Below are 40710 nucleotides of genomic sequence, written 5' to 3'. Positions count from 1 at the left end.
CGCACCGCTCGGCGCCTCCCTCCCGCCGGCGGGCGCCGGGGCGCCGACGCCGGCGGCGGTCGCCGCCGGGTCCGTCGTCGCCTCGCCGGCCACCACGGGGACGGGGGACTCGGCCGGCTGGCAGTAGGCGGACGGCTCAGCCGGCGGCGCCGTCCAGCCCCGGCAGCGGGTCCTGCGCCACCTCGTGGCGGCGGGTCCGGATGTCGGGCGCCGGCGGATGGAGCTTGGCGTCGCAGGTGGGCCCCAGGCCGGTGCGGCGGGAGCCCGCGCCGGTGAGGGGGCGGCCGCAGAGACGGCAGCGGACGAGGCGCCCGGCCCCGCCGGGGGCGGCGTCGACCGCGATTGCCAGCGGTTCGTCACTCATGCTGTCATCACACCCTAGTCTCGACGAGGAGCTCCCCCATGAGTCTGTACGACATTCCGCTGAAGACCCTCACCGGTGAGCCGGTCTCCCTGGCCGACTACCGGGACCGGGCCGTGCTGGTGGTGAACGTGGCCTCGAAGTGCGGCCTCACCCCGCAGTACGAGGGCCTGGAGCGGCTGCAGAAGACGTACGGCGAGCGCGGCCTGACCGTCGTCGGCGTGCCCTGCAACCAGTTCCTCGGGCAGGAGCCGGGCTCGGCCGAGGAGATCCGGTCCTTCTGCTCGACGACGTACGGCGTCACCTTCCCGCTCCTGGAGAAGACCGACGTCAACGGCGACGGCCGGCACCCGCTGTACGCGGAGCTGACCCGGGTCGCGGACGCCGACGGCGAGGCCGGCGACGTGCAGTGGAACTTCGAGAAGTTCCTGATCTCCGCCGACGGGACCGTGACCCGCTTCCGTCCGCGCACCGAGCCGGAGGCCCCCGAGGTCGTCGCGGCGATCGAGGCGCTCCTCGGCTGAGCGGGGCCGCTCCCGCGCACCGGCCCCGGGGGACCGTCCCGGGGCCGGCCTGGGGTACGATCATCGACCTCGGTACGCGACGGTCGGAGGAGGTGGGACCCATCAGCACGACGCAGGCGGGATGCTCCCCTTCGGCGGCCGTTCCGGCGGCCCGGTCGTAGCGACCGCGGGAGCCTCCTCGACGGCTTCCCGAAAGGTCTTCCATGTCGCTCGACCCCTCTGACTCCCTCCGCTCCACCACCGTCTCCCGACTCCGCGCCGCCGGCTGCGTGTTCGCCGAGGACGAGGCGGAGCTCCTCTTCGCCGCGGCCCGTGACGCCGCCGGACTCGACGTCCTCGTCGAGCGGCGCGCCTCCGGGCTCCCGCTGGAACACGTCGTCGGCTGGGCGGACTTCGCCGGGCTGCGGATCGCCGTGGACCCGGGGGTCTTCGTCCCCCGGCGGCGCACCGAGTTCCTCGTCGAGCGGGCCGTCGCGCTGGCCGCGCCCGGCGCCCTCTGCGTCGACCTGTGCTGCGGCTCCGGCGCGGCGGGCGCGGTCCTGCTGTCGGCCGTGCCGGGCGCCCGGGTGCACGCCGCGGACATCGAGCCCGCCGCGGTGGCCTGCGCGCGCCGGAACGTCGAACCGCGCGGCGGCAGCGTCCACGAGGGCGACCTCTTCGCGCCGCTGCCGGACGCGCTGCGCGGGCGGGTCGAGGTGCTGGTCGCCAACGTGCCGTACGTACCGACCGGGGAGGTCGGCCTGCTGCCGCCCGAGGCCCGCGAGCACGAGCCGCTGGTCGCGCTGGACGGCGGCCCGGACGGCCTCGACGTGCTGCGCCGGGTGGCCGCCGGGGCGCCCGGGTGGCTGGCGCCGGGCGGGCACCTGCTCGTCGAGACGAGCGAGCGGCAGACCGCGGCGGCGGCCGGCGCCGTCGCCGCCCACGGCCTCTCGCCGCGGTTCGTCACCTGCGAGGAGCGGTACGCGACCGTGCTGATCGCCACCCGCGAGGGCTGAGGCTCAGCGGCCGAAGGTGTCGATGCCCTCGACGAGCCAGTTCCCGTCGCGGTGGACGACGTCCACCGCGAACATGGCGCCCGCGTAGACGCCCTGGTCCTGGGCCTCCGGCCGCTTCCCGCCCGCCTTCGGCTTCGCGGTCCCGGCCGTGCTCACGCTGCTCTGGTCGGCGTAGACCAGGACCCGGGCGCGGTCGCCGTCGATCCGCTCGACCGCGCTGTCGGTGACCGTCGTGGTGATCACCGTCTTCCGCGCGGCCGCCTGGGCGAGCACCCCCGCGAACAGCGTCCGGTGCTGCTCGGTGGCCTTCCCGGTGAGGAAGGTCCGGCCGGCCCGCTCGAAGGCGCCCGGGTCGGTGTGGTCGTACGAGAAGAGCGCGGCGACGGCCTCGGCCGTCCGGCCCTTGATCTCGCTGGTGCGGGCGGGGTCGGTGAGGGCGGTGTTCGCGCGGGCGGGTTCGTCGCGGAGCTCCCCGGCCCTGCTGTGCGCCCACCCCGCGAAGCCGCCGAGCAGGAGCGTCAGGACGCACAGGACCAGGAGCGGGACGAGGGGCCGGCGCCGCCCCGCCGGTCCGGCCGCTCCGTCGGCGGTGTCCGGCTCCGGCGCCCCGGCCTCCTCCCGTACGGGCTCCGCCGCCGGCCGCCGCCGGGCGGCCCGGGGCTCCGGTCCGGCCAGGACGCCCACGGGGGCGCGGGAACCCGGCTCCCCGGACGCGGCGGAGGACGTGGCGGCGGTGGTGACGGCGGCGTGGGCCGGCTGGTCGGCGCGGGCCCGGCGGCGGCGCTGGCGGTTGAGGTGGTGGCGGGGCGTCGGCATCGTGCGGTGTCCTTTCGGGTGCGGGCGGCTCTCGCGGTGCGGCCGGTCGACCGGTCGGGCCGGGTCAGCCGGTCGCCGTGCCGCCCACGGGGGCCTGTCCCAGGCCGCTGAGCTTCCACCGGCCGTCGGTGCGGGTGAGTTCGGCCAGCATGCGGCTGTCCTTCTCGGTGCTCTTGGCGTCGGGCGTGGTGACGGTGACCCGCAGGGCGACGAGCAGCCGGGCCCGCCCCGCGCGGTCGTCGAGCTCCGTGACGGCGCCGGAGAGCACCCGGGCCTTCGTCACCGTCTTCGCCGCCTCCACCTGGCCGGCGAACTCCTCGCGTCCGTCGACGAGTTGCCGGTGGAGGTCGCCGGTGGTGGAGGACTCCCAGAGGTCGAGCCCCTGGTCCACCCGGCGGTGGTCGAGCGTGTTGAGGTTCTGCACGGCCTGCTCCCCCGCCGCGAGCGCCCGGTCGCGTTCCGCGGCGTACGCGGCGGAGTCGTCGTGGGCGGCGGCGTACCAGTCCCGGCCCGCCCAGGCCGCGAAGCCGCCCGCGACGAGGGTGAGCACGAGGGCCACGGCCAGGACCGGCCGGAACCCGGCCGGGGTGCGGACCGCGCGTGTCATGGAGTGCTCCCGTCTCCCGCTCATCCTCAGCGGGCCTTGATGTCGACGATCCGCCACCGGTCGTCCTGGAACCGCGCGGTGACGGTGAGCTGGGCGGCGGCGGAGGTGGCCGGGCCCCTGTCGCGCCGCGAGACCTGGTCGAGGAAGACGAGGAGCCGCGCGCGGTCCCCGTCGAGCTCGATCACGCCGGTGCGGACGGCCTGGGTGGAGAGGGAGAGCCGCTGCTCGGCCAGGCCCGCGCGGACCTGGGCGAACAGGTCGGCGTACTGCCGGGCCGCGCGCCCGGCCAGGACGGTCCCGGCGGAGCGCTCGGTGGCGTCGGAACTGGTGGGCGTGTACGAGAAGATCCGGGCGAGGCCCTCGCTGACGTCCCCGCCGACGCGGTGGGTGGCCGCGGTGTCGGTGAGCGCGTGGTTGCGCGCCGAGGGGACGGACCGGAGCTGGTGGGCCCCGTGGAAGAACCCGCCCCCGCCGAGCAGGAGGAGGGTGACGGCCGCGGGCAGGACGGCCTTCCGCCACCCGGCCGCGGCCCGGCGACGGCCCCCGGTCCCGTCCCCCTCTCCGTCCCCTTCCCCGTCGTCTCCGGGAGCCTCGGTCTCCCCGGCGGTCTCGGGGGCCCCGGGGGTTCCGTCCTCCTCGGCCTCCCCGGTGGCCCGGGCCCCGCCGGGCCGTTCGCCGTCCTCGGCCGAGGCGTCGGCCGGGGTGTCGGCCGGGGTGTCGGTCAGGTCGTCGGCCGGGGCGTCGGCCCGGTCGGGGGTGTCGTCCCTGCGCAGCAGTCGCGTCACTCGTCCTCGCTCTCCTCGGCTCCGGCGACGGGGACCGCGCTGAGCGCCGACACCCGCCAGGTGTTCTCGCCGGTACGGGTCAGGACCGCCTCCAGGCGCTTGCGGTCGGAGGTCGTCGCGCCGGCCCCCCGCGGGGTGACGTCGACGCGTACGGTCGCGATGAGCTTCGCCGTGCCGGCCCTCGGGTCGAGCGCGGTGAGCGCCGCCTCGGTGACCGTGGCGCGGGCCGAGGCCCCCGTCTTCGGTTCGGTGCGCGCCAGTTCGGTGCGGAGCGGGCCGGTGGACGCGTCGCGCCAGGCCCGGATGCCGGCCTCGGCGCGCTCGCGGCTGGAGGCGTCGAGCGTGTTCAGGACGGTGAGGTGCCGGCGGCCCTCGGCGAGGGCGGTGTCCCGTTCGCGGCCGAAGGCGAGCTCCTGGTCGGTGCGGGCCTGCGCGTAGCTCCAGGCACCGGTGCCGCAGAAGCCGAGGGCGACGGCGAGGGCGGCGGCGGGGAGGAGCCGGGGCCGCCTCATCGCCCGCTCCGGGTGTCCAGGCCGAGGAGGCCGGCCATGTCCGCCGGGCCGTCGGAGCGGCCCGGCAGCGAGAGCGCGCCGGGCAGCGGCGGCTCCGCGCCGGTGGCGCGGTTCCCGTCGCCCGGGAGCAGGGAGGCGGACCGGGGCGGCGGCGGCGCGTCGCCCTTCGGGGCGTGGGCGGAGCCCCGCACGTTGGTGCCCGACCGGGCGGGGGCGGTGCAGGCGGCGCCGGTGTTGAGGGGCGGCGCGGTGCCGAGGTCGAGGCCGTTGCGGTAGCGCGTGCCGCCGTAACCGGTGGTGCAGGGCAGCGGCTTGAAGAAGGTGACGGCCATGCTGAGGTTCATGCGGCCGCCGTCGACCGTGGTCGCGCCGGCCGAGACGGCCGCCGGGTACGTCACGAGCAGTTCCTCGATGCCGCGCTGCCGGGTGAGGGCGAGCTCCGAGGTGGTGAGGAGGTTGGCGAGGACGACGCTCAGGCTGGGGTCGAGGTCGGTCAGGAGGCCGCTGACCTGGCCGGCCGCGTCGGGCGTGACGGTCAGGAGCCGGCGCAGGTCGGCGTCGGAGGACTTGAGGGTGGCGGCGAGTTCGCGCGCGCCGGTGGCGAAGTCCCGGATGGCGCGGCTCTCGTCGGCCTGGGTGCGCAGGACGACCTCCCCGTCGTGGATGAGCCGGGTGGTGGACGGCAGGGCCTCGTCGGCGGCCCGGACGAACGCGCTGCCGTTGTCCAGGAGGACCTGGAGGTCGTCGCCGTGGCCCTCGAAGGCCTTGCCGAGTTCGTCGACGACCGTGCGCAGGGACTCCAGGGGCACGGAGCGGGTCAGGTCGTCCATGCTGCTGAGGACGTCGGTGACCGGGGCCGGCACCTGGGTGTCGGACTGCTCGACGCGGGAGCCGTCGGCGAGGTAGGGGCCGCCGTCGCTCTCGGGGCGCAGGTCGATGTACTGCTCGCCGACGGCGGAGAGTCCGGCGACGACGGCCCGCGCGTCGGCGGGGATCGACGGCGCCGACTTCTTGATGCGCAGCTCGGCGACGACCCCCTCGGCGGTGAGGTCGATGGCGCCGACGCGGCCCACGGAGACGCCCCGGTAGGTGACGTCGGAGTGGGGGAACAGGCCGCCGGTGCGGGCGAGGTGGACCCGGACGGTGTAGTGGTCGGCGATGCCGGCGTAGCGGCCGAGGTCGGCGTAGCGGACGCCGACGAAGCCGAGGACGAGGACGGCGATGACGAGGAACGCGATGTTCTTCAGCCAGACGGCGCGGGTGATCACCGGTGCTCGCCTCCGTCCTTCGGCGGGGTGGCCGGCCCGGTGGTGGTGCCGGGGCCGAGGGGGGTGCCCGGTCCGGACGGGGGGGCCGTCCGGACCGGGGGCAGGGGAAGGGGCGACGCCGTGCCCCCGGCGGTGCCGTCCGCGCCCCGGTGCCGGGCGGCGGGCGCGTTCGGGTCCGTCGGGGCGGGCGTGGGCGTCGGGGCGGGGTCGGCCTGGGGGACGATCGGCGGGGTCACCACGGTGCCGGGCGCCGCCGCGAGGTGCAGGTAGGTGTTGAGGTAGTCGCCCTTGATGCCCTTCATCACCTCGTCGGTGAAGGGGTACGTGAGCAGGACCTGGAGCGATTCGGGCAGGTCGGCGCCGGCGTCGGCGAGGGCCGTCAGGGTCGGCGCGAGGGCCTTGAGGTCGGCGATCATGTCCTTCTTGCTCGCTTCGACGGTGGAGACGGCGACGCCGGACAGGGTGTCCAGGGCCCGCAGCATGGTCAGCAGGGAACCCCGCTGGTTCTCCAGCGTCTTCAGGCCGGGCGAGAGGTCGGTGAGGATCGTGCCCACGTCCTTCTTGCGGCCGGCGAGGGTGCTGGAGAGCCGGTTGAGGCCGTCGAGGGCGCGGGTGATGTCGCCGCGGTGCGCGTCCAGGTTCGTCACCAGGGTGTTCACCCGGCGGAGCACGGAGCGGACCTCGGGCTCGCGTCCGTCGAGGGCCGCGTTCAGTTCGCGGGTGATGGTCTTGAGCTGGTTGACGCCGCCGCCGTTGAGGAGCAGGGAGAGGGCGCCGAACACCTCCTCGACCTCCGTGTTGCGGCTGGTGCGCGCCAGCGGGATGACGCTGCCGTCGGTGAGCCGGGCGCCGGTGTCCTGGCGGGCGGCGGCCTGCCGGACGCCGCCCCGGGGAGCGTCCGGCGGCGGGGCGACGAGCTGGACGTACTTCTCGCCGAGGAGGCTGGACTGTTCGACCCGGGCGCCGGTGCCGGCGGGGAGCCGGACGTCGCCGTTGATCCTCAGGGTGACGCGGGCGGTCCAGGTGCCGGGTTCCAGGTCGATGGCGGTGACGCGGCCGACGGCGACGTCGTTGACCTTGACGGCCGACTGGGGGACGAGGCTGAGGACGTCGGCGATCTCGGCGGTGACCGTGTAGGGGTGGGAGCCGAGGTCGGCGCCGCCGGGGAGCGGCAGGTCCTCGATGCCGTCGAAGCGGACCGGCGGGACCGCGCCGAGGACGACGGCCAGGCCGAGGCCGAGGGCGACCGCGCCGGCGGCGCCGGCGCCGGCGGCCCGCGCCGAGGGCAGACGGGGACGTCTCATCGCTCCCCCTCTCCGGTGGCCGCGGAGGGAGTGGCGCTCGCGGAGGGCCCGGTGCTCGCGGAGGGTCCGGTGACGGGCAGCGGGAGCAGCGGTCCGCCCATGCTGATCTCGTTGAGGTTGGCGCGGCCGTGGAAGGTGCGGGTGTCCTCGTCGTAGGCGTTGACGAGGTTGCCCGCGGCGAGCGGGGCGACGTCGAGGGCCTCGGCGAGGGAGGCCCGCTGGTCGACGAGGGTCTGGGTGAGGGGCACGAGCCGGTCCACGTTCTTCTTCAGCTCGCCGCGGTGGTCCTTGATGAAGGTCTTGACCTGGGCGAGGGCCGTGCCGAGTTCCTTGAGGGCGCCGGCGAGGTCGTCCTTGTTCTCGGCGAAGAAGCCGACGACCTCGCCGAGGCGTTCCTGCGCGGTGCGGACGTCGGCGTCCTTGTCCTTGAGCATGGTGGTGAAGGTCTGGAGCTGTCCGAGGGTGGTGAACAGCTCCTCGCTGCTGCCGTCGAGGGTCTTGGCGGCCTTGCCGAAGCGGTCGATGGAGGTGCCGATGGCCGCGCCGTTGCCCTTGAGGTTGCGGGCGCCGGTGTCGAGGAGTTCGGAGAGGGCGCCGTCGGCGTTGGCGCCGTCCGGGCCGAGCGCCTCGCTCAGGTCGGTGATCGAGGCGTAGAGCTGGTCGATCTCGACGGGGGTGCGGTTGCGGGCGGCGGGCAGTTCGGCGCCGTCGTCGAGGGCGGGGCCGGTGTCGTAGGCGGGGGTGAGCTGGACGTACCGGTCGGCGACGACGCTCGGGGCGACGATGACGGCCCGCGCGTCGGCGGGGACGCGGACGCCCTCGTCGAGGCGGAGTCCGACGCGGACCCGGGTGCCCCGGGGTTCCACGGACTCGACCTCGCCGACCCGGACGCCGAGGACGCGCAGGTCGGATCCGGCGTAGACGCCGACCGCACGGTCGAACCAGGCGGTGACGCGGATGCCGTCGGAGTCGAGGAAGCGGGTGGCGACGAGGCCGCCGGAGGCGAGCACCGCGAGGGCGAGGCCGGCGACGAGGGGTCTTCTGGTCCTGGTCATCACGCACCGCTCCCCTGGGCCGTGGCCGCCGGTTTCGGCGGCTGTTTCGGCGGCTGGCATCCGGTCTTGGGCTGCGAGGACTCGGGCAGGTAGGCGCGCGGCACCACGCCGCAGAGGTAGCTGTCGAACCAGCGGCCGCTGCCGAGGGTGTTGCCGAGGAGCCGGTAGTACGGGCCGACGAGCGCGAGGGTCTTCTCCAGCTGGCCGCTGTTCTTCTCCAGGACGCCGGTGACCCGGCCGAGGGCCTTCAGGGTGGGCCCGAGCTGCCGCGCGTTGTCGCCGACGAGGCCGCTGAGTTCGGTGCTCAGCGCCCGGCTGCCCTTGAGCAGGGCGCGGATGGCGTCGCGGCGCTTGCGCAGCTCGCCGAGGAGGGAGCCGCCGTCCTCCAGGAGGAGTTCGAAGCTGGACTTCTTGTCCTTCAGGGTCTTGGTGAACCGCTCGCCGTTCTTGAGGAGGCGGGCGAGTTCGGTGTCGCGTTTGGCGACGGACTCCGACAGGGCGGAGAGGCCGTCGGCGGCGTTGCGGACGTGCGGCGGCGAGTTCTTGAAGGTGTCGGAGATCGTCCGGAAGCTCTCCGCGAGCGCCGTGGTGTCGATGTCGTCGATGGTGCCGCTGAGGTCCTGGAAGGCCTGTGTCACGTCGTACGGGGAGGTGGTCCGGGACAGCGGGATGCGGGTGCCGGGGTCCTGGCGGGCGGAGCCCAGCGGGTCGAGGGCGAGGTACTTCTCGCCGAGGAGGGTCTTGATGGCGATGGCGGCGGTCGACCGGTCGCCGACCCAGGCGTCGCCGACCTCGAAGGTCACCTTGACCTTGGGGCCGTCGAGGGAGACGCCGGTGACCTCGCCGACCTTGACGCCGGCGATGCGGACCTCGTCGCCGGTGTCGAGTCCGGCGGCCTCGGAGAAGTCGGCGCTGTAGGAGGCGCCGCCGCCGGCGAACGGGAGCCGTTCGGCGTGGTAGGCGCCGGCGGCCAGCAGCGCGAGGAGGACCAGTCCGACGACGGCGACGGCGATCGGGTTGCGTTCCTTGACCGGCTTGATCCGGCTGAGGGGGCTCATCCGCGGCACCTCGGTTCGGTGACGGCGATGCCGGTGGGCGGCTTGGAGCCGTCGGACGTCTTCACGCCGCTCACCCGGGCCTCGCAGAGGTAGAGGTTGAACCACGATCCGTACGAGGAGAGGCGGGCCAGGGCCGTCAGCTTGCCGGGGGTGTTGGCGAGGAACCGCTCCAGGGCGGGGGTGTGGTCGCCCAGGGTGCCCGAGAGCCGGCCGAGTTCGCGGATGTCCTTCTTGAGGGGGGCGCGGCCGTCCTGGAGGAGTCCGGCGGTCGTGGTGGTGAGGTCGCCCATGGCCCGGACCGCCTCGCCGAGGGGTTTGCGGTCGTTGTCGAAGCCGGTGACGAGTTTCTGGAGGGTGACGACCAGGTCCTCGAAGCCGGCCTCGCGGTCGTTGAGGGTGGTCAGGACGGTGTTGAGGTGGGTGACGACCTCCCCGACGACCTTGTCCTTGGCGGCGACGGTCTTCGTGAGGGAGCCGATGTGGCGCAGGAGGCTGTCGACGGTTCCGCTCTCGCCCTGGAGGACCTGGACGAGGGAGCCGGCGAGGTCGTTGACGTCGGCGGGCGACAGGCCCTCGAAGAGCGGCTTGAAGCCGTTGAAGAGCAGGGTCAGGTCGAGGGCCGGGGTGGTGCGGTCGAGCGGGATGGTCTCGCCGTCCTCCAGGTCGCCCGTCAGCTCCCCGCTGCCCCGGCCGAGGGAGACGTACCGCTGGCCGACCATGTTGAGGTACTTCACGGCGGCGGTGGCGGAGCGGGGCACGGGGCGGTCCTCGCGGACCGAGAAGGTGACCTGGGCGGTGCGCCGGTCGACGACGCGGACGTCGGTCACCTCGCCGACCTTCACGCCGGCGACGCGCACCGAGTCGCCGGCGACGAGCCCGGTGACGTCGGTGAAGAGCGCCTTGTAGGAGCGGGTGTCGGAGCCGACGCCGGTGTCGGCGATGCTGAAGCCGAGCACCGTGGTGGTCACGGCCGTGACCAGGACGAACGCGAGGGACTTGGCGACCGTGCCGGTCAGGCCGCGGCGGCGGGTGTGCGCGCCGTGCGGGTTCTTCGTCATCGGAGGGTCACCTCCGCTCCGCGGAAGGCGGGGCCGGCCAGCAGGCTGCTCCAGTCCGGCAGTTCACGGGGGTCCTTCCGGGCCGCGGGGGCGAGGAGTTCGGTGACGAGGTCGTTCTCCTGCGGGGAGTTGGCGGGGCCGAGGTCCTGGCCGGTGGCGGCGGAGGCGCGGAGGGCGGGGGCGCCCGCGACGCCGGGGTAGGGCACGGGGTGGCAGCGGGGGCCGCCGCCGGAGCCGTACGCGGGGGTGTCGCGGCCGGGGAGGTACGCGCCGCGCGAGGGCGCGGTGGTGACGTCGACGTGCAGTCCCGGCCGGTCGGTGCCCTTGCCGAGCGCCTTGTCCATGGCGGGGACGAACCGGGCGAGGGTGCGCAGGGTGCAGGGGAAGGACGGGGAGTACTCGGCGAGCAGTTCCAGGGTGGGCCGGCCGGCGGCGCTGAGCCGGATGACGCTGTCCTTGTTCTTCCGCAGGAAGGCGGTGAGGTCCTGGGCCGTGCGGGTGGTGGCGCCGAGGGTGTCCGACAGCGCCGCCTCCTTCTCGGCGAGGGTGCCGCTGGTGGTGGTGAAGTCGGTGAGCGCCGTGATGACGTCCGGGGCGGCGTCCGCGTAGAGGTGGCTGACCTTCACGAGTTCTTTCAGGTCCCGGGTGAGGGCGGGCAGGTGGGGGTTGAACTTCCGCAGGTGGGCGTCGAGCCGGGCGAGGGTGTCGCCGAGCTTCTCGCCGCGTCCTTCGAGGGCCTGGGAGACGGCCGACAGGGTGGCGGAGAGCTTCTGCGGCTGGACGGCGGTGAGCAGGGGCAGGACGTTGTCGAGGACCTGCTGGAGTTCGACGGCGTTGCCGGAGCGGTCCTCGGGGATGACGGCGCCGGGGCCGAGCGGCCGGGGCGAGGGGTTCGCGGGCGGGACGAGGGCCACGAAGCGTTCGCCGAAGAGCGTCGTGGGCAGCATCTGCGCGCGGACGTCGGACGGGACGTGGTCCAGGCTGCCGGGCCGCATGGCGAGGGTGAGCCGGGCGCCGGTGTCGGTGGCGTCGATGGCGCGGACCTCGCCGACGACGACGCCGCGGAGCTTCACCTCGGCGCCGAGGTGCATCTCGTTGCCGACGCTGCCGGTCTCGACGGTGATCGGGTCGGAGTCGGTGAACTTCTTGTCGTAGACGGCGACCGCCAGCCAGGCGAGCAGGGCGGGGACGAGCAGGAAGACGACGCCGGCGGACCGGCGGCGCAGGGTCTGGCCTCGTGGAGCGTTCATCTCACCCCGCCACCTTCACGGTCGTGGTCGCGCCCCAGAGGGCCAGCGACAGGAAGAAGTCGGTGACGCTGATCAGGACGATGGCGTTGCGCACGGAGCGGCCGACGGCGATGCCGACGCCGGCGGGGCCGCCGGAGGCGCGGAAGCCGTAGTAGCAGTGGGCGACGATCACCATCACGCTGAAGATCAGCACTTTGAGCATGGACAGCAGGACGTCGGTCGGGGACAGGAACAGGTTGAAGTAGTGGTCGTACGTGCCCTGGGACTGGCCGTTGAAGAGGACGGTGACGTACCGGGAGGCCAGGTAGGAGGAGAGCAGGCCGACCGCGTAGAGCGGGACGATGGCGACGACGCCGGCGATGATGCGGGTGGTGACGAGGTAGGGCATGGAGCGGATGCCCATGCCTTCGAGGGCGTCGACCTCCTCGTTGATGCGCATGGCGCCGAGCTGGGCGGTGAAGCCGGCGCCGACGGTCGCGGAGAGGGCGAGGCCGGCGACGAGCGGGGCGATCTCGCGGGTGTTGAAGTAGGCGGAGACGAAGCCGGTGAAGGCGGCGGTGCCGATCTGTTCGAGGGCCGCGTGGCCCTGGAGGCCGACGACGGTCCCGGTGAAGAGCGTCATCGCGATCATGACGCCGACGGTGCCGCCGACGACGCCGAGGCCGCCGGAGCCGAAGGCGACCTCGGCGAGCAGCCGCTGCACCTCCTTGAGGTAGCGGCGCAGGGTCCTGGGGACCCACAGCAGGGCCCGGACGTAGAAGAGGAGCTGGTCGCCGGAGCGGTCGAGCCAGGCGAGCGGGGAGGCCATCGCCTCAGCCTCCCTTCGGCGGGACGATCTGGAGGTAGATGCCCGTCAGCACCATGTTCACGAAGAACAGCAGCATGAAGGTGATGACGACGGCCTGGTTGACGGCGTCGCCGACGCCCTTGGGGCCGCCGCGCGGGTTGAGGCCGCGGTAGGCGGCGACGATGCCCGCGATGAACCCGAAGACCAGGGCCTTGAGTTCGCTGATGTAGAGGTCGGGCAGCTGGGCGAGGGCGGAGAAGCTGGAGAGGTACGCGCCGGGGGTGCCGCCCTGGAGGACGATGTTGAAGAAGTAGCCGCCGAGGGTGCCGACGACGGAGACCATGCCGTTGAGGAGGACGGCGACGGCCATGGTGGCGAGGACGCGCGGGACGACCAGGCGCTGCACCGGCGAGACGCCCATGACCTCCATCGCGTCGAGCTCCTCGCGGATCTTGCGGGAGCCGAGGTCGGCGCAGATCGCGGAGCCGGCGGCGCCGGCGATGAGGAGGGCGACGATGAGCGGGCTGGCCTGCTGGATGACGGCGAGGACGCTGGCGCCGCCGGTGAACGACTGGGCGCCGAGCTGCTGGGTGAGCGAGCCGACCTGGAGGGCGATCACGGCGCCGAACGGGATGGAGACGAGGGCGGCGGGCAGGATGGTGACGCTCGCGACGAACCAGAACTGTTCGACGAACTCCCGGAACTGGAAGGGCCTTCGGAAGACGGCCCGGCTCACCTCGGCGGCGAGCGCGAAGAGGCGGCCGGTCTGCCGCAGCGCGCCGCCGATCACGAGCCGCCGCCGGGGGTCGGCAGGGAGACGGTCGGCGTGGCGGCGTGCCGCGCGTAGGTGGCCTCGATGGCGGCGCGGGCGGCGGCCGGCAGCGCGTCCAGCATGCCGAGGACGCGCTTCTGCCGCCGGGCGACGGCCGCGCGCGGGGGCAGGCCGGGCGAGGGCTCCAGCTGGGGGACGAGGACGCGGGGCGCGGCCGGCGGGCCGGCCGGGGCGTTGCCGGCCTCGGCGGCGAGGGTGGCGGCGTCCTTCTCCTCGGACATGCCGATGGGGCCTTCGCGGCGGCCGGCGAGGAACTGGGTGACGACCGGTTCGTCGCTGGTGAGGAGCACCTCGCGCGGGCCGAAGGTGACGAGCTCGCGGCGGAAGAACATCCCCATGTTGTCGGGGACGGTGGCGGCGATGTCGAGGTTGTGGGTGACGATCAGCATCGTCGCGTCGATGCGCGCGTTGAGGTCGATCAGGAGCTGGGAGAGGTACGCGGTGCGGACGGGGTCGAGCCCGGAGTCCGGTTCGTCGCACAGGACGATCTGCGGGTCGAGCACGAGCGCGCGGGCCAGGCCGGCGCGCTTGCGCATGCCGCCGCTGATCTCGCCGGGCAGCTTCCCCTCGGCGCCGAGCAGGCCGACGAGGTCGATGCGTTCCATGACGATGCGGCGGATCTCGGACTCCCGCTTGCGGGTGTGCTCGCGCAGCGGGAAGGCGATGTTGTCGAAGAGGGTCATGGAGCCGAAGAGGGCGCCGTCCTGGAACATGAGGCCGAAGAGCTTCCGGGTCTCGTAGATGTCCCGTTCGCGGCCGCCGACCATGTCGACGCCGTTGATGAGGACCCGGCCCCGCTGGGGTTTCAGCAGTCCGATGAGGGATTTCAGGAAGACCGTCTTCCCGGTTCCGGAAGGCCCGAGCATGACGCTCACCTCTCCGGCCGGCAGCGTCAGCGTCACGTCCTGCCAGATGTTCTGCTTGCCGAAGGACATGGTCAGCCCCTCGACGGCTACTTCGATTCCCATCCCACCTCCAGCAGGCGTGCGTGACGCGTGCGCCGCGGGCGCACGGTAGGCCGTTCTGGATCACCCGGACAATAGCTGTGGCGCAAATTCATTGATCCGCTCCCGCGTTTGTCACCACGGAGACAAAGTCGGGGTCCGAGTTTGTCTCCGTGACGACAGAGTCCCGCGCCGACCTGCGACTGAGCGTCGACTCCGGGGAACGCTACGGCTGAGTAACCTCGCGGGGCAATACCGGATCCGGAGTTTTCACGGAACAGGACCGAGCGGCCTGCCGATTGTCAGGCGGGAGACAATTCCGTACGGAATTTTGTCACGCGCCCGAGAAGCGGGGGGAGTTGGCCGGCGGAACCCTCGGCCGACCTCGTACGATCGATCATAATTGTCGACATTGCGCACTCCGGAACCAAGCGGATTCCCGCCATCGCTCACCCCCTTGACAGGCAATGAGCCCTCTTCAAAGAATCATGGTTCACGCCATTGTTCGGCTAAGTTTCCCGCAAGTAACGTCTGGTTTCGCGACGGGAGGACGGCCGGATCGCCGGCCGTTTCCGCGCCCGTCGCGGCACCCCCACGGAAGCACCCTCTGCCGGTCGATCCCCAAGGAGAACCCCAGAGCCATGAAGAAGCCGATCAGAAACCTGGCCGTCGTCGCGGGAGCCGCCTCCGCCGCGTTCGCCCTCGCCGCGAGCCCCGTCACCGCCGCGCCCTCGACGGTCTGGACCGTCAGCCCGAACCCGGCCAACATCACCGCGGTCAACAGCGGGAACATCGTCCTCAGCGTCAACGGCATCGCCATGACGTGTACGAAGTCGAACGGGGCGGGGACGGGCGCGAGCACCACCGGCAACCCGGCGACCGTCGGCACGATCAACTCCATCGCGTTCGGCGCCACCGGCGCGCCCTGCACCAGCGTGCTGGGGAACGTGACCACCGTCCCGACCACCCCGTGGACGATCGTGGCGCAGGACTACACCGCCGGCGTCACCAAGGGCTACGTCGGCAACGTCGACGCCAAGGTGACCGTCGGCGCCTGCAACTTCCGCGTCACGGGCAAGGCGTCCGCCTCGTACACCAACTCCACGGGCGCGCTCGCCGTCAACAGCCTCGCGGGCGAGCTCACCGTCGTCTCGGCGACCAACTGCGGTTCGGCCGTCCCGGTCGGCGCCAAGCCGACCTTCAAGGGCACCTACCTCTTCAAGGTGGGCACCGCCATCCCGACGATCGTCGGCACCAACCCGTAAGGGACCGGTACCCCGCGTCCGTCCGTCCGGTGACCCCGGCCGGGCGGACGCGGGCCTGTCCGCGCCCTCCGTCGCCGGCCCTCCCGAGGAGACCCCGAGCCATGAAGAAACCGCCCGGAAAGCTCGCCGCCGTCGCCGGCGCGGCCGCGGCCGCGGTCGCCCTCACGGCGGCCCCGGCCCCGGCGGCGCCGTCGACGGTCTGGACCGTCACCCCGTCTCCCGTCGGCATCGCCGCGCAGAACACCACGAACGTCGTCCTCCTGATCGAGATCGTCAAGGACAACGGCATCGGCATCGTGTGCTCTCGCTCGTCCTTCTCGGGCAGCTTGCAGAGCGCCACCGGCAACCCGGCGACCATCGGCACGATCGGCGCCATCGCCTTCGGCGCCACCGGCGCGCCCTGCACCAGCGTCCTCGGCAACGTGACCTTCACCTCGGCCACCCCTTGGAGCGTCGTCGCTCAGGACCACACCGTCTCCACCGGTGTCACCCAGGGCCACTTCGGCAACGTCGATCTCAAGGGAACCGTCGGTGCCTGCGTCTTCCGCGTCCGGGGAAACCTGCCCGTCACCTACGCCAACGCGACGGGCAAGCTGGCCGTCGCCTCGGCGACCGGTGACCTGACCGTCGTCTCCCAGACCAACTGCGGGGGCGCCGCGCCGGTCGGCGCCAGTCTGGTCGTCAAGGCCGACCACCTGGTCAAGAAGGCGGACACCACTGTCGTCCCGACGATCGTCGGCACCAACCCGTAGCCCCCGCATGGCCCCCGCGTTCGCGAACGACCCCGAGCGGAGCACCAGATGAGAGGCCACCGGCCCACCCCCCGTTCCTCCCGCGCCCGCGTGCGCGGCGCGACGATCGCCGCGTTCGTGGCGCTCGCCCCTCTCCTCCCGGCCGCGGCCGTCGCCGTCGGGACGCTGAAGGTCGACACCGCGCTGCCCTACGTCTGCGCCCTGCCCTCGGGACCGCAGCCCGCGACGGTGCGGATCACGGCGGCCTTTCCCGAACGGGCCGCCGTGGGCGAGGAGATCCGGCCCGACGGCGTCACCACGACCGTCGAACTTCCTCCGGCGGCCGTCGCCGACCTCACCGCCCTCCGGGCCGCCACCGTACGGGCGGAGACCCGGCTCACGGTCGGCGCGGCCCAGGACGGACAGCGGACGGAAGCCACGTGGAGCGGTACGGCGCAGCCGGTCGCCGTCCCCGCCGAAGGGCCCCTCACCCTCACCACGGCCGGTGACGTGCCGTCCCTGACGACGGACACCGCCGGCGAACTGACCCTCACCGCCGGGAACCTCGCCGTCGACCTCGCCCCGAGCACGGCCGACGGCGCGGCCACCGCCCCGGCCTCCCTCTCCGTCACCTGCGTCCCCGGCCCGGACACGGAGGGGGGCACGGTGCTCGCCACGGTCCCGGTCGGTGCCGAGCCCTCTGCCGAGCAGCCGAGTACGCCCCCGGCGTCACCGTCGTCCGCGCCCGCCACCGGTCTCCCGCTGCCCTCGCTCCCCGCGGACCGGACGGTGCCGGCGAGGCCGGGGACCGAGGACGGGACGGGCGACGGGGCTTCCGAGGGCCCGCGCGTCGGGCAGCAGGCGGACAGCGGCCAGGAGGGGGACGAGGACGAGCCCGGCACTCCGAAGCCCCGGCCGGACGCCCCGCCCTGCATCACGGAGAATCCGACCCCGGTGTCGCTGTCGGCCTACATCACCGGCTACGCCAACGTCCGGAAGCTCGGCGGAGCCTCGCTCATCCCGGTGTCCTGCCTGCTGATCGAACAGGGTCTCCCGGAATTTCCCTCCGAACCCCCTCCGGAGGGCGAGTTCCACTTCTTCACCCCGTCGCGGGCCGACCTCTCCTACCAGGGGCGCAAGCAGACCCCTCCCTTCACCTCCACCTTCCTGGCCTTCGACTTCCAGCCGGTCACGGCGACCATGGTCCTGGAGCAGACGGGCCCCATCACGATCGGCACCCTGGTCCGCGCCATCTTCTCCACCGGTGACAACTATCTGGACAACACGATCCGGGCCCCCCTCGTCCTGCGCGTCCTCGACGTCAAGGTCAACGGGGTCAAGCTGGACGTGGGCCCTTCCTGCCGCACGGAGAAGCCGCTCTCCTCCCCCGATCCCGAGCCCGCCCGGTACCCCGGCGACCACCTGGTGATGGTGGGCAAGGGATGGATCCCCGCCGGGCAGAACGCCCAGGGCTACCAGCTGACCAGCGGCGGTCCGCTGACGGGCGAGGTGACCATCCCCGCCTTCACGGGGTGCGGCACCGACGGCGAGGACCTCGACCGGCTCTTCACCGCCTCCATCTCCGGCCCCGGCAACCACGTCAAACAGATCCAGGGCCAGACCTGCACCGTGCTCAGCGACGCGCCCACCGACGACCCGCAGTGCACGGAGGACCGCCAGCCGTACGTGGTCCCCAAGCCCGAGCGCTGAACCCGCCCCCGCTCCCCCACCCCACCGAAAGGCATCCGCCATGCCCCTCGTCTCCCGCCGTACGAAACTGGCCGCCGTCTCCGCCCTGACCGCGCTGGGCGCCTTCGCCTCCACGGGCACGGCGACCGCGGCCGCCCCGGTGCTGAACGGAGGCTGGGGGCCGTCCACCCGCTGCCCCGTCGACGCCCCCGCGATGCTCGCCTCGGACGGCCTCGACACGACGCCGCAGTGCGTCGTCTCGTACTCCCTCAGCGGCTCCATCAAGCTGGGCAACACCACCGTGACCACGGGGCGGACCAACCTCCAGATGGGCGTCGTGCAGAACGCCGACGGCACCAACTCGGTCGTCGCGCCGCCCGAGGGCGCGCTCATCGCCGACTCCGCCACCGTCCCCGGCGGGCTGATGGGCCTGATGTGCCCGAGCGACATCCCGTTCATCACCGACATCTGCCGGCAGCTGTCGGACGCCCGGCTCAACAAGATCACCGCCACCATGGAGTCGGTCGGCACCCCCTCGGACTTCGACCAGATCGCGGGCGTCCTCACCGACCAGCCGATCGTGACCCTCCCGGTCCGCATCCGCCTGCAGAACCCGTTCCTCGGCGACAACTGCTACATCGGGACGAAGAGCGACCCGATCCTGCTGCGCCCGCGGAACCTCGACGCGCCCTCGTTCGGCGTCACGCGGTTCAACGGCGACGGCTCCGCCAACGACGAGGGCGACATGAGCCGGCTCGACCTCCTCGGCTCCACCCAGTACGACGACACCTTCGCCGTCCCGGGTGCGAGCGGCTGCGGCCTGGGCTGGTTCGGCCTGATCGACGGGGCCGTCAACCTCAAGACGGGCCTGCCCGCCGCCGCCGGGAAGAACAAGCTCACGCTCCACGACACCCAGACCCACCTGACCGGCCTCTTCGCCCCCGGCGTCCTCGCCCCCGACGCCGGCGAGGTCTTCTCACGGAACTGGCACTCCGCCGTCAACTAACGGCCACCCAGGGGTGATTACCGGCCGACTCGGCCGCATCCCCCCGCCCCGCGTACATGACTCTTGCTCAAGTTGTGTACAGCACACAGTAGTTGTCCTAGCTTCTCAGCAGTCCACATCAGTACGTAACTGACGGCCACCGCGGCGCCCACCTCATCCGGTCGGGCGCCGCGGTGCCGCTCCCCCACCGGTCACGTAGCAGAGCAAGGGATCGGTCCATGCCCTCCACCGCACAGTCACCGGAGCTCGGTGAGCCGCTCGATCCGCTGCCCAGGGAGTTCGCCGCGCTGATGAGACCGGAGATCCCGGGGCTCATCAAGGAGATCGGCGTGGAGATCGAGCGCGCCTACCCCGTGTACGCCCACCTCTTCAACGGGCCCCATTCCGACGCCATCCGCCAGGGCGTCGAGCAGGCCCTGGCGGCCTTCGTCGACCGCGTCGACCGCCCCGGCGCGCAACCCGCCCTCCGCGACGAGCTGCTGCGCCAGTTCGGCCGGGTGGAGGCGTACGAGGGCCGGGACCTGGACACGTTACAGGGCGCCTACCGGCTCGGCGCCCGCATCGCCCTGCGCCGGGCCAAGAGCATCGGGCGCACGTACAACCTCTCCCCCACCCTGATCCTGGCCTTCGCCGACGCCCTCTTCGCCTACGTCGACGAGCTGGAGTCCCTCTCCCGCGAGGGCTACCTCACCGTCCAGACCCGCGCGGTCTCCGACCTGGCGGCGCTGCGGAGGAAGCTGCTGCACCTGGTGGTCGCCGGGCCGCCGCTGCCCCGGGCGACCATCGCCGAGCTCTGCCAGGAGGCGTCCTGGCAGCTCCCCGCCGAGTGCACCCTGATCGCCCTGCGGCCGCCGGCCGGCGGCGTCGCGCAGGCCCGGCTCGACCGGGACGTCCTCGCCGACCTCGGCCTCCCCCACCCCCATCTGCTCGTCCCGGGCCCGCTGACCGCCGAGCGCCGCGCGATGCTCGACACCGCCCTGGCCGGCACGCCCGCCGTCCTCGGGCTGACCGTGCCGACCGCGCAGGCCGCCCACTCCCTGCGGTGGTCCCGGCGGGTCCTCCAGCTGATCGACGACGGCGTCGTGGCGGACGCGCCCGTGGTGCGCTGCGAGGACCACCTCACGACGCTGTGGCTGCTGTCCGACCCGGCGCTCATGGCCCAGCTCGCCCAGCGCGAACTGGCCCCGCTCGACGGCCTGTCCGGCACCCGGCGCGAGCGCCTCGTCGAGACCCTGCGGGTCCACGTCTCCACCCGCGCCCCGGCCGAGCAGGTCGGCGAGATGCTGGGCGTGCACGCCCAGACGGTCCGCTACCGGCTGCGGAACCTCGACAACCACTTCGGCGACCGGCTCCTCGACCCCGACCACCGCTTCGCCCTGGAGGCGGCGCTGCGCTCGCTCCACCTCCACAGCAGGAAGCGGACGGACTGAGCCCGGCCTAGGGCTCCCGGGGGAGCAGCCGGCAGCGGGCCGGGCCGTCCGCCTGGAGGGTGATCGCGGGCCTGAGCGGCACCTCGGTGTCCACGGCCTCGAAGCCGTGGCGCTGGAGGATCATCGCGAGCGCGATCACCGACTCCAGCATCGAGAAGTGCTGGCCGATGCAGGCCCGGGGCCCGCCGCCGAAGGGGAACCAGGCGTAGCGGGGCCGGGCGGCCTCCGCCTCGGGGGTGAAGCGGTCCGGGTCGAAGCGCTCGGCGTCCTCCCAGTAGGCGGGGTGCCGGTGGGTGACCCACGGGGCGACGACGACGTCGGCGCCGGCCGGGACGGCGACGCCGCCGATCGTGGTGGCGGCGACGGCCCGGCGGCCGATGACGGGCGCGGCCGGGAAGAGCCGCATCGCCTCCTTCAGGACCCGGGTCACGTACGGCAGGGCGTCGAGGTCGGCGGCGCCGGGGGTGCGGCCCGCGAGGACCCGGTCGACCTCCTCGTGGGCGCGGCGCTGCGCCTCGGGGTGGCGGGCCAGGAGGTGGAGGGCGAAGCCGATCGAGGTGGCGGTCGTCTCGTGGCCGGCGAGGAGGAAGACGAGGACCTGCTCGCGCAGTTCGGTGGCGTCGAAGGCGCCGTCCTCGGCGCTCTCGGCCCGGACGAGCAGGCTCAGCAGGTCGTCGCCGTCCTCGTCGGCCCGGCCGCCGGCCTTCCGCTCGGCGATGATCCGGTCGCACTCCGCGTACAGCGCCCGGTGGAGGGCGGCGGCCCGCCGGTTGCCGGGGGTGGGCCAGGCGCGGGGCGTCTTGACCGGGGCGTAGCCGCGGCGGAGCACGTACGAGCCGACGCCGGGGAAGCAGCGTTCGACGACCTCGACGGCGGAGTCCACGTCGGTGCCGAAGAGGATGCGGGCGACGGCGCGCAGGGCGAGCCGGGTCGACTCGTGGAGGACGTCCACCGTGGCGGCGCCGGCCTTCTCCCACTCGCCGGTGAGGGTGGCGACCTCGGTGGCGACGGCGTCGGCGTAACCGTCGACCCGGCGCTTGGTGAAGAGGGGCTGGACGAGCCGCCGCTGGCGCAGGTAGTCGTCGTCCTGGCTGGTGAGCAGGCCGTTGCCGAAGGACTCCCGGACCTCCTGGTAGAAGGCGTTGTCCTTGCGGAAGTTGGCGGACTCGCCGGCGAGGACCTGCTGGACGCCCTCGGCGGAGAAGACGGCGTACACCTCGGCGCGGGCGCCGGGCGGTCCCGCGGTGATGCGGACGACGTCGCCGTGGTCGCGCCGGGCCCGCAGGAAGGTGCCGAGCGAGTCGTTCTTCAGGTCGAACATCGAACCGAGGACGGGCAGTCCGGCGAGGACGGGCGCCTCGGCACGGGTGTCGGTGGTGGCCATGGTGTCTCCCCCTTGGGCGCGGCTCCGCGGCGATTGTCCCGCAGGAAGTGACCGGAGGGTAGTTTTCGCCGACCGGCCGTCCTGTTCTGGCCTGTTGGCCGGATCCGGTCGTCCGACGGCGGCGTCCGGGAGGCTCGGGGCACGGGACACGGGACACGGGGCACAAACAAGAACAACGCGCCGGGGACCGGCGGGGACGCCGGAGCCCCGCGTCCACCGGGGCCGGAGACCGGCGGTGGACGCGGGGTGGCCCTCGCGGTGCGTCACGAGCGCGGCGGGACGGGGGTCAGCCGGCGTCGCGCGGGTCGAAGGAGTCGGTGTCGACGGTCAGCGGCTCCGGGAAGGCGCCGGCGACGGCGTCCCAGCGGGTGAACTTGAAGTTCGTGCCCTCGCGGTCGCCGTCGGCCGGGGTGGCCTCGCCGTCGTGGGTGACGAGCAGGCCCTTCGGGAAGGCGCCGCCGAGCGGCACGTTCACCACGGTGGAGCCGTCGGAGTGCTGCACCCCGTCGGTGGCGGTCCCGTCGGTGACGGCGAAGGAGCCGAGGTAGGAGTTGTCGCCCTCGCGCGCGTAGACGGCGAAGGTGTCGTCGCCCTGGCTGGAGGCGAGGACGTACCCCTCGCCGTCGTCGCCGTGGTAGACGGTGACGCCCTCGGCGTCGGCGCTCAGGTGCTCACCGCCGAAGCCGGGGTCGTGCGCGGTGTCGAGGACGCACTCCTCCTCGGCCTCGTCGTACGTCCACGGGGTGCCGTACTCGCGGACCCGATCGAGGAGTTCGGGCTCCTCGAACTCCTCGTCGTCGAGGTCGATCCGCCAGAGGCCGACGGCCTCCTGGGCGGCGTAGAGGACGTGCTCCTCCTGGTCGACGGCCATGCCCTCGACCTGCGGCAGCTCGCCGGGGTCGGCGCAGGGCCGCCAGGAGGTGCCGTCCGGGAGGGCGAAGGAGACGGGGAGGTCGAGGGTGTCCTCCGTGCGGTAGCCGACCCGGCCGCCGCGGTCCTCCAGTTCGAGCAGGCGCAGCCGGCCGCGCTCGCGCTGCGAGACGACGACGTAGGCGTCGTCCCCGTCGCGGTGGGCGGCGAGGCCGTAGGAGGTGTTCTGGTCGTCGACCTCGGCCTCGCTCGCGGCGAAGACGGGCGCGACGTCGGCGGCGGTGACGTCCCTCAGCGGGGCGGTGCCGGCGGCGACGGCGGCCGGGTCGATCGCGTAGGCGCGGATCCGGTCGCGGCCGCGGTCGCTGACGACGGCGAGGTCGGTCCTGCGGCCGTTCAGCTCGAAGCCGTAGACGAGGTCGACGTTGTTGAACCGGCCGGGGGCGGCGTCCTCGCCGGGGGCGGGCGGGGCGGCGATGTGCTGGAGGCGGCGGCCGTCGAGCCCGTAGACGTCGAGCCCGCCCTCCTTGAGGGTGCCGATGACGAGGCTGCGGCCGGGGCGGGCGGGGTCGACCCAGACGGCGGGGTCGTCGGCGTCGGCGTTGCCGCCGGCCTCGTCGTCGTACACGACGGGGGTCTCGACGGAGGCGGCGACGGGGACGGGCCCGGGGGCGGCGGGGACCGCGGCCACGACGCTGAGTGCGGCGGCCAGGGCGGTCAGAGCGGAGGCGCTCACGGTACTCCTCGGTAGCGTTCTGGGACGGGCCGAGACGCTACGGAGGCGGGGTGGAGCGGCCCTTGCGGAGCCGTGAATTCCGAACGGCCGTGCGGAACACGCGTCTACCATCGCGTCCATGGGGAGCGACATCGAGGGCGCGTTCGAGGTCCGCGGGGCGGACGGCCGCTGGGCGGTCCGGGACTGGCTGCCGGACTGCGCGCTGGTGCGCGACCGGGACGCCCGGGAGTGCCTGTTCGGGTACGGCGGCAGCGGACTCCAGATCGAGCGGCCGCTCTTCGACATGCGGGGCCTCCCGCCGGACGCCTCCGCGGACATCCCCGACGACGAGATCAACCACAGCCACTCGTACGCCACCTGGGCCGAGGTGGCGGCGGTCGACTGGGACGCGCCGCTGAACGACCGGGCCGACGGCAACCACGTCGGGGTGTGGCTGCCGGGCCCGGACGGCGAACTCGCCTTCGACCACGTGCTCTGGACGCCGCTCGCCGTCCTGGACGCGGCGGAGGAGCTGTTCGGCGAGGACCTGTGGCCGTACGAGTGGCCGCCGGGCGGCGAGGTCCGCCTGGACGGGGCGGTCTACCGTCCGGTGGTGTACACGGCGCGGATGTTCGCCCCGCCGGACGGCGACCGCTGGGGTCCCGCCTGGGCGCTGATGCGCGACCTGGCGGCCGTCCACGGTGACGAGAACGTCCGCCTGATCGTCTGGTTCGGCTGAGCGGAGGCCGCTACTTGGCGATCGCCCGGCTGATGACCATCCGCTGGATCTCGCTGGTGCCTTCGAAGATGGTGTAGATGGCGGCGTCACGGTGCATGCGCTCGACCGGGTACTCGCGGGTGTAGCCGTTGCCGCCGAGGATCTGGATCGCCTGGGCGGTGACGGACTTCGCGACCTCGCTGGCGTACAGCTTCGACATGGAGCCCTCGGCGCGGGTGAAGGGCTTGCCGGCGACGGCCATCCAGGAGGCGCGCCAGACGAGCAGGCGGGCGGCGTCGATCTGCGTGGCCATGTCGGCGAGCTGGAAGGCGACGCCCTGGTTCTCGATGATCGGGCGGCCGAACTGGACGCGGGTCCCGGCGTAGTCGAGGGCGACCTCGTACGCGGCGCGGGCCGTGCCGACGGCCATGGCGCCGACCGCCGGGCGGGACGCCTCGAAGGTGGCCATGGCGGCGTTCTTCACCCTCTCGCCGCTGCCCGACCTCGCCTTCTCGCGGGCCCGGGCGAGGCGCTCGTCCAGCTTCTCCTTGCCGCCGAGGAGGCAGGAGCCGGGGACGCGCACGTCCTCCAGGACGACCTCGGCGGTGTGCGAGGCGCGGATGCCGTGCTTCTGGAACTTCTGCCCCTGGGAGAGGCCGGGGGTGTTCGGCGGCACGATGAAGGAGGCGTGGCCCTTGGAGCCGAGCTCGGGGTCGACGACGGCGACGACGACGTGGACGTTGGCGATGCCGCCGTTGGTCGCCCAGGTCTTGGTGCCGTTGAGCACCCACTCGTCCTTGGCCTCGTCGTAGACGGCGCGGGTGCGCATGGAGGCGACGTCGGAGCCGGCGTCGGGCTCGGAGGAGCAGAAGGCGGCGACCTTGACGTCGGTCGCGTCGCCGTACATCTGCGGCACCCAGGTGCCGATCTGCTCCTCGGTGCCGTTGGCGAGGACGCCGACGGCGGCGAGGCCGGTGCCGACGATGGAGAGCGCGATGCCGGCGTCGCCCCAGAAGAGCTCCTCCATGGTCATCGGGATGCCGAGGCCGGTCGGGTCGAAGAACTGCTGGGCGTAGAAGTCGAGGGAGTAGATTCCCAGCTTGGCCGCCTCCTGGATGATGGGCCAGGGGGTCTCCTCACGCTCGTCCCACTCGGCGGCGGCCGGCCGCATGACGTCCGCGGCGAAGCCGTGGAGCCAGTCACGGACTTCCTTCTGGTCGTCGTTGAGCTCGAACGTGAACTCGCCCATGGTCCCTCCCAGCAGTACGTTACTTGCGGTAACACCAGTCTGTTACCGGTGGGTACAGCTGTCAACCTGCGGGTCTTCCCGGGCGAAGCGGATCGGGCGGTTCGGCACGCGGTGCCGGTCGGGTGTTACGTTGCGACAGCCTCAGGTCATCGCACGGGCGGGGAGACACGCTTATGGACATCGCACACCGGACCACCGACCAGCAGAAGCCCGCCGAGCAGCGGCGGCGCGAACTGCTGGAGGCGGCGGACCGGGTGGTGCTCCGCGACGGCCCCAAGGCATCCATGAACGCGATCGCGGCCGAGGCCGGCATCACAAAGCCGATCCTCTACCGCCACTTCGGCGACAAGGGCGGCCTCTACCGCGCCCTCGCCACCCGCCACACCGACGCCCTGCTCGCCTCGCTGCGGGCCGCGCTCGACGCCCCCGCCGACCGGCGCCGCCGGGTCGAGTCCACCCTCGACACCTACCTCGCCTCCATCGAGGCGATGCCGCAGGTCTACCGCTTCCTCATGCACCCCGCCGAGGAGTCCCACCAGTCCGAGCAGGGCTTCGACGTCGGCCGCCACTCCGCCCCGCTGCTGCGCCGCATGGGCGAGGAGCTGGGCCAGGTCATCGCCGAGCGCGTCGACCTCGGGCCCGCCGCCGAGGCACAGGCCCGGATCTGGGGCCACGGCATCGTCGGCATGATGCACGCCGCCGGCGACTGGTGGCTCGGCGAGCGCCCCTGCTCCCGCGCCGAGCTGGTCCGCTCGCTCGCGGACCTCCTCTGGGGCCGCCTCGCCGAGGCCGACGACCGCCCCGGCGGCCCCGGCTTCTAGGGGTGCGCCCCCCGGAACCGGCCGGGGGCCGGCGGGCGGGGCGGGTACGGGGGTGCCCGGGGCGGCGGGGCGCGGGGGCGCCGATTCCGGGCGGTCGCCTTCGGAGCCGTACCGGAGAAGAACCGCCCTACGCCTCCAGCGCGGTCGCGCCCCCGCCCCACGGCCGCTTGCGGATCGCGCGGAGCAGACGTGATCTCCGCCACCCGGTGACGTGCTCCGCGTAGACGCGGCCCTCCAGGTGGTCCATCTCGTGCAGCAGGCAGCGGGCGAAGAAACCGGTGCCCTCGATCCGCACCGGGGTGCCGTCCGTGCGGACGCCCTCCACCACCGCGCGGTCGAAGCGGGCCACCGGCGCCTCCAGGCCCGGCAGCGAGAGGCAGCCCTCCGGGCCGCGGTACGCGTCGCCACCGGCCTCCACCAGGCGCGGGTTCACCACGTGCCCCAGGTGCCGGACGTCCTCGTCGTCCGGGCAGTCGTAGACGAAGACCCGCTGCCCCACGCCCACCTGGTTCGCGGCGAGGCCCACGCCGTGCGCCGCGTACATGGTGGCGAACATGTCGTCCACCAGCCGGTCCAGCGCGGGGCCGAACTCGGTGACGGGGGCGCAGGGGGCGTGCAGCACGGGGTCGCCGAGCAGGGTCATCGTCCGGACGAGCCCGGAGGTGCCGGGGATGGGGCGGTTTCGCATGGCGGTAAGCGTACGGTCCGCCGTGACCTCCTCATTTCATACGGTCGGCACGGTGCCGTGGTTCGGGCTCCTGGCCGGTTCTCGATAGGCTGAGCCCCGACCGACGCAAGGAGGATCAAGGACGATGTCAGGACACCCCGGTAATCCAGAGCCGCTGTCGCCGCGCGCCAAGCTGGCCGTGACCGCGGGCAAGGCGGCCGCCGCGGTGTCGCGGGCAGCCGGCCGCGGCAGCGGATCGGTGATCGGCGGCCGGGTCGCGCTGAAGCTCGACCCCGACCTGCTGGGACGGCTCGCGCAGCACCTGGACGTCGTCCTCGTGTCCGCCACCAACGGCAAGACCACCACCACCCGGCTGATCGCCGAGGCGCTCCGCGCCGCGGGACCGGTGGTCTCCAACGCGCTGGGCGCCAACATGCCCGCGGGCATCACCTCCGCCCTCGCGGGCGGCGGCGACGCCCGGTACGCCGTGATCGAGGTCGACGAGAAGTACCTCGCCGGCGTCGCCCGCGACACCACCCCCAAGGCGATCGCGCTGCTCAACCTCTCCCGCGACCAGCTCGACCGCGCCGCCGAGACGCGGATGCTCGCCGAGAAGTGGCGCGAGGGGCTGAACGGCTCCAAGGCCGTCGTCATCGCCAACGCCGACGACCCGCTGATCGTGTGGGCCGCCTCCTCCTCCCCCAACGTGGTGTGGGTCGCGGTCGGCCAGGAGTGGAAGGACGACGCCTGGTCGTGCCCCGCCTGCGGCGGTGTCCTCCAGCGCCCCGGCGACGACTGGTTCTGCGGCGAGTGCGGCTTCCGCCGTCCCGCCCCGAGCTGGGCGCTCAGCGGCGACCACGTGCTCGACCCGCACGGCTCGGCCTGGCCGATCCGGCTCCAGCTCCCCGGCCGCGCCAACAAGGCGAACGCGGCCACCTCGGCCGCCGTCGTCGCCGTCTTCGGCGTGCCGCCGCAGGTCGCCCTGGAGCGCATGTACCAGGTGCAGGCCGTGGCCGGCCGCTACGACGTGGTCTCCTTCCAGAACCGGCAGCTGCGGCTGCTGCTCGCGAAGAACCCGGCGGGCTGGCTGGAGACCTTCTCCCTGATCGACCCGCCGCCGACCCCGGTCATCCTCTCCGTCAACGCGCGCGGCGCCGACGGCACGGACACCTCCTGGCTGTGGGACGTCGACTACGGCCGGCTCGCCGGCCACCCGATCATGGTGATCGGCGACCGCCGCCTCGACCTGGCGGTCCGGCTGGAGGTCGCGGGCGTCGACTTCCGCGTCTGCGAGACGCTCGACGAGGCCGTCGCGATGGCCCCGCCCGGGCAGATCGAGCTGATCGCCAACTACACCGCGTTCCAGGACGTCCGCCGCCGCGTGGGCAACTGACCCCGCCCCGACTCGCAGAAGGACTTGCAGCATGAGTGAGAGCAGCCTGCGCGTGGTCTGGGTCTACCCGGACCTGCTCAGCACCTACGGCGACCAGGGCAACGTGCTCGTCGTCGAGCGCCGCGCCCGTCAGCGGCGCCTGAACGTCGAGCGCGTCGACGTCCGCAGCGACCAGCCGGTCCCCACCTCCGGCGACATCTACCTGATCGGCGGCGGCGAGGACCGGCCGCAGCGGCTCGCGGCCGAGCGGCTGCTCCGTGACGGCGGCCTCTCCCGGGCCGCCTCCAACGGCGCGATCATCTTCTCGGTCTGCGCCGGCTACCAGATCCTGGGCCACGAGTTCATCAACGACGTCGGCGAGCGCCAGCCCGGCCTCGGCCTGCTCGACGTGACCACGGTCCGCGGCGAGGGCGCCCGGTGCGTCGGCGACGTGCTCGCCGACATCGACCCGCAGCTGGGCCTCCCCCAGCTGACCGGCTTCGAGAACCACCAGGGCGTCACCCACCTCGGCCCGACGGCCCGCCCCTTCGCGCGGACCGTCTTCGGCAACGGCAACGGCACCGGCGACGGCACCGAGGGCGCGTACAACGACACCGTCTTCGGCACCTACATGCACGGCCCCGTGATGGCCCGCAACCCGCAGATCGCGGACCTGTTGCTGAAGCTGGCCCTGGACGTCAACGCGCTGCCGCCGACCGACGACCGGTGGTACGAGGCGCTGCGCGCCGAGCGCATCGCGGCCGCCTCGCAGCCCGCCTGACGGCCGCCCGACACGTCGTCAGGCGGCCTGCCGGGCCGCACTTCTGAGCGGCCTAGCGCACATCGGTTCCGCAAGTAAAGACGGTGTCCACTCTGCGGACATCCGGTTCGGCCCCGCCCCCCGGCAACGATAGGGTGGCGGGGATCCAGCCGGACGACGTGGTCCGGGAATCGGCCCACGTTGCAAAGGTTTTTGGGCTATGCGCATTGGTGTGCTCACCTCCGGCGGAGACTGCCCCGGTCTGAACGCCGTCATCCGTTCCGTCGTGCACCGGGCCGTCGTCGACCACGGGGACGAGGTCATCGGCTTCCACGACGGGTGGAAGGGCCTCCTGGAGTGCGACTACCGGAAGCTCGACCTCGACGCGGTGGGCGGCATCCTCGCCCGCGGCGGCACCATCCTCGGCTCCTCCCGCGTCCAGCCCGCGCACCTCGTCGACGGCGTGGAGCGGGCCCGGGGCCACGTCGCCGACCTCGGCCTCGACGCGATCATCCCGATCGGCGGCGAGGGCACCCTCAAGGCCGCCCACCTCCTCTCCGAGGCGGGCCTGCCCATCGTCGGCGTCCCGAAGACCATCGACAACGACATCGCGTCGACCGACGTCACCTTCGGCTTCGACACCGCCGTCACCGTGGCGACCGAGGCCCTCGACCGGCTGAAGACCACCGCCGAGTCCCACCAGCGCGTCCTCGTCGTCGAGGTCATGGGCCGTCACACCGGCTGGATAGCCCTCCACTCGGGCATGGCCGCCGGCGCCCACGCCGTCGTCGTCCCGGAGCGCCCCTTCGACATCGACGAGCTGACCTCCCGGGTCGGCGCCCGCTTCGAGGACGGCAAGCGGTTCGCGATCGTCGTCGTCGCCGAGGGCGCCAAGCCGCGCGAGGGCTCCTCCATGGACTTCAAGACCGCCGGCACCGACATCTACGGCCACGAGCGCTTCACCGGCGTCGCCAACCAGCTCTCCGTCGAGCTGGAGCGCCGGCTCGGCAAGGAGGCCCGCCCGGTCATCCTCGGCCACGTCCAGCGCGGCGGCACGCCCACCGCGTACGACCGCGTCCTCGCCACCCGCTTCGGCTGGCACGCGGTCGAGGCGGCGCACCGCGGCGAGTTCGGCATGCTGACCTCGCTGCGCGGCACCGACATCGTGATGGTGCCGCTGGCCGAGGCCGTGCAGACGCTGAAGACGGTCCCCGAGGACCGCTACGCCGAGGCCGAGTGCGTGCTCTGAGCCGCGCGCGGCAGGACACCCGCCCCCGGTCGCGAGCGCGGCCGGGGGCGGTTCTAGTCTGGTGCGGACAACAAGCGCGAAACGGGCTCGGCGCGCAATGGGCTCCTGGAGTAAGCGATGGATCACAGCGGGCACGGCATGCCCATGGACCTGCCGCCGTTCACGCTGGGGCGGGGCCTGGAGTTCTCGCCCGACCCCTTCTTCCTGATCGGGTGCCTCGTGGCGCTCGGTCTGTACGGGTGGGGGGTCGCCCGGCTGCGCGGGCGCGGTGACGCGTGGCCGGTGGCCCGGACCGTGCTCTTCGCGGCCGGCGTGCTGAGCATCGCCCTGGTGATGTGCACCAAGCTGAACGACTACGGCATGGTCATGTTCAGCGTGCACATGGTGCAGCACATGGTGATCTCCATGGTCTCGCCGATCCTGCTGCTGCTCGGCGCGCCGGTGACGCTGGCGCTGCGGGCCCTGCCGGTGGCCGGGCGCGGCTCGCTCGGCCCGCGCGAACTGCTGCTGAAGCTGCTGCACAGCCGGTACATGCGGGTCGTCACGCACCCCGCGTTCACCATCAGCATGTTCATCGCCAGCCTCTACGGCCTCTACTTCACCCCGCTCTTCGACACCCTGATGGGGTCGAAGCCCGGCCACATCGCGATGATGGTCCACTTCCTCGCGGTGGGTCTGGTCTTCTTCTGGCCGATCATGGGCGTCGACCCGGGGCCGCACCGGCCCGGGTACGTGATGCGGATGCTGGAGCTGTTCGCCGGCATGCCGTTCCACGCCTTCTTCGGCATCGCGATGATGATGGCGACCCAGCCGATGGTGAAGGCGTACGAGAACCCGCCGGCCTCCCTCGGCATCGACGCGCTCGCCGACCAGAACGCGGCGGGCGGCATCGCCTGGGCCTTCAGCGAGATCCCGTCGGTGCTGGTGCTGATCGCGCTGGTCTACCAGTGGTACCACTCCGAGCAGCGGCAGGCGGTCCGCAAGGACCGGCAGGCCGACCGGGACGGCGACAAGGAGCTGGAGGAGTACAACGCGTACCTGGCGTCGCTCCAGGCGCGCGGCCGCTGAGCGGCGCCGGGAGCGGGGCGGCGCGGGGCCCCGGGACCACCTGGTCCCGGGGGCCCCGCGCTGTCCGGCGCACGCCGGTGCGTCCGGGGAGTAGCGCGCGCCCCCCGTGCGGGGCCACGATGGCAGGGAGGCTTCCGCGGCCCCGGTCGGGAGGAGGGCGGGCAGATGTCCGGTTCCACGAAGGCGATGACGATCGTCACCTGTGCCGCGCTGGTGCTGATCACCACGTACACGGTGGCGCTCGGCAGCAGCGGCTGGCTCTGGTTCGGCTGGATCGTGCTGGGGGTGGCGACGGTCGGGATGGCGGCGGCGGACAGCACCGAGCCCCTGGAGGCGCCCCGTCCGCCCCGCGCGGGCGGGGCGGGCCCGTCACCGCGCTGAGCCACCGCCCCGTCACATGTGACGGTTGGAGTAGTACTGCTCGACGAGGCGGATGAACGTCACGTCGTGCTCGTCCTGGCCGGCCTCGAAGTCGGGCGACTCGCGGACGTGCTTCCTGGTGCAGTTCAGGTGGACGGTCTCGTTCTCCTGGTCCACGCGGTCGACCAGGCCGGCGGGCAGGACGACCTTGTGGCCGAGGATCCACGGTCCGGTGTCCACGACCAGGTAGGACCGGTCGACGTCCTCGGTGTGCCGGTCGACCTTGCCGATCCCGCCGTCGGTGGCCTCCACCGCGTACCCGATGAGCGCCTCGCCCGGCACGTGGCCGGAGGACTCCGCGTACCCCCAGATGCCGGTGTTCATGGCGTGCCTCCTCCCCGGGGTGTCCCCCGGCCCGGCGACTACCCCGGGCCGGCCCGGTCATCCGCGGGGCCGTCCGGCGGCCGGGCGGCGCGGTGGTCAGCGCGGGGCGAGGACGAACCAGACCTGGCCGGGGGCGAGGGCGAGCGGGCGGCCGTCGGGGGTGGTGAAGGAGGTGCCGCCGGCCGGGTCGGGGCGGGACCAGCGGGCCTCGTGCGCCCGCCCGTCGCGCAGCACCGTCGCCGTGCCCGAGCCGGTGGTCTCGGTGTACGGGGAGACGGCGCCGTTGACGTCGCGGAAGGCGGAGGGGCGGACGGTGACGCGCTGGACGACGACGGTGGCGGGGGCGAGCGGGCCGCTGTCGGTGGAGGTGACGGGGCGGCCGTCGAGGGCGACGCGCCAGCCGCGGTCGGCGGCGGACCAGCTGAAGGCGTAACGGGCGGCCGGGAAGCGGACGGTCTCGGTGGCGGTCGGGGTGCCGCCGTCGGGCGCGGCGCCGAAGCGGAGGCCGATCGGCCGTGCGTCGGACGCGTCGGGGGCGGCGGCGAGGGCGCGCTCGGGGCGGAGGTAGAGGTTGTGCGGGGCGGGCCGGTCCGGGGAGCGCCGGAAGGCGCCGGGGTCGGTGCCCTCGCTGACCAGGTCGAGGGGCGCGGCGGCGAGGAGCGGGTTCAGGGCGGTCTGCGCGCCGGAGTAGGCGAGGGCGGGGTGGCCGAAGGCGCGCAGCAGGGCGAGGTCGGACTCGCGGGCGCTGCGGACGGGGCCGACGCTCTCCGGGAGGCGGGAGGAGTAGACGGCGAGCAGCCGGGTGACGCCGCCCTCGACCTGTTCGACGTAGACGAGGTCGGCGGCGCCGAGGCCGGTCTGGGGGCGGGCGGCGGCCACGTTGTCGATCTTGACGGCGAGGACGGGGCCGGAGCGGGCGGGCAGTCCGGTGAAGGGGGAGACCCCGCCCGGGGCGGTGGTGGGCGCGCGCGTCGGCGTCGGGGCCGGCGGGCCCGAGTCGGAGCAGCCGTACAGGCCGGCCGCGGTCACCGCGCACAGCAGCGCGGTGAGCACGCGCCCGGGACGCCGGGGTCCGCGCGCGCCTGGCATGTCGGCCTCCCGGTGAGTCGGGCCACTCCCACCAGTGGACCACGGGCGGCCGGGGGGTTACAACGGGCGTGACGGACGACGAACGGGGGCCTCGGTGTTCTACCGGCTGCTGAAGCACGTACTGCTCGGACCGCTGCTGAAACTGCTGTTCCGGCCGAGGGTGGAGGGGATCGGGCACGTCCCGGAGGAGGGCGCGGCGATCGTCGCGGGCAACCACCTCTCCTTCTCCGACCACTTCCTGATGCCGGCGGTGCTCGACCGGCGGATCACCTTCCTGGCGAAACAGGAGTACTTCACCGGGCCGGGGCTGAAGGGGAGGCTGACGGCGGCGTTCTTCCGGGCGGCCGGGCAGATCCCGGTGGACCGCTCGGGCAAGGAGGCCGGGCAGGCCGCGATCCGGGAGGGCCTGGGCGTGCTGGCGAGGGGCGAACTGCTCGGGATCTACCCGGAGGGCACCCGCTCGCACGACGGGCGCCTCTACAAGGGCAAGGTCGGGGTGGCGGTGATGGCGCTGACGGCCGGGGTGAAGGTGGTGCCGTGCGCGATGGTCGGCACCTTCGAGATCCAGCCGCCGGGGCGGGTGGTGCCGAGGATCCGGCGGGTGACGGTCCGCTTCGGGGAGCCGCTGGACTTCTCGCGCTTCGCCGGCTCGGCGGACGAGCGGGCGGTGGTCCGGGCGGTCACGGACGAGATCATGTACGCGATCATGCGCCTGTCGGGACAGGAGTACGTCGACGAGTACGCGGCCGTCGTGAAGGCCGGCGAGGCATGAGCGGAGGGGCGGCCGCGGGGTGCGGCCGCCCCTCTGTCGTCAGGCCGTGGTCACGGCTTCGGGGTGGCGTGCGGGGCGCACGTCTGGTCCGTGGCGTCCAGCTTCCCGGTCAGCAGGTAGTCCTCGACCTTGGTGTTGAGGCACGGGTTGGCCAGGTTGGTGATGCCGTGCGAGCCGGCGTCCTTCTCCGTGATCAGGCGCGAGCCCTTGAAGCGCTTGTGCAGCTCCACGGCGCCCTCGTACGGGGTGGCGGCGTCGCGCTCGGCCTGGGTGATGAGCACGGGCGGCAGGCCCTTGCCGGTCTTCACCTGCACCGGCCGCCGGCTCGGCACCTTCCAGGTGGCGCAGGGGAGGTTCATCCAGGCGTTCGACCACGTCATGAACGGGTGCTGCTCGTGGAGGCGGGAGTTGTCGCGGTCCCACTTCTTCCAGCTGGTCGGCCAGGGGGCGTCCGCGCACTCGACGGCCGTGTAGACGGCGTTGCCGTTCTCCGAGGCGATGTTGCCGGCGGTGTCGGTGAGGTCCGCGGCGGCGTTGTCGATCAGCGGCTGCGGGTCGCCGGCGGCGTAGGCGCTCCACGCCTCGGCCACCGGGGCCCACATGGAGTCGTAGTACGGGGCGCTCTGGAAGAAGTTGATGAGCTCGGCCGGGCCGACCTTGCCGCCGAGCGGTGCCTTCTTGGCGGCGGCGCGCAGGGTGGTCCACTGCTGCCGGACCTCGGCGAGGGTGTCGCCGAGGTGGTAGGCGGCGTCGTTCTGGGCGACCCAGGTCATCCAGTCGGTGAGCCGGCCCTCGAAGGCGACGTCCTGGCCGAGGTTGGCCTCGTACCAGATGGAGCGGGTCGACGGGTTGACGACGCTGTCCAGGACCATGCGGCGGACGTGCGTCGGGAAGAGGGTGCCGTAGACCGCGCCGAGGTAGGTGCCGTAGGAGACGCCGACGAAGTTGAGCTTCTTCTCGCCGAGGGCGGCGCGGACGACGTCGAGGTCGCGGGCGGTGTTGGGCGTCGTCATGTGCGGCAGCATGTCGCCGCTCTTCTCGAAGCAGCCCTCGGCGTACTCGGCGGCGAGCTTGCGCTGCGCCAGCTTGTCGGCCTCGCTGTCGGGGACGGGGTCGAGCTTGGGGCCCTTGACGAACTCGGTCGGGTCGACGCAGGAGATCGGGGCGGACTTGCCGACGCCCCGCGGGTCGAAGCCGACGAAGTCGTACGCCTTGGCGGTGTTCGCCCAGATCTTGTTGGCGGTGGTGACGCGGCGCGGGAAGCGCAGGCCGGAGCCACCGGGGCCGCCGGGGTTGTAGAGCAGCGCGCCCTGGCGCTCGGCCGGGGTGCCGGTGGCGGCGATCCGGTCGACGGCGATCTTTATCTTCTTGCCGTACGGCTTGGCGTAGTCGACGGGGACGGTGACCCAGCCGCACTGGATGGGCTTCTCCAGGCCCCAGTCGGCGGGACAGTCCTGCCAGTCGATGCCGGCGCGGGCGGCCTGGGCCGCGGCGATGGCGACGCCGACCGCCTCGGCGTCGCGTCCGTGACGCGCGCCGCTGTCGGCACTGGCCGCCGGAGCCGCGAGCGCGCCCGCGACGAGTGTGCCGGCGATGAGCGTGCCGGCCGAGCCGAGCACTGCCGTGCGTCGTCTCACAGGTCCTCCCCCTGTAGGTGGTCTTCTGTTCGGGTGATCCTTTCGTCAGAGGGGCGACGGCGAAAGTCCGCACACGCGTTTCTTTGCCGAACCCATAACCGGACCGGGGTGTCCGCTGAGCGGTGCGCCCCGATCCGTCTCATTCCGGGGCGAGTTCGGCCAGTGCCGCGTCGAGGACCCGGCGCAGGGCGAGGGCGTCGGGGGCGACCGCGGTGACGAGGGCGGCCGGCCCGGCGAGCGGGGTGAGGACCGCGTGGTCGCCGAGCGGCCGGGCTGCCACCGGCTCCTCCCCGTACCCCGGGTCGACGACGAGGAGCTGGCCGGTGGCGCGGTGACCGGCGAGGACGGCGCCGCCGTCCCAGCCGCCGGGGGCCCCGGGGCCGTACGCGAGTTCCTGGTCGAGCAGCGGCCGGTCCGCGCGGCGGACGGTGAGCCGGGAGAACAGGGTGCCGGGCGGCTCGCCGTGCCGGCCGAGGACCTGCTCCTCGCGCAGGACGAGCCGGGCGGTGGGGGCGAGGTCGACGCGGGTGCGCACCCGCAGGTCGGAGCCGCGGGCGCTGACGAGCTGCTCGGGCAGCCAGCGCAGCACGGCGTCCGCGCCGACCCGGAGCCGGAGTTCGTACGCGGCCGGGTCCGGGGTGCGGCCGGGCAGCGCGAGGGTGGCGGCCGCCGAGTCGACCCGCAGCCGGGCCCCGTCCCGTACCTCCGTCTCGATCGCGAGCCGGTCGCCGCCGAGCGGCGCGCTCATCGCGCCGACGACCGTCACCCGCGTCCAGCCGGGGGCGGCGGCGCGGGTGCGGCGCACGGCGAGCGGCCCGTCGCTCTCCAGGACCGGCAGGGAGCCGTCGGCGTCCGCGGTGATCCGGGCGGTGGCGCGCAGGCTCATGCGGTGGGCGCCGGCGCGGCCGTCCAGGCGTCGAGCCGTTCCCGCACCCAGTCGGCGACCGGGGCGACGCCCTCCGCCGACCGCAGCGAGGTGAACGCCACCGGCAGGTCGCCGCGCTGGGCCGCCGCGTCCCGGGCCATCCGGTCGAGGTCGGAGCCGACGTGGGGGGCGAGGTCGGTCTTGTTGACGACGAGGAGGTCGGCGGTGGTGACGCCGGGGCCGCCCTTGCGGGGGATGTCGTCGCCGCCGGCGACGTCGATGACGAAGATCTGCGCGTCGACGAGGCCCTTGGAGAAGGTGGCGGTGAGGTTGTCGCCGCCGGACTCGACGAGGATGAGGTCGAGCGGGCCGACCGCGTCCTCCAGTTCCTCGACGGCTTCGAGGTTGGCGGAGATGTCGTCGCGGATCGCGGTGTGCGGGCAGGCGCCGGTCTCGACCGCCCGGATCCGCTCCGGCGGCAGCACGGCCTCGCGGAGCAGGAACTCGGCGTCCTCGCGGGTGTAGATGTCGTTGGTGACGACGGCGAGCGAGAGCGTGTCGCGGAGGCGGCGGCAGAGCGCGGCGACGGTGGCGGTCTTGCCGGAGCCGACCGGTCCGCCGAGTCCGACGCGCAGCGCGCGGCGGGTGCCGTCGGGCCGGTGGGCGTCGGCGGAGACGGCGCCGTGGTGGGTGTGGCCGTGGTCGAGGTGCATGGCGGCTCCTTGCGGATTCACGAGGCGAAGAGGCGGACGGGCCACGTCGCGTGCTGTTCGGCGGTGATGTCGAGGAGGGGGGCGGAGGCGGCGGGCAGCGCGTCGACCCCTTCGCGGGCGGCGGCGGTGGCGCGGGCGGCGACCTCGTCCATCTCGGGGGCGAGGCGGGCGAGGACGCCGGTCGCCCGGTACGGGTCGAGGCCGAGGAGCCGTACGGCCGCCGTGGCGGGCCCGCCGACCGTCTCGTACACGACGCAGTGCGCGGCGTCCCCGGGTCCGAGTCCGGCGGCCCGGGCGACCGTGCCGAGGACGACGGGCTGGTGGGCGCCGCGCGGGAAGGCGGCGGCGAGGGCGTCGAGTTCGGGGCTCGGCCAGGCGGCGCGGCCGGCCCGCATGAGCTGCCGGCCGAGGCGGCGCGCGGCCGCCCGCAGCGCCGGGGAGGGGGTGCGGGCGTCGGCGGCCTCGTCCAGCGCGTGCGGGTCGAGGCCCAGCGCGGCTCCGGCGGCGAGGCCGGCCGAGGTGAGGCCCGTGGTGTGCAGCCGGCCCCGGCAGAAGGCCTCCAGGTCGGCGGCGTCCTTGAGCCGGCCGGCCCGGACGGCGGCCTCGGCGCCGCCGGAGTGGGCGTGCCCGCCGGCGGGGAAGCGGCCGTCGGCGAGCACCAGGAGAGCGGATCGGGTCATCAGAAGAGGAAGTAACGCTGGGCCATGGGCAGTTCGGCCGCCGGGGCGGGTTCGACCGCTTCGCCGTCGATGGTGACGGTGAAGGTGTCGGCGTCGACCTCGACCCGCGGCAGGGCGTCGTTCTCCCGCATGTCCGCCTTGGTGACGCGGCGGGTGGACCGGATCGGGGTGAACTCCTTGGCCAGGCCGAGCCGCTGGGGCAGGTCGTCCTCGACGGCCGCTTCCGAGGTGAAGTTGACGGACCCGGCGGCGGCCGCCCGGCCGAGCGCGCCGAACATGGGGCGCGGCAGCACCGGTTGCGGGGTGGGGATGGAGGCGTTGGCGTCGCCCATCTGCGCGTACGCGATCTGCCCGCCCTTGAGGACGAGAAGCGGTTTCACGCCGAAGAAGGCGGGCTCCCACAGGACGAGGTCGGCGAGCTTCCCGGGCTCGACGGAGCCGATGAGGTGGTCCATGCCCTGGGCGACGGCCGGGTTGATCGTGTACTTGGCGACGTAGCGGCGGGCCCGGTGGTTGTCGGCGCGGCCGTCCCCCGGGAGCGCGCCCCGTCGCTTCTTCATGACGTGGGCGGTCTGCCAGGTCCGCAGGATCACCTCGCCGATCCGGCCCATGGCCTGGGAGTCGGAGGAGATGATCGAGATCGCGCCGAGGTCGTGGAGGACGTCCTCGGCGGCGATGGTGGAGGGCCGGATCCGGGACTCGGCGAAGGCGAGGTCCTCGGGGACGGCCGGGTTGAGGTGGTGGCAGACCATCAGCATGTCGAGGTGTTCCTCGATGGTGTTGACGGTGTGCGGCCGGGTCGGGTTGGTCGAGCTGGGCAGGACGTGCGGCTCGGAGACCACGGTGATGATGTCGGGCGCGTGCCCGCCGCCCGCGCCCTCGGTGTGGTACGCGTGGATGGTGCGGCCGGCGATGGCGGCGAGGGTGTCGCCGACGAAACCGGCCTCGTTGAGGGTGTCGGTGTGGATGGCGAGCTGGACGCCGGTCTCCTCGCAGACGCTCAGGCAGGCGTCGATGACCGCGGGGGTGGCGCCCCAGTCCTCGTGGATCTTGAAGCCGAGGGCGCCGCCGCGCAGCTGGGAGTACATGGCCTCGCGGGACGTGGTGGTGCCCTTGCCGAGGAGGCCGATGTTGACGGGGAAGGTGTCGAGGGCCTCGAACATCCGGGCGGTGTGCCAGGGGCCGGGGGTGACGGTGGTGGCCTTGGTGCCCTCGGCGGGGCCGGTGCCGCCGCCGACGAGGGTGGTGACGCCGGTGGCGAGGGCCTGCTCGACGACGGTCGGCGAGATGAAGTGGACGTGGGTGTCGACGCCGCCGGCCGTGACGATCCGCCCGTTGCCGACGACGATCTCCGTCTCGGGGCCGATGACCAGGTCCGGGTGGACTCCGTCCATGGTGTCGGGGTTGCCCGCCTTGCCGAGGGCGGTGACGCGGCCGTCGCGGATGCCGATGTCGGCCTTGACGATCCCCCAGTGGTCGATGATCACCGCGCCGGTGATCACGGTGTCGGGGGCGCCTTCGGCGCGGGTGGTGCGGGCCTGGCCCATCGACTCGCGGATGACCTTGCCGCCGCCGAAGACGGCCTCCTCGCCGGCGCGTCCGGGGCCGCCGGACCGGTCCTCCTCGATCTCCACGAACAGGTCGGTGTCGGCGAGCCGGATCCGGTCGCCGGTGGTGGGGCCGAACAGGTCGGCGTAGACGGCGCGGTGGAGGTCAGGCACGGGGTCCTCCGTCCGGCGTCGCGGTCTCCGGGGCGGTGCGGGCGCCGGTCGCGGCCGGCGGGTCGAGGGGGCCGGCGGTCTCGCCGCGCAGGCCGGGAACGATCCGGCGGCCGGCGATCGGCACGAGCTCGACCTCGACGGGGACGCCGGGCTCGAAGCGCACGGCGGTGCCGGCGGCGATGTGGAGCCGCAGCCCGCGGGCGGCCGCGCGGTCGAAGTCGAGACCGGGGTTGACCTCGGCGAAGTGGTAGTGGGAACCGACCTGGACGGGCCGGTCGGCGGCGTTCAGGACGGTGAGGCGGGTGACGGGGCGTCCGGCGTTGACGGTGACGGGCCCGTCCGCGTACAGGATCTCTCCGGGGATCACGGTGCGCGGCCCCCGTCAGACGATCGGGTCGTGGACGGTGACGAGCTTGGTGCCGTCCGGGAAGGTCGCCTCGACCTGGACGTCGTGGATCATCTCGGCGATGCCGTCCATGACGTCGGTCCGGGAGAGCACCTTGCGGCCGGAGGCCATGAGCTCGGCGACGGTGCGTCCGTCGCGGGCGCCCTCCAGGACGTGGGCGGTGATGAGCGCGACGGCCTCGGGGTGGTTGAGCCTCACCCCGCGGGCGCGGCGCTTCTCGGCCACGTCGGCGGCCACATGGATGAGCAGGCGCTCCTGCTCGTGCGGGCTCAGTTGCACTCTTCCACCTCACAGTCGTCCGCCGGGCGGACCCGGACAGCTGCGGACCCTACCCACCGTCAACACTTCGTTGAACTGCGAAGGTGCGGTGGGCGGCCGGACATTGCACGTTAGGGCGGAAGTTTTTCCGGCGCGTTAACCACGGCTTTGCGATTCCATGATCATCGGGTCGGCGGCGCGGGGGCGGCCGCGTTCATCGACATGAGCCCGCGCAGCCCCTCCCGCAGGACGTCGATCTCGACGTCGCCGAAGAGCGCCTGCTGGGCGATGAAGCCCTGGACGGTGGCGATGAGGGTGCGGGCCAGGTCGGCGGAGGAGACGTCGGCGGGGACGAGGCCGTCGGCGCGGTACGCGTCGACCAGCCCCGCCCAGAGCTCCCGCATCCCGGCGAAGCCCCGGGCGAGGGTCTTCGCCGGCGCCTCGTCCCGGAGGGTCTCGGCCCACACCTGGATGACCAGCCGCGCGAACGCCTGCCGCTCCGCCCCGGCGATCCCCCCGTCCAGGACGATCGTCAGCACCCGAGCGATCAGCACGTCGGGCGGCGGGGGGCCCGCTCCTACCTCCAGCAGACGGCCAACTCCCTCGACGTCGAGTTCGCGCCGACCGCCGCCGACGAGGCGCTCGCCTCCGTCGACTTCGGCAAGGGCCGCTCCC

Annotated in this window: 43 protein-coding genes; 15 read left to right on the top strand and 28 right to left on the bottom strand. The window is 73.5% G+C overall.

The genetic code is table 11. From position 1 onward, the window contains the following. Positions 1-136: 136 nt before the first annotated feature. Positions 137-364 (bottom strand): DUF6011 domain-containing protein, encoded by a 228-nt coding sequence (locus AB0E83_RS26205; RefSeq protein WP_362116664.1) that lies wholly within the window; start codon positions 362-364, stop codon positions 137-139. A 38-nt stretch (positions 365-402) separates the two neighbouring features. On the opposite strand from AB0E83_RS26205, the gene AB0E83_RS26200 reads away from it, so the two are divergent. Further along, the gene (locus tag AB0E83_RS26200) at positions 403-885 is read left to right on the top strand and encodes a glutathione peroxidase (protein WP_362116661.1); all 483 of its coding nucleotides are present in this window, start codon (positions 403-405) and stop codon (positions 883-885) included. 203 nt (positions 886-1088) lie between these two features. After that, positions 1089-1880: a putative protein N(5)-glutamine methyltransferase gene (locus AB0E83_RS26195; protein ID WP_362116658.1), complete on the top strand. Its 792-nt coding sequence runs from the start codon at positions 1089-1091 to the stop codon at positions 1878-1880. Between the two features lie 3 nt (positions 1881-1883). Here AB0E83_RS26195 and AB0E83_RS26190 read toward each other — a convergent pair whose 3' ends face one another. From AB0E83_RS26190 to AB0E83_RS26130, 13 genes are all read right to left on the bottom strand, one after another. Then, positions 1884-2696, bottom strand: a complete 813-nt coding sequence (locus tag AB0E83_RS26190; protein ID WP_362116656.1) for a hypothetical protein — start codon at positions 2694-2696, stop codon at positions 1884-1886. Positions 2697-2760: 64 nt separating this feature from the next. Then, positions 2761-3303: a nuclear transport factor 2 family protein gene (locus AB0E83_RS26185; protein ID WP_362116653.1), complete on the bottom strand. Its 543-nt coding sequence runs from the start codon at positions 3301-3303 to the stop codon at positions 2761-2763. Positions 3304-3329: 26 nt separating this feature from the next. Then, a complete protein-coding gene (locus tag AB0E83_RS26180; RefSeq protein ID WP_362116650.1) occupies positions 3330-4088 on the bottom strand; it encodes a hypothetical protein in 759 nt (252 codons plus the stop codon). Next, positions 4085-4600 (bottom strand): hypothetical protein, encoded by a 516-nt coding sequence (locus AB0E83_RS26175; protein WP_362116647.1) that lies wholly within the window; start codon positions 4598-4600, stop codon positions 4085-4087. Before AB0E83_RS26175 ends, AB0E83_RS26180 begins: the two co-directional genes overlap by 4 nt. Further along, positions 4597-5868, bottom strand: a complete 1272-nt coding sequence (locus AB0E83_RS26170) for an MCE family protein (RefSeq protein WP_362116644.1) — start codon at positions 5866-5868, stop codon at positions 4597-4599. The genes AB0E83_RS26175 and AB0E83_RS26170 overlap by 4 nt, the downstream gene beginning before the upstream one ends. Further along, entirely contained in the window at positions 5865-7172 is a 1308-nt protein-coding gene (locus AB0E83_RS26165; RefSeq protein WP_362116641.1) for an MCE family protein, read from the bottom strand. The genes AB0E83_RS26170 and AB0E83_RS26165 overlap by 4 nt, the downstream gene beginning before the upstream one ends. Beyond that, complete coding sequence (locus AB0E83_RS26160) at positions 7169-8227, bottom strand: MCE family protein (protein WP_362116638.1); 1059 nt, start codon at positions 8225-8227, stop codon at positions 7169-7171. Before AB0E83_RS26160 ends, AB0E83_RS26165 begins: the two co-directional genes overlap by 4 nt. After that, positions 8227-9285 carry an MCE family protein gene (locus AB0E83_RS26155; protein WP_362116635.1) on the bottom strand — a complete coding sequence of 353 codons (1059 nt, stop codon included), beginning with the start codon at positions 9283-9285 and terminating at the stop codon, positions 8227-8229. The genes AB0E83_RS26160 and AB0E83_RS26155 overlap by 1 nt, the downstream gene beginning before the upstream one ends. Further along, a complete protein-coding gene (locus AB0E83_RS26150) occupies positions 9282-10343 on the bottom strand; it encodes an MCE family protein (RefSeq protein ID WP_362116632.1) in 1062 nt (353 codons plus the stop codon). The genes AB0E83_RS26155 and AB0E83_RS26150 overlap by 4 nt, the downstream gene beginning before the upstream one ends. Then, on the bottom strand, positions 10340-11593 hold the full coding sequence (locus tag AB0E83_RS26145) for an MCE family protein (RefSeq protein ID WP_362116629.1): 1254 nt from the start codon (positions 11591-11593) through the stop codon (positions 10340-10342). The genes AB0E83_RS26150 and AB0E83_RS26145 overlap by 4 nt, the downstream gene beginning before the upstream one ends. 1 nt (position 11594) lies before the next feature. Beyond that, positions 11595-12401 carry an ABC transporter permease gene (locus tag AB0E83_RS26140; RefSeq protein ID WP_362116626.1) on the bottom strand — a complete coding sequence of 269 codons (807 nt, stop codon included), beginning with the start codon at positions 12399-12401 and terminating at the stop codon, positions 11595-11597. A 4-nt stretch (positions 12402-12405) separates the two neighbouring features. Then, the gene (locus tag AB0E83_RS26135; RefSeq protein ID WP_362116623.1) at positions 12406-13170 is read right to left on the bottom strand and encodes an ABC transporter permease; all 765 of its coding nucleotides are present in this window, start codon (positions 13168-13170) and stop codon (positions 12406-12408) included. After that, on the bottom strand, positions 13167-14180 hold the full coding sequence (locus AB0E83_RS26130) for an ATP-binding cassette domain-containing protein (RefSeq protein ID WP_362116619.1): 1014 nt from the start codon (positions 14178-14180) through the stop codon (positions 13167-13169). Before AB0E83_RS26130 ends, AB0E83_RS26135 begins: the two co-directional genes overlap by 4 nt. Positions 14181-14797: 617 nt before the next feature. Between AB0E83_RS26130 and AB0E83_RS26125 the strand changes: the two genes are divergently transcribed. The 5 genes from AB0E83_RS26125 (at position 14798) to AB0E83_RS26105 (ending at position 20277) form a co-directional block, all read left to right on the top strand. Continuing rightward, entirely contained in the window at positions 14798-15421 is a 624-nt protein-coding gene (locus AB0E83_RS26125; protein ID WP_362116616.1) for a hypothetical protein, read from the top strand. A gap of 101 nt (positions 15422-15522) precedes the next feature. Then, positions 15523-16173 carry a hypothetical protein gene (locus AB0E83_RS26120; protein WP_362116613.1) on the top strand — a complete coding sequence of 217 codons (651 nt, stop codon included), beginning with the start codon at positions 15523-15525 and terminating at the stop codon, positions 16171-16173. 48 nt (positions 16174-16221) lie between these two features. Next, positions 16222-17862, top strand: coding sequence for a DUF6801 domain-containing protein (locus tag AB0E83_RS26115; RefSeq protein WP_362116610.1), 1641 nt, complete (start codon positions 16222-16224; stop codon positions 17860-17862). Positions 17863-17902: 40 nt separating this feature from the next. After that, a complete protein-coding gene (locus AB0E83_RS26110; protein WP_362116607.1) occupies positions 17903-18847 on the top strand; it encodes a hypothetical protein in 945 nt (314 codons plus the stop codon). Positions 18848-19065: 218 nt separating this feature from the next. Then, on the top strand, positions 19066-20277 hold the full coding sequence (locus tag AB0E83_RS26105) for a helix-turn-helix domain-containing protein (protein WP_362116604.1): 1212 nt from the start codon (positions 19066-19068) through the stop codon (positions 20275-20277). A 7-nt stretch (positions 20278-20284) separates the two neighbouring features. Here the strand turns inward: AB0E83_RS26105 and AB0E83_RS26100 are convergent, their stop codons facing one another. Then, the gene (locus AB0E83_RS26100; RefSeq protein ID WP_362116601.1) at positions 20285-21661 is read right to left on the bottom strand and encodes a cytochrome P450; all 1377 of its coding nucleotides are present in this window, start codon (positions 21659-21661) and stop codon (positions 20285-20287) included. Positions 21662-21947: 286 nt separating this feature from the next. Continuing rightward, positions 21948-23267, bottom strand: a complete 1320-nt coding sequence (locus AB0E83_RS26095; protein ID WP_362116598.1) for a phytase — start codon at positions 23265-23267, stop codon at positions 21948-21950. Between the two features lie 118 nt (positions 23268-23385). Between AB0E83_RS26095 and AB0E83_RS26090 the strand changes: the two genes are divergently transcribed. Next, entirely contained in the window at positions 23386-23985 is a 600-nt protein-coding gene (locus AB0E83_RS26090; RefSeq protein ID WP_362116595.1) for a hypothetical protein, read from the top strand. Positions 23986-23995: 10 nt separating this feature from the next. Here AB0E83_RS26090 and AB0E83_RS26085 read toward each other — a convergent pair whose 3' ends face one another. Next, positions 23996-25213: an acyl-CoA dehydrogenase family protein gene (locus tag AB0E83_RS26085; protein WP_362116592.1), complete on the bottom strand. Its 1218-nt coding sequence runs from the start codon at positions 25211-25213 to the stop codon at positions 23996-23998. Positions 25214-25386: 173 nt separating this feature from the next. Here AB0E83_RS26085 and AB0E83_RS26080 point away from each other — a divergent pair, with 173 nt between their 5' ends. Further along, on the top strand, positions 25387-26034 hold the full coding sequence (locus tag AB0E83_RS26080; protein WP_030746772.1) for a TetR family transcriptional regulator: 648 nt from the start codon (positions 25387-25389) through the stop codon (positions 26032-26034). Between the two features lie 127 nt (positions 26035-26161). Here the strand turns inward: AB0E83_RS26080 and def are convergent, their stop codons facing one another. Then, positions 26162-26722, bottom strand: a complete 561-nt coding sequence (def, locus tag AB0E83_RS26075; RefSeq protein WP_362116588.1) for a peptide deformylase — start codon at positions 26720-26722, stop codon at positions 26162-26164. Positions 26723-26846: 124 nt separating this feature from the next. Between def and AB0E83_RS26070 the strand changes: the two genes are divergently transcribed. From AB0E83_RS26070 to AB0E83_RS26050, 5 genes are all read left to right on the top strand, one after another. Beyond that, complete coding sequence (locus AB0E83_RS26070) at positions 26847-28094, top strand: MurT ligase domain-containing protein (protein WP_362116585.1); 1248 nt, start codon at positions 26847-26849, stop codon at positions 28092-28094. A gap of 31 nt (positions 28095-28125) precedes the next feature. Further along, positions 28126-28854 carry a glutamine amidotransferase gene (locus AB0E83_RS26065; protein WP_362116582.1) on the top strand — a complete coding sequence of 243 codons (729 nt, stop codon included), beginning with the start codon at positions 28126-28128 and terminating at the stop codon, positions 28852-28854. A 199-nt stretch (positions 28855-29053) separates the two neighbouring features. After that, positions 29054-30082 (top strand): 6-phosphofructokinase, encoded by a 1029-nt coding sequence (locus tag AB0E83_RS26060; protein ID WP_362116579.1) that lies wholly within the window; start codon positions 29054-29056, stop codon positions 30080-30082. 117 nt (positions 30083-30199) lie between these two features. Next, the gene (locus tag AB0E83_RS26055; protein ID WP_362116576.1) at positions 30200-31150 is read left to right on the top strand and encodes a cytochrome c oxidase assembly protein; all 951 of its coding nucleotides are present in this window, start codon (positions 30200-30202) and stop codon (positions 31148-31150) included. A gap of 165 nt (positions 31151-31315) precedes the next feature. After that, the gene (locus AB0E83_RS26050; protein ID WP_362116667.1) at positions 31316-31531 is read left to right on the top strand and encodes a hypothetical protein; all 216 of its coding nucleotides are present in this window, start codon (positions 31316-31318) and stop codon (positions 31529-31531) included. Between the two features lie 12 nt (positions 31532-31543). On the opposite strand, the gene AB0E83_RS26045 is transcribed toward AB0E83_RS26050, so the two are convergent. Both AB0E83_RS26045 and AB0E83_RS26040 read right to left on the bottom strand, forming a co-directional pair. After that, positions 31544-31894, bottom strand: coding sequence for a PRC-barrel domain containing protein (locus AB0E83_RS26045; RefSeq protein WP_362116573.1), 351 nt, complete (start codon positions 31892-31894; stop codon positions 31544-31546). 96 nt (positions 31895-31990) lie between these two features. Next, the gene (locus tag AB0E83_RS26040; RefSeq protein WP_362116570.1) at positions 31991-32983 is read right to left on the bottom strand and encodes a DUF3048 domain-containing protein; all 993 of its coding nucleotides are present in this window, start codon (positions 32981-32983) and stop codon (positions 31991-31993) included. 94 nt (positions 32984-33077) lie between these two features. On the opposite strand from AB0E83_RS26040, the gene AB0E83_RS26035 reads away from it, so the two are divergent. After that, the gene (locus AB0E83_RS26035) at positions 33078-33755 is read left to right on the top strand and encodes a lysophospholipid acyltransferase family protein (protein WP_362116567.1); all 678 of its coding nucleotides are present in this window, start codon (positions 33078-33080) and stop codon (positions 33753-33755) included. 50 nt (positions 33756-33805) lie between these two features. Here AB0E83_RS26035 and AB0E83_RS26030 read toward each other — a convergent pair whose 3' ends face one another. From AB0E83_RS26030 to AB0E83_RS25995, 8 genes are all read right to left on the bottom strand, one after another. Then, positions 33806-35392: an alpha/beta hydrolase gene (locus tag AB0E83_RS26030; RefSeq protein WP_362116564.1), complete on the bottom strand. Its 1587-nt coding sequence runs from the start codon at positions 35390-35392 to the stop codon at positions 33806-33808. Between the two features lie 139 nt (positions 35393-35531). Continuing rightward, on the bottom strand, positions 35532-36278 hold the full coding sequence (locus tag AB0E83_RS26025; RefSeq protein WP_362116561.1) for an urease accessory protein UreD: 747 nt from the start codon (positions 36276-36278) through the stop codon (positions 35532-35534). Then, positions 36275-36970 (bottom strand): urease accessory protein UreG, encoded by a 696-nt coding sequence (ureG, locus tag AB0E83_RS26020; protein WP_362116558.1) that lies wholly within the window; start codon positions 36968-36970, stop codon positions 36275-36277. The genes AB0E83_RS26025 and ureG overlap by 4 nt, the downstream gene beginning before the upstream one ends. 17 nt (positions 36971-36987) lie before the next feature. Then, the gene (locus AB0E83_RS26015) at positions 36988-37650 is read right to left on the bottom strand and encodes an urease accessory UreF family protein (RefSeq protein WP_362116555.1); all 663 of its coding nucleotides are present in this window, start codon (positions 37648-37650) and stop codon (positions 36988-36990) included. Continuing rightward, positions 37650-39371 (bottom strand): urease subunit alpha, encoded by a 1722-nt coding sequence (locus AB0E83_RS26010; RefSeq protein ID WP_362116552.1) that lies wholly within the window; start codon positions 39369-39371, stop codon positions 37650-37652. Before AB0E83_RS26010 ends, AB0E83_RS26015 begins: the two co-directional genes overlap by 1 nt. Then, positions 39364-39738, bottom strand: a complete 375-nt coding sequence (locus tag AB0E83_RS26005; RefSeq protein ID WP_362116549.1) for an urease subunit beta — start codon at positions 39736-39738, stop codon at positions 39364-39366. Before AB0E83_RS26005 ends, AB0E83_RS26010 begins: the two co-directional genes overlap by 8 nt. Before the next feature lie 15 nt (positions 39739-39753). Next, positions 39754-40056 (bottom strand): urease subunit gamma, encoded by a 303-nt coding sequence (locus tag AB0E83_RS26000; protein WP_362116546.1) that lies wholly within the window; start codon positions 40054-40056, stop codon positions 39754-39756. 161 nt (positions 40057-40217) lie between these two features. Continuing rightward, positions 40218-40574: a TetR family transcriptional regulator C-terminal domain-containing protein gene (locus AB0E83_RS25995; RefSeq protein ID WP_362116543.1), complete on the bottom strand. Its 357-nt coding sequence runs from the start codon at positions 40572-40574 to the stop codon at positions 40218-40220. Positions 40575-40710 lie beyond the last annotated feature (136 nt).

The organism is Streptomyces sp. NPDC035033 (genome assembly GCF_040636735.1).
GTDB lineage: Bacteria > Actinomycetota > Actinomycetes > Streptomycetales > Streptomycetaceae > Streptomyces.
The sequence above is the reverse complement of the archived record's forward strand: the minus strand, read 5'-3'. Positions and strand labels throughout refer to the sequence as shown.

What these genes read in the sequence shown, in the direction of transcription:
- AB0E83_RS26205 (WP_362116664.1), bottom strand. Translation starts at nt 364, where the DNA reads ATGAGTGACGAACCGCTGGCAATCGCGGTCGACGCCGCCCCCGGCGGG.
- AB0E83_RS26200 (WP_362116661.1), top strand. Translation starts at nt 403, where the DNA reads ATGAGTCTGTACGACATTCCGCTGAAGACCCTCACCGGTGAGCCGGTC.
- AB0E83_RS26195 (WP_362116658.1), top strand. Translation starts at nt 1,089, where the DNA reads ATGTCGCTCGACCCCTCTGACTCCCTCCGCTCCACCACCGTCTCCCGA.
- AB0E83_RS26190 (WP_362116656.1), bottom strand. Translation starts at nt 2,696, where the DNA reads ATGCCGACGCCCCGCCACCACCTCAACCGCCAGCGCCGCCGCCGGGCC.
- AB0E83_RS26185 (WP_362116653.1), bottom strand. Translation starts at nt 3,303, where the DNA reads ATGACACGCGCGGTCCGCACCCCGGCCGGGTTCCGGCCGGTCCTGGCC.
- AB0E83_RS26175 (WP_362116647.1), bottom strand. Translation starts at nt 4,600, where the DNA reads ATGAGGCGGCCCCGGCTCCTCCCCGCCGCCGCCCTCGCCGTCGCCCTC.
- AB0E83_RS26165 (WP_362116641.1), bottom strand. Translation starts at nt 7,172, where the DNA reads ATGAGACGTCCCCGTCTGCCCTCGGCGCGGGCCGCCGGCGCCGGCGCC.
- AB0E83_RS26160 (WP_362116638.1), bottom strand. Translation starts at nt 8,227, where the DNA reads ATGACCAGGACCAGAAGACCCCTCGTCGCCGGCCTCGCCCTCGCGGTG.
- AB0E83_RS26155 (WP_362116635.1), bottom strand. Translation starts at nt 9,285, where the DNA reads ATGAGCCCCCTCAGCCGGATCAAGCCGGTCAAGGAACGCAACCCGATC.
- AB0E83_RS26150 (WP_362116632.1), bottom strand. Translation starts at nt 10,343, where the DNA reads ATGACGAAGAACCCGCACGGCGCGCACACCCGCCGCCGCGGCCTGACC.
- AB0E83_RS26145 (WP_362116629.1), bottom strand. Translation starts at nt 11,593, where the DNA reads ATGAACGCTCCACGAGGCCAGACCCTGCGCCGCCGGTCCGCCGGCGTC.
- AB0E83_RS26140 (WP_362116626.1), bottom strand. Translation starts at nt 12,401, where the DNA reads ATGGCCTCCCCGCTCGCCTGGCTCGACCGCTCCGGCGACCAGCTCCTC.
- AB0E83_RS26130 (WP_362116619.1), bottom strand. Translation starts at nt 14,180, where the DNA reads ATGGGAATCGAAGTAGCCGTCGAGGGGCTGACCATGTCCTTCGGCAAG.
- AB0E83_RS26125 (WP_362116616.1), top strand. Translation starts at nt 14,798, where the DNA reads ATGAAGAAGCCGATCAGAAACCTGGCCGTCGTCGCGGGAGCCGCCTCC.
- AB0E83_RS26120 (WP_362116613.1), top strand. Translation starts at nt 15,523, where the DNA reads ATGAAGAAACCGCCCGGAAAGCTCGCCGCCGTCGCCGGCGCGGCCGCG.
- AB0E83_RS26115 (WP_362116610.1), top strand. Translation starts at nt 16,222, where the DNA reads ATGAGAGGCCACCGGCCCACCCCCCGTTCCTCCCGCGCCCGCGTGCGC.
- AB0E83_RS26110 (WP_362116607.1), top strand. Translation starts at nt 17,903, where the DNA reads ATGCCCCTCGTCTCCCGCCGTACGAAACTGGCCGCCGTCTCCGCCCTG.
- AB0E83_RS26105 (WP_362116604.1), top strand. Translation starts at nt 19,066, where the DNA reads ATGCCCTCCACCGCACAGTCACCGGAGCTCGGTGAGCCGCTCGATCCG.
- AB0E83_RS26100 (WP_362116601.1), bottom strand. Translation starts at nt 21,661, where the DNA reads ATGGCCACCACCGACACCCGTGCCGAGGCGCCCGTCCTCGCCGGACTG.
- AB0E83_RS26090 (WP_362116595.1), top strand. Translation starts at nt 23,386, where the DNA reads ATGGGGAGCGACATCGAGGGCGCGTTCGAGGTCCGCGGGGCGGACGGC.
- AB0E83_RS26085 (WP_362116592.1), bottom strand. Translation starts at nt 25,213, where the DNA reads ATGGGCGAGTTCACGTTCGAGCTCAACGACGACCAGAAGGAAGTCCGT.
- AB0E83_RS26080 (WP_030746772.1), top strand. Translation starts at nt 25,387, where the DNA reads ATGGACATCGCACACCGGACCACCGACCAGCAGAAGCCCGCCGAGCAG.
- def (WP_362116588.1), bottom strand. Translation starts at nt 26,722, where the DNA reads ATGCGAAACCGCCCCATCCCCGGCACCTCCGGGCTCGTCCGGACGATG.
- AB0E83_RS26070 (WP_362116585.1), top strand. Translation starts at nt 26,847, where the DNA reads ATGTCAGGACACCCCGGTAATCCAGAGCCGCTGTCGCCGCGCGCCAAG.
- AB0E83_RS26065 (WP_362116582.1), top strand. Translation starts at nt 28,126, where the DNA reads ATGAGTGAGAGCAGCCTGCGCGTGGTCTGGGTCTACCCGGACCTGCTC.
- AB0E83_RS26060 (WP_362116579.1), top strand. Translation starts at nt 29,054, where the DNA reads ATGCGCATTGGTGTGCTCACCTCCGGCGGAGACTGCCCCGGTCTGAAC.
- AB0E83_RS26055 (WP_362116576.1), top strand. Translation starts at nt 30,200, where the DNA reads ATGGATCACAGCGGGCACGGCATGCCCATGGACCTGCCGCCGTTCACG.
- AB0E83_RS26050 (WP_362116667.1), top strand. Translation starts at nt 31,316, where the DNA reads ATGTCCGGTTCCACGAAGGCGATGACGATCGTCACCTGTGCCGCGCTG.
- AB0E83_RS26045 (WP_362116573.1), bottom strand. Translation starts at nt 31,894, where the DNA reads ATGAACACCGGCATCTGGGGGTACGCGGAGTCCTCCGGCCACGTGCCG.
- AB0E83_RS26040 (WP_362116570.1), bottom strand. Translation starts at nt 32,983, where the DNA reads ATGCCAGGCGCGCGCGGACCCCGGCGTCCCGGGCGCGTGCTCACCGCG.
- AB0E83_RS26025 (WP_362116561.1), bottom strand. Translation starts at nt 36,278, where the DNA reads ATGAGCCTGCGCGCCACCGCCCGGATCACCGCGGACGCCGACGGCTCC.
- ureG (WP_362116558.1), bottom strand. Translation starts at nt 36,970, where the DNA reads ATGCACCTCGACCACGGCCACACCCACCACGGCGCCGTCTCCGCCGAC.
- AB0E83_RS26015 (WP_362116555.1), bottom strand. Translation starts at nt 37,650, where the DNA reads ATGACCCGATCCGCTCTCCTGGTGCTCGCCGACGGCCGCTTCCCCGCC.